Annotated in this window: 59 protein-coding genes and 1 pseudogene (2 of these 60 only partly in view); 55 read left to right on the forward strand and 5 right to left on the reverse strand. The window is 40.4% G+C overall.

Annotated features, from left to right (window positions below; translation table 11 throughout):
* Positions 1-581, reverse strand: partial view of a protoglobin domain-containing protein gene (locus ACFFGV_RS17435; RefSeq protein WP_377350596.1) — the 5' end (the start) only. The gene continues 724 nt to the left of window position 1, outside the view; only the first 581 of its 1,305 coding nucleotides appear in the window; the start codon lies at positions 579-581; its stop codon lies beyond the left edge, outside the window.
* A gap of 130 nt (positions 582-711) precedes the next feature.
* Here ACFFGV_RS17435 and ACFFGV_RS17440 point away from each other — a divergent pair, with 130 nt between their 5' ends.
* The 5 genes from ACFFGV_RS17440 to ACFFGV_RS17460 all read left to right on the forward strand — a co-directional run bounded on the left by ACFFGV_RS17440 (position 712) and on the right by ACFFGV_RS17460 (position 5,375).
* The gene (locus ACFFGV_RS17440) at positions 712-1,563 is read left to right on the forward strand and encodes a MurR/RpiR family transcriptional regulator (protein WP_377350598.1); all 852 of its coding nucleotides are present in this window, start codon (positions 712-714) and stop codon (positions 1,561-1,563) included.
* Positions 1,564-1,579: 16 nt separating this feature from the next.
* Entirely contained in the window at positions 1,580-2,479 is a 900-nt protein-coding gene (locus tag ACFFGV_RS17445; protein WP_377350600.1) for an ROK family protein, read from the forward strand.
* Positions 2,480-2,487: 8 nt separating this feature from the next.
* A complete protein-coding gene (nagA, locus tag ACFFGV_RS17450) occupies positions 2,488-3,642 on the forward strand; it encodes an N-acetylglucosamine-6-phosphate deacetylase (RefSeq protein WP_377350602.1) in 1,155 nt (384 codons plus the stop codon).
* Positions 3,642-4,358: a glucosamine-6-phosphate deaminase gene (nagB, locus tag ACFFGV_RS17455; RefSeq protein ID WP_377350605.1), complete on the forward strand. Its 717-nt coding sequence runs from the start codon at positions 3,642-3,644 to the stop codon at positions 4,356-4,358. Before nagA ends, nagB begins: the two co-directional genes overlap by 1 nt.
* A 246-nt stretch (positions 4,359-4,604) precedes the next feature.
* Positions 4,605-5,375: an LCP family protein gene (locus ACFFGV_RS17460; RefSeq protein ID WP_377350608.1), complete on the forward strand. Its 771-nt coding sequence runs from the start codon at positions 4,605-4,607 to the stop codon at positions 5,373-5,375.
* Between the two features lie 285 nt (positions 5,376-5,660).
* Here ACFFGV_RS17460 and ACFFGV_RS17465 read toward each other — a convergent pair whose 3' ends face one another.
* The 3 genes from ACFFGV_RS17465 to ACFFGV_RS17475 form a co-directional block, all read right to left on the reverse strand.
* The gene (locus ACFFGV_RS17465; RefSeq protein ID WP_377350610.1) at positions 5,661-7,454 is read right to left on the reverse strand and encodes a glycoside hydrolase family 66 protein; all 1,794 of its coding nucleotides are present in this window, start codon (positions 7,452-7,454) and stop codon (positions 5,661-5,663) included.
* A 164-nt stretch (positions 7,455-7,618) separates the two neighbouring features.
* Positions 7,619-10,693 (reverse strand): glycoside hydrolase family 31 protein, encoded by a 3,075-nt coding sequence (locus ACFFGV_RS17470; protein WP_377350612.1) that lies wholly within the window; start codon positions 10,691-10,693, stop codon positions 7,619-7,621.
* A gap of 328 nt (positions 10,694-11,021) precedes the next feature.
* On the reverse strand, positions 11,022-12,428 hold the full coding sequence (locus ACFFGV_RS17475; protein WP_377350615.1) for an APC family permease: 1,407 nt from the start codon (positions 12,426-12,428) through the stop codon (positions 11,022-11,024).
* A gap of 468 nt (positions 12,429-12,896) precedes the next feature.
* On the opposite strand from ACFFGV_RS17475, the gene ACFFGV_RS17480 reads away from it, so the two are divergent.
* From ACFFGV_RS17480 to ACFFGV_RS17510, 7 genes are all read left to right on the forward strand, one after another.
* Positions 12,897-13,565 carry a hypothetical protein gene (locus tag ACFFGV_RS17480; protein ID WP_377350617.1) on the forward strand — a complete coding sequence of 223 codons (669 nt, stop codon included), beginning with the start codon at positions 12,897-12,899 and terminating at the stop codon, positions 13,563-13,565.
* Between the two features lie 29 nt (positions 13,566-13,594).
* Complete coding sequence (locus ACFFGV_RS17485) at positions 13,595-14,914, forward strand: efflux RND transporter periplasmic adaptor subunit (RefSeq protein ID WP_377350619.1); 1,320 nt, start codon at positions 13,595-13,597, stop codon at positions 14,912-14,914.
* Between the two features lie 64 nt (positions 14,915-14,978).
* Complete coding sequence (locus ACFFGV_RS17490; RefSeq protein ID WP_377350621.1) at positions 14,979-15,587, forward strand: pyroglutamyl-peptidase I; 609 nt, start codon at positions 14,979-14,981, stop codon at positions 15,585-15,587.
* On the forward strand, positions 15,587-16,159 hold the full coding sequence (locus tag ACFFGV_RS17495) for a L,D-transpeptidase family protein (protein ID WP_377350623.1): 573 nt from the start codon (positions 15,587-15,589) through the stop codon (positions 16,157-16,159). The genes ACFFGV_RS17490 and ACFFGV_RS17495 overlap by 1 nt, the downstream gene beginning before the upstream one ends.
* A gap of 6 nt (positions 16,160-16,165) precedes the next feature.
* Positions 16,166-16,648: a VanZ family protein gene (locus ACFFGV_RS17500; RefSeq protein ID WP_377350625.1), complete on the forward strand. Its 483-nt coding sequence runs from the start codon at positions 16,166-16,168 to the stop codon at positions 16,646-16,648.
* 70 nt (positions 16,649-16,718) lie between these two features.
* The gene (locus ACFFGV_RS17505) at positions 16,719-16,859 is read left to right on the forward strand and encodes a hypothetical protein (protein WP_377350627.1); all 141 of its coding nucleotides are present in this window, start codon (positions 16,719-16,721) and stop codon (positions 16,857-16,859) included.
* A 530-nt stretch (positions 16,860-17,389) separates the two neighbouring features.
* A complete protein-coding gene (locus tag ACFFGV_RS17510) occupies positions 17,390-18,439 on the forward strand; it encodes a glycosyltransferase family 4 protein (protein ID WP_377350629.1) in 1,050 nt (349 codons plus the stop codon).
* 126 nt (positions 18,440-18,565) lie between these two features.
* Here ACFFGV_RS17510 and ACFFGV_RS17515 read toward each other — a convergent pair whose 3' ends face one another.
* Positions 18,566-19,210: a YigZ family protein gene (locus ACFFGV_RS17515; RefSeq protein ID WP_377350632.1), complete on the reverse strand. Its 645-nt coding sequence runs from the start codon at positions 19,208-19,210 to the stop codon at positions 18,566-18,568.
* Positions 19,211-19,379: 169 nt separating this feature from the next.
* Here ACFFGV_RS17515 and ACFFGV_RS17520 point away from each other — a divergent pair, with 169 nt between their 5' ends.
* From ACFFGV_RS17520 to ACFFGV_RS17730, 43 genes and pseudogenes are all read left to right on the forward strand, one after another.
* Positions 19,380-20,519 carry a sensor histidine kinase gene (locus ACFFGV_RS17520; protein ID WP_377350634.1) on the forward strand — a complete coding sequence of 380 codons (1,140 nt, stop codon included), beginning with the start codon at positions 19,380-19,382 and terminating at the stop codon, positions 20,517-20,519.
* A 202-nt stretch (positions 20,520-20,721) separates the two neighbouring features.
* Complete coding sequence (locus tag ACFFGV_RS17525) at positions 20,722-21,408, forward strand: response regulator (protein WP_377350636.1); 687 nt, start codon at positions 20,722-20,724, stop codon at positions 21,406-21,408.
* Between the two features lie 282 nt (positions 21,409-21,690).
* Complete coding sequence (locus ACFFGV_RS17530) at positions 21,691-22,533, forward strand: fatty acid kinase binding subunit FakB (RefSeq protein WP_377350638.1); 843 nt, start codon at positions 21,691-21,693, stop codon at positions 22,531-22,533.
* Positions 22,534-22,610: 77 nt separating this feature from the next.
* Positions 22,611-24,017 carry an ATP-dependent helicase ComFA gene (locus ACFFGV_RS17535; protein ID WP_377350640.1) on the forward strand — a complete coding sequence of 469 codons (1,407 nt, stop codon included), beginning with the start codon at positions 22,611-22,613 and terminating at the stop codon, positions 24,015-24,017.
* A 249-nt stretch (positions 24,018-24,266) separates the two neighbouring features.
* Positions 24,267-24,692 carry a ComF family protein gene (locus tag ACFFGV_RS17540; RefSeq protein WP_377350642.1) on the forward strand — a complete coding sequence of 142 codons (426 nt, stop codon included), beginning with the start codon at positions 24,267-24,269 and terminating at the stop codon, positions 24,690-24,692.
* An 84-nt stretch (positions 24,693-24,776) separates the two neighbouring features.
* Positions 24,777-25,208 carry a TIGR03826 family flagellar region protein gene (locus ACFFGV_RS17545; protein ID WP_377350644.1) on the forward strand — a complete coding sequence of 144 codons (432 nt, stop codon included), beginning with the start codon at positions 24,777-24,779 and terminating at the stop codon, positions 25,206-25,208.
* Between the two features lie 75 nt (positions 25,209-25,283).
* Entirely contained in the window at positions 25,284-25,547 is a 264-nt protein-coding gene (flgM, locus tag ACFFGV_RS17550; protein ID WP_377350646.1) for a flagellar biosynthesis anti-sigma factor FlgM, read from the forward strand.
* Between the two features lie 13 nt (positions 25,548-25,560).
* A complete protein-coding gene (locus tag ACFFGV_RS17555; RefSeq protein WP_377350648.1) occupies positions 25,561-26,049 on the forward strand; it encodes a flagellar protein FlgN in 489 nt (162 codons plus the stop codon).
* A 29-nt stretch (positions 26,050-26,078) separates the two neighbouring features.
* Complete coding sequence (flgK, locus tag ACFFGV_RS17560) at positions 26,079-27,617, forward strand: flagellar hook-associated protein FlgK (RefSeq protein WP_377350650.1); 1,539 nt, start codon at positions 26,079-26,081, stop codon at positions 27,615-27,617.
* Positions 27,618-27,627: 10 nt separating this feature from the next.
* Positions 27,628-28,530 (forward strand): flagellar hook-associated protein FlgL, encoded by a 903-nt coding sequence (flgL, locus tag ACFFGV_RS17565; protein ID WP_377350652.1) that lies wholly within the window; start codon positions 27,628-27,630, stop codon positions 28,528-28,530.
* A 65-nt stretch (positions 28,531-28,595) separates the two neighbouring features.
* Positions 28,596-29,186, forward strand: a complete 591-nt coding sequence (locus tag ACFFGV_RS17570) for a DUF6470 family protein (protein WP_377350654.1) — start codon at positions 28,596-28,598, stop codon at positions 29,184-29,186.
* Between the two features lie 14 nt (positions 29,187-29,200).
* Positions 29,201-29,662, forward strand: coding sequence for a flagellar assembly protein FliW (gene fliW / locus ACFFGV_RS17575; RefSeq protein WP_377350657.1), 462 nt, complete (start codon positions 29,201-29,203; stop codon positions 29,660-29,662).
* The gene (gene csrA / locus ACFFGV_RS17580; protein ID WP_377350659.1) at positions 29,643-29,870 is read left to right on the forward strand and encodes a carbon storage regulator CsrA; all 228 of its coding nucleotides are present in this window, start codon (positions 29,643-29,645) and stop codon (positions 29,868-29,870) included. The genes fliW and csrA overlap by 20 nt, the downstream gene beginning before the upstream one ends.
* A gap of 136 nt (positions 29,871-30,006) precedes the next feature.
* Positions 30,007-30,843: a flagellin Hag gene (hag, locus tag ACFFGV_RS17585; protein WP_377350661.1), complete on the forward strand. Its 837-nt coding sequence runs from the start codon at positions 30,007-30,009 to the stop codon at positions 30,841-30,843.
* A gap of 60 nt (positions 30,844-30,903) precedes the next feature.
* A complete protein-coding gene (locus tag ACFFGV_RS17590) occupies positions 30,904-32,796 on the forward strand; it encodes a glycosyltransferase (RefSeq protein WP_377351112.1) in 1,893 nt (630 codons plus the stop codon).
* A gap of 32 nt (positions 32,797-32,828) precedes the next feature.
* Entirely contained in the window at positions 32,829-33,677 is an 849-nt protein-coding gene (locus tag ACFFGV_RS17595; RefSeq protein WP_377350664.1) for a glycosyltransferase family 2 protein, read from the forward strand.
* Between the two features lie 41 nt (positions 33,678-33,718).
* The gene (locus ACFFGV_RS17600; protein ID WP_377350666.1) at positions 33,719-34,426 is read left to right on the forward strand and encodes a WbqC family protein; all 708 of its coding nucleotides are present in this window, start codon (positions 33,719-33,721) and stop codon (positions 34,424-34,426) included.
* Positions 34,427-34,464: 38 nt separating this feature from the next.
* Positions 34,465-35,283 (forward strand): sulfotransferase family protein, encoded by an 819-nt coding sequence (locus ACFFGV_RS17605; protein WP_377350668.1) that lies wholly within the window; start codon positions 34,465-34,467, stop codon positions 35,281-35,283.
* 16 nt (positions 35,284-35,299) lie between these two features.
* A complete protein-coding gene (locus tag ACFFGV_RS17610; protein ID WP_377350671.1) occupies positions 35,300-36,265 on the forward strand; it encodes a sulfotransferase family protein in 966 nt (321 codons plus the stop codon).
* A gap of 58 nt (positions 36,266-36,323) precedes the next feature.
* Positions 36,324-37,202 (forward strand): glucose-1-phosphate thymidylyltransferase RfbA, encoded by an 879-nt coding sequence (rfbA, locus tag ACFFGV_RS17615; RefSeq protein WP_377350674.1) that lies wholly within the window; start codon positions 36,324-36,326, stop codon positions 37,200-37,202.
* Positions 37,203-37,231: 29 nt separating this feature from the next.
* Entirely contained in the window at positions 37,232-38,341 is a 1,110-nt protein-coding gene (locus tag ACFFGV_RS17620; protein WP_377350677.1) for a DegT/DnrJ/EryC1/StrS family aminotransferase, read from the forward strand.
* Positions 38,342-38,374: 33 nt separating this feature from the next.
* Positions 38,375-39,349, forward strand: a complete 975-nt coding sequence (gene rfbB / locus ACFFGV_RS17625; protein WP_377351115.1) for a dTDP-glucose 4,6-dehydratase — start codon at positions 38,375-38,377, stop codon at positions 39,347-39,349.
* Between the two features lie 133 nt (positions 39,350-39,482).
* Complete coding sequence (gene flaG, locus ACFFGV_RS17630) at positions 39,483-39,848, forward strand: flagellar protein FlaG (protein WP_377350679.1); 366 nt, start codon at positions 39,483-39,485, stop codon at positions 39,846-39,848.
* Positions 39,849-39,863: 15 nt separating this feature from the next.
* Positions 39,864-41,360 (forward strand): flagellar hook-associated protein 2, encoded by a 1,497-nt coding sequence (locus ACFFGV_RS17635; protein ID WP_377350681.1) that lies wholly within the window; start codon positions 39,864-39,866, stop codon positions 41,358-41,360.
* 20 nt (positions 41,361-41,380) lie between these two features.
* Positions 41,381-41,770, forward strand: coding sequence for a flagellar export chaperone FliS (gene fliS, locus ACFFGV_RS17640; RefSeq protein ID WP_377350683.1), 390 nt, complete (start codon positions 41,381-41,383; stop codon positions 41,768-41,770).
* The gene (fliT, locus tag ACFFGV_RS17645) at positions 41,748-42,116 is read left to right on the forward strand and encodes a flagellar protein FliT (RefSeq protein ID WP_377350685.1); all 369 of its coding nucleotides are present in this window, start codon (positions 41,748-41,750) and stop codon (positions 42,114-42,116) included. Before fliS ends, fliT begins: the two co-directional genes overlap by 23 nt.
* A gap of 16 nt (positions 42,117-42,132) precedes the next feature.
* Positions 42,133-42,501, forward strand: coding sequence for a DUF8042 domain-containing protein (locus ACFFGV_RS17650; RefSeq protein ID WP_377350687.1), 369 nt, complete (start codon positions 42,133-42,135; stop codon positions 42,499-42,501).
* Between the two features lie 319 nt (positions 42,502-42,820).
* Entirely contained in the window at positions 42,821-43,375 is a 555-nt protein-coding gene (gene hpf, locus ACFFGV_RS17655) for a ribosome hibernation-promoting factor, HPF/YfiA family (RefSeq protein ID WP_377350689.1), read from the forward strand.
* A 210-nt stretch (positions 43,376-43,585) separates the two neighbouring features.
* The gene (locus ACFFGV_RS17660; RefSeq protein ID WP_377350691.1) at positions 43,586-43,741 is read left to right on the forward strand and encodes a hypothetical protein; all 156 of its coding nucleotides are present in this window, start codon (positions 43,586-43,588) and stop codon (positions 43,739-43,741) included.
* Positions 43,742-43,950: 209 nt separating this feature from the next.
* Entirely contained in the window at positions 43,951-46,476 is a 2,526-nt protein-coding gene (gene secA / locus ACFFGV_RS17665; RefSeq protein ID WP_377350693.1) for a preprotein translocase subunit SecA, read from the forward strand.
* Between the two features lie 71 nt (positions 46,477-46,547).
* Positions 46,548-47,649 (forward strand): peptide chain release factor 2 gene (gene prfB, locus ACFFGV_RS17670; RefSeq protein WP_377350695.1). Its coding sequence is split into 2 segments (ribosomal slippage): positions 46,548-46,619 and positions 46,621-47,649, totalling 1,101 coding nucleotides; the frame shifts between segments, so codons are not numbered across the junction.
* 499 nt (positions 47,650-48,148) lie between these two features.
* Positions 48,149-49,012 carry a YitT family protein gene (locus ACFFGV_RS17675; RefSeq protein ID WP_377351118.1) on the forward strand — a complete coding sequence of 288 codons (864 nt, stop codon included), beginning with the start codon at positions 48,149-48,151 and terminating at the stop codon, positions 49,010-49,012.
* A gap of 60 nt (positions 49,013-49,072) precedes the next feature.
* Positions 49,073-49,459: a cytochrome c551 gene (cccB, locus tag ACFFGV_RS17680; protein ID WP_377350697.1), complete on the forward strand. Its 387-nt coding sequence runs from the start codon at positions 49,073-49,075 to the stop codon at positions 49,457-49,459.
* A 342-nt stretch (positions 49,460-49,801) separates the two neighbouring features.
* A complete protein-coding gene (gene ftsE / locus ACFFGV_RS17685) occupies positions 49,802-50,488 on the forward strand; it encodes a cell division ATP-binding protein FtsE (protein ID WP_377350699.1) in 687 nt (228 codons plus the stop codon).
* Complete coding sequence (gene ftsX, locus ACFFGV_RS17690; RefSeq protein WP_377350701.1) at positions 50,478-51,371, forward strand: permease-like cell division protein FtsX; 894 nt, start codon at positions 50,478-50,480, stop codon at positions 51,369-51,371. The genes ftsE and ftsX overlap by 11 nt, the downstream gene beginning before the upstream one ends.
* 32 nt (positions 51,372-51,403) lie before the next feature.
* Entirely contained in the window at positions 51,404-52,810 is a 1,407-nt protein-coding gene (locus ACFFGV_RS17695; protein ID WP_377350703.1) for a murein hydrolase activator EnvC family protein, read from the forward strand.
* Between the two features lie 114 nt (positions 52,811-52,924).
* Entirely contained in the window at positions 52,925-53,164 is a 240-nt protein-coding gene (locus ACFFGV_RS17700) for a PDDEXK family nuclease (RefSeq protein WP_377350705.1), read from the forward strand.
* A gap of 100 nt (positions 53,165-53,264) precedes the next feature.
* A pseudogene (locus ACFFGV_RS17705) lies at positions 53,265-53,417 on the forward strand (TnsA endonuclease N-terminal domain-containing protein); the annotation flags it as partial.
* A gap of 147 nt (positions 53,418-53,564) precedes the next feature.
* Positions 53,565-54,185 carry an AAA family ATPase gene (locus ACFFGV_RS17710; protein ID WP_377350708.1) on the forward strand — a complete coding sequence of 207 codons (621 nt, stop codon included), beginning with the start codon at positions 53,565-53,567 and terminating at the stop codon, positions 54,183-54,185.
* Positions 54,182-54,559 carry an urease accessory protein UreH domain-containing protein gene (locus ACFFGV_RS17715; RefSeq protein WP_377350711.1) on the forward strand — a complete coding sequence of 126 codons (378 nt, stop codon included), beginning with the start codon at positions 54,182-54,184 and terminating at the stop codon, positions 54,557-54,559. Before ACFFGV_RS17710 ends, ACFFGV_RS17715 begins: the two co-directional genes overlap by 4 nt.
* A gap of 101 nt (positions 54,560-54,660) precedes the next feature.
* Positions 54,661-55,575: a F510_1955 family glycosylhydrolase gene (locus ACFFGV_RS17720; RefSeq protein ID WP_377350714.1), complete on the forward strand. Its 915-nt coding sequence runs from the start codon at positions 54,661-54,663 to the stop codon at positions 55,573-55,575.
* Positions 55,576-55,726: 151 nt separating this feature from the next.
* Entirely contained in the window at positions 55,727-56,458 is a 732-nt protein-coding gene (locus ACFFGV_RS17725) for an urease accessory protein UreH domain-containing protein (RefSeq protein WP_377350716.1), read from the forward strand.
* Positions 56,459-56,486: 28 nt separating this feature from the next.
* On the forward strand, positions 56,487-57,671 hold the 5' portion of the coding sequence (locus ACFFGV_RS17730) for a sensor histidine kinase (RefSeq protein ID WP_377350718.1). It continues 204 nt past the right edge of the window; 1,185 of the gene's 1,389 nt are visible here — the first part of the coding sequence; it begins with the start codon at positions 56,487-56,489; the stop codon falls past the right edge of the window.

Below are 57,671 nucleotides of genomic sequence, written 5' to 3' on the forward strand. Positions count from 1 at the left end.
TGCTCCTTTTGCTCACTTCTTATCCGATGATGCTCCTTCTCATACGCCTCTAGTACAATTTGCTGCTCCAGATTTAACAATTTAGAAACAGCATCCATCGCTTTTACGATATCCTCGGGATGCTCTATTTCCTGATGGAAGGTGGAAAGCAAAGAATTCGACAGATGCTGAAACGCTGCTATGTACCACTTAGTTTCCAGTCCCACCTTTACATGGGCATAAGCGATACGATATCTCTTTTGAATAAATGCATCGTCTATTTTTCCTGAGAACATTTCCTCGATGTGTATACGAAGTGTTTTTTTTAGCTTCTGCACGGAACTATGCTGCTCGATCACGTGCAGTAAATTAGGCTGGGCGGTAATACTAGCATAGAAGTTTTCTGTTATTTGTTCGATATGGCTTCCTACTATGGGGTGCAATGCTTGAATAACCTGCAGGGTGTCCTTTGTCAATCCGATAACCTCTACTTGCTTACTTAAAGCAGCAGGTACCTCTAATACAACTGATGAGTCCATGGGAGAGAGAAATAGGGTGCCTGGGGTGGACGTTTTATTTTTAGAAATTCGCTTTAATAACATAAATGTGTACCTTCCTTTACAGTTTTGGAGTGTTGCTCCTTTATTTTTATATAAACAGGAGAATAACTTCACCATTTGTTCTTTTTTTGCTATGCTAGTAATAGATATTTGATTAGAAAGTAGGGATGTAATGGATGCCGCTTCAGCTGGGAAACTAACGAGCCTGATTCATAGCTATTATCCATCTTTGACAAAATCAGAACAAAAAGTCGCTTCTACTGTATTATCGGACATTGAGAGCGTTCTATATAGTTCTGTCACAGATTTGGCAGATAAATCCGGTGTAGGGGAAACGACAGCACTTCGATTTTGCAGGAAGATGGGCTATAAAGGCTATCAGGAATTTAAGCTTGCGATAGCTAAGGATTTATCTGGCACCTCCGTCGGGGAAGGAGATAAGGAGGAGGAGGACTCAAATTCTGTTCCTCATTCAATTGCTAAATATGCGAAGAATGCATTGGATGAAACGCTGCAGCTAATCGAGGAGGATACCATTGAAAGATGTCTTGATGCGCTTCAGAAAGCCAATCACGTTTATTTTTTCGGTGTAGCCACTTCGGGCATTACAGCGCAGGACGCGAAGCTCCGCTTTTTACGTACAGGTCTTAGGACCGATGCCATTACCGATCCTCACGTCCAATCTATGACAGCCTCAACCCTTGGAGTAGGAGATGTGGTGGTGGGAATATCATTTAGCGGCAGTACCAAGGACACAGTCGATGCTGTGCAGCTTGCTAAGGAAAATGGAGCAACCATCATTGTGCTAACGTACTACGCAAGGTCTCCCATCACCAAACTTGCTGATTATGTACTGCTGAATAGTGGAAAACAATCACCGTTTGAAGGTGGTTCGATTAGTGCAAAAATATCTCAGCTTTATGTTATCGATATATTGTGCACCGGACTGGCAGTAAGAGAAAAAGAAGCAGCCATTGCAATGAAAAAGAAGACAGCCGATGCTGTAGTAGACAAAAGCTATTAAGGAAGAGGTGCAGGAAATGAGTCATGTTATCGGAATTGATCTTGGCGGTACTAATATGAGAATTGCTGTAGTAACAAAGGATGGGGAGATCATGGATGAGCATAATGTTCCCACCGAAACAGAGCGTGGTAAGGATGCCATTATGACTGATTTAGCAGAGCAAATTAATGTTTTTCAAAAGCGATATACTACGATTCATGCAGTTGGAATAGGCTCTCCAGGCCCACTTGACCCTTTTAAAGGTGTTATCAAAAATCCTCCTAATTTACCTGGGTGGATTGATGTGCCGTTAACAGAGACACTCTCTCACTCTACGAATCTACCCGTTTATCTCGATAACGATGCGAATGTAGCTGCACTTGCTGAAGCGAGGAAAGGCGCCGGGGCAGGAAAAGAAAGTGTCTATTATATGACTTGGAGTACTGGTATAGGCGGAGGCTATGTCCTCAATGGGAACGTCGTCACAGGGCACGCTGGCTACACAGGTGAAATTGGAAACATGATTGTCCAGCCAGGCGGAAGACCGTATGCTCATCTCAACCGAGGGTCATTGGAAGGATTAGCAAGCGGTACAGCAATTGGTCAGATTGGAAAAGAGCGTCTCGGGATAGATGGCGGAGCAGAAGCTGTTTTTACAAAAGCAAAAGAAGGAAACTTTACTGCGATTAATATTATTGAGGAGGCCATTGATTATGTCGCTATCGGAATCGCCAATATAGCCATGACAGTGGACCCAGATGTTTTCATCCTTGGCGGTGGTGTTATGAAAGCAAATGACGTCGTACTCGAGCCGTTAAAAAGAAAGGTAGCTTCCTATTTATATGAAGGACAATCTGTTCATATAGAACAAGCGACACTTGGTGGAAAAGCAGGTGTCATCGGAGCAGCCCAATTAGCATATGCGAACGAAAAATAAGGAAAGAGGTGCGGCTCATGCTGCTTACAAACGGAATTATTTATGCTGAGGATGGAACAAAGCATGCCTTGCGAATGAAGAATGGAAAAATTGTATCCTTTGAAACGGGAGAGCATGGAGAAGATGCCATTGTTTTACCGGATGGATATCAGGTCTTGCCAGGCTTTTTGGATCTCCATATTCACGGTGCAGGGGGCGCGGATACGATGGATGCTACTCCTGATGCACTGGCAACGATAGCTAGGCGTCTTGCGGAGCGGGGCACGACTGGATTTTTAGCTACTACTATAACGCAATCGAAAGAGCAGATTGAAGCAGCATTAGCAAATGTGGCTTCCTATCAGCAGCAGTCTGAAGGAGGTGCGGCTGTACTAGGTATTCATTTGGAAGGACCGTTTATTTCTCCAAAAAGGGCAGGTGCGCAGCCAACGGAGCATATACAGCCTGGTTCAGTACAGCTATTCCAGCGCTGGCAGCAGCTAGCAAACGGAGCAATTCGTCTTGTCACACTGGCACCAGAGGAGGATGAAGATTACCAATTGACGACGCATTTACAGGAAACGGGCGTGGTAGCATCCATTGGCCATTCCGATGCAACGTTTGATGAGGTAAATGAAGCGGTAGAAAAAGGAATTTCCCACGCTACGCACCTGTTTAATCAAATGCGAGGACTTCATCACCGTGAGCCTGGCGTAGCTGGTGCTGTATTTTTAAATGAGGCTATCAGGACAGAGCTCATTACGGACGGAATGCATGTCAGTCCTCCGATGGTTCAATTGTCCTTCCGGCATATAGGGGCAGAACGGCTTATATTAATAACGGATGCTATGCGTGCCCAATGCATGCCGGAAGGAAAATATGAGCTCGGCGGCCAGGAGGTATTTGTCGAGGGAAATGCAGCAAGACTTGCCGACGGTACATTAGCGGGTAGCATTCTAACCCTATCGCAGGCGCTTCACAATGTTATGGAGTACACCGGCTGTACGATGTGGGACGTCATACAGATGGCCTCGACTAATCCAGCCAAGGAGCTTGGCATAGAGAACGAGAAAGGGTCTATCGCGATTGGAAAAGACGCCGACCTAGTGGTGTTGGATGAGCAGAATGAAGTGTATATGACAATTATCGCTGGCGAGATAGCGTATCAGAGGGAGGAAGCCTGATGAAAATTTATGTAACGAAAAACAAGGACGAGATGAATCAAAAAGCAGCAGAGCTAATGCTAGAGCGAATTCGCAAGAACCCATCTACGACCCTGGGTCTGGCAACCGGCGGAACTCCAGAGGCAACCTATGAGTATCTTGTCGAGGATTTTCAGAAGCAAGGCACCTCCTATGAACACATCACTACCTATAACCTCGATGAGTACGTTGGATTGAGTAAAGACAATCCAAACAGCTATCACGCCTACATGCAGGAGCACTTATTTCAGCATATAAACATACCGCTAGAGAATACCCATATCCCAAACGGGCTGGCTGAGGATTTGGATACAGAATGCGATCGGTATGACACACATATTCACGGACATGGCGGTATCGATTTGCAATTGCTAGGCATCGGCGAAAATGGTCATATCGGCTTTAACGAGCCAGGTACTTCCTTCGGGAGCCGCACCCACGTCGTGGAGCTGGCTGAATCTACGAGAGAGGCCAACGCCCGCTTCTTCGATTCCATTGAAGCGGTACCGACACACGCAATAACGATGGGCATCCAAACGATACTAAAAGCACGGGAAATTATGCTGCTGATCTCAGGTGAGCGTAAACGAGATGCACTGCACCGTCTACTACATGGTGGCATTTCAGAAGACTTCCCAGCCAGTGCCTTAAAGGATCATCCCAATTTGACAGTCATTACGGACGAAGACGCTTTGTAACGGAAGGAAGGGCTGGCGAGCGCTTCCAGATGAAAGTCTGGCATGCGCTCATAAAATTGTATAGTTGCTCTTAAAAAGCACAAAAACGCTCATTAAATTGTATAATAGCTCTTAAAATCCAGGACACGGCCTACATTGCTTACTCGCTCATAAAAAAATCAGTATACTGCTCTTATGCTCTGCCGGATGTATATTTCCGCTCCATTTGGCAAGGATGGAGGTAAAAACGGAAAAGGGTCGATGGTAATGAGACCACGTGTAGGACGCTCCTTGTTTAGTCTGGCGGTATTAATTTTTATTATAGGGCTTGTGTGGAATGAGGATTTTTGGACGTTGAACCCTGGAGAAGAGACACCAGAGAAGCTAGACACAAAAGAGGAAGTTCAGCCTGATTTAACGCATGATCATAATAATCCTAAGCGGAGTCCACTTGATTTGGAAGAGGCACCTGCGCCAAGCGAAGCCTCTCCGGATGAAGACATTCTCTCCCTAGTGGTTATGGAGGATCAGCCCTCTGCTTCCTTGCTGACTTTGCTTACGTTTGATAAAGGGAGTCATACCTTATATGTATCCAAGCAGGAAGAAGAGATTTCGGAGGATACTGAATCAGTCGTACAGCAATTAGAGCAGCAGATGAACCTATCGATTCCATACTATATACGGGTCGATCAAGGGGAGCTTGAGGCTATTACGAAAGAGGCTCTCGATATACCAGCATTGCAGCAATTGGCTGGAGAGCAGCTAACGAGCGCTGGTGATGTTTCAGAGGTGAATGTTGGGTCTATTTTTCAGGATGTTAGTCAATTGTCCTTCTCCACGCTGCTATCTCTTCAGCAGTTAGCAGTAGACATACAGCAGAGGGTGGATACGAACCTTTCTGTCAGCGAAGTGCTAGCTCTTCAAGCGAAGCTCGGATTAGAATCGTTAACAGAGCCAGTGGAAATTCAAGAAGGATTGTATGGAGAAAGTGTTCCCACCATACACGAACCAGAGCCTTTAGACATACACGATATATAACAAAAGCAGGATGCCGAGAATGTGGCATCCTGCCTTCAGTGCGTATGTTTTTCTGGATGCAGTATATTATCGTGCGAAAATCCGTGCTCTAATGGCCCTCAACCATTTGGCGGCAGCATTTATGGGCGGATTTTAACATTTATGAGCGAATTTCAGAAAATATGGGCGGATTTTAAAATTTATGAGCGAATATCAGAAAATATGAGCGAATCTCCATTTTCATGCATTATTAAACGTTCTCGACAATCTAAAAGCAGGATGCCTATCAAGGGCATCCTGCTTTTATTAATATTCCATTACTATCATGTCCCAGTATTGAATCTTTGGCAGGGTGATGGATACGCTGCCGTTTTCCTGGTTGAAATCGAGCTGGGATGGCAGTCCATTGTTCCAGTCTGGAGAAGCGACCCATACCTTCTTTACCTTTTTATCTTCTTTAATGGAAAGGTTTAGCTCTTGCTTCATTGCCGGTTGATGCTGTGTGCCCGACGTATCACGCCAGTTCATGTGGGTAGCGTTAAAGTAGTTAAGAACGTGGACAATCTTCTGTCCTTCCTTCTCCTTAGCAAACGTATAGAGCTTGCCTTCTTCAGGCTCCTGACTTAACTGTACCCATTCTGGAGTAGTAATTTGCAGATCAGTCGGTTTCACTTCGTCCCGAAGCACGTTTTCATAAGCGACCATAAAGTCATAGTAGCTTGTAACGTCTTCCTTCAATTTATTTGGCATTTCCAGCTTGTTATGCGGAAAGTATTCCTTTGACAGCATGTGCTCGCCCAGCTCAATATGGGCACCGCCGTGGGCGAATATCAATGCGTCCGTATAGAGGATGCTGGCGGGATTAAAGCTGCCTTCTTTATTCGATTTATCGTAATTCATGTAAGCTGCAAGCACAGTGCTCTTCTCATAATCGGTCAGTTCTTGATTTTCCACTAACACATCTTTCATATCTTGATACGTTTGAATTGGATCCCATAGTTCCGAATACGTAAACGGAATAGAGGAGGAGGTAATCTCCTTTTGTCCATACTGATTTACGGCATTCATGACTAGCGATTTATCTGGGAAGGCTTGCTCAGACTTCTGTAAAAAGTCATCAAATGCTCCAGCTAAATCGACCTTGTTTCCTTCCACATCATACACCTCTCCACGTTCTCCTAGCTGATCAATGTGCCAGCCGTCAAAGGAGAGCTGGTTAAATACGGTTTGTTGTCTGGACAAGAGATAATCCTGCCAATCTTTATTAGCTGGATTGGCTAGAAAGATATCACTTTTCCAATCATCAGGAAGGTCATGGCGATCTCGCTCCTGCTGCTTTTCATCTGTGTACAGCGACCATTCTTCGCGAACGCCGTCCTCCTCTGCATCCTCCAGTGTCCCATATAATAGGTTGTAAGACATAGCTTGCATATTATGCTGGTGAGCTAAATCAATGTAGGACTCAATTGTGGAGAAAGATACAGGCTCTCCTGCTATGTTAGCCCAGTTTTGACGCGGCTCTCCATCCTTCGTTTTCAGGGGAAGGTGGTGTTCATCCTGCCAATCGTAAAATTGCAAGCCATTTATATGATAACGATTGAGGGTGTCGATTACAGTTTGTAGCTTCTTCTCCTCCTTATTGGAAAAGTCAGAGAGAAATCCGTATCGTGGAAACTTGTCCCAGGAAGAGGAAACGTCTAAAGCAATCGTTTGCCCGCCGCTTGTGTTATGCAAAGGTACGACCTCTACATAGTAGCCTTTGTAATCTTCCTTCGGAGTCTTCCATTTCCATTGAATCGTCTGTTCAGATGCCTGAACAATTTTCTCATGGACAATTTCATCCTGATGGTAGTAGACGATTTTCACATCCATACTATGCTCCGGCTTCTCCGAAAAGGATGCTTCAAATGCCACAGTAGATTCGGGGCTATATCGTGATTTATCCTTCGATATGGATGTTACATTAATATCCTGGCCGACTGGATTTTTTTCGTTGGGGGCTTCAAATGATTCATCTTCAGACCATAGGAAGCGAGCGGGTATGATGAGCAAAATCAATATGCCCAAAAAAATAGCTGGCAGCAGCCATCGTTTATTCATTGAGGATCCTCCTTGATAGCTATTCATCCGATGCATTTACATACAGGTATGAACCTATTTTACCACAAACAATCAGTACCCGGTACAAGCGGAAAGGGGAGAAGTGTTCATAAAAAAATCCTGCCCCTCATGATAAGAGGCAGGATACACATATCGTGCACTATTTATTTGAAAAAGTTAAAGATATTAAATGTCGTACCTTCAGATTTAGCGGTAAAATTAACAAAGAAATTCTGGATACGGGAACGGAACATCATAAAACGATCCCCGCGATCCTTTCCTTCTGTAAATTTATCCTTGTGCTGCCCATCTTCCTTGTTGTCATCTGAAGAAGCATCTTGATCTTCTTTTTCTTCCTTATCTTCGTCGCGATCATCGTTCTCTTCCTTATGATCGTCTTCTTCCTTGTTGCCATTGTTTTGATTCGTTGAATCATTGTTCTCTTGCTCGTCGGATTCTTCGTCCTTGTCAGAATCCTTACCGTCCTGCTCTTTATCGGAGGATTCGTTGTCTTCATCTGAAGAACCGCTTTGTTGTTCATCAGAGCTTTCGTCTTCATCAGATTCTTCGTCACGATCGTCCTCTTCCTCTTCACGATCCTGCTCTTCGTCCTCACGATCCTCTTTCTCGTCTTCGCGATCGTCCTGCTCGTCGCGATCATCATTGTCTTCATCACGGTCATCCTCATCATGACCATAACCGCCAGCGAATTTCACTTTCACTTTGTGTTTTTCTTCTACTGGAACGTTCACGTAAAGTGTTTCGTTCGCTTCATCGTAGAAGTATGTTTCTTGAGTTGATTTAACTTCTTCTACAGAAGTTACCTGCTTATACTTTTTAGCGGCTGCTTGGACTTTACGTGGCGCTTTTTCGCCGTTTAGCTTCAATGTGTAAGACTGGATATCGGAGTCATAATCATCAGCTTCTACTTCGCTCGTAAATTCAATGTGTTTGCCCTTACGCTCGACATGGAAGTCTGTTTTATTGTATTCGCCATCTTTGTAATCCAAGGTTGCCCCATCGTCTTCATAAAAGGAATAGCTTGCTTCTTCCTTCAGGTAGGTGTCTAACACTAGGTTTTCCAATGGCTTCTCGCCAGTGTACTGCTGTACCTCACGGGTCGGTACAATAGAATCCTTCTTCATATAAATAGGGAGATGATCCAGTTCAGCTTTTGTATGGATTGTTTGTCCACCCTTGAACTCTTTACCTGTCCAGTAGTCAACCCACGTTTCTCCTTCTGGGAGGTACACATCACGTTCTGTTTGACCTTGCTTCACGACTGGTGCAATCATCAGAGATTCGCCAAACATGAACTGGTCACTCACGTTGTATGTCTTTTCATCCTCTTGGAATTGATACACTAACGGCTGTTGAACAGGGGTGCCGTTTTCAGAAGCATCAATAAAGGCGTTGTAAAGGTAAGGCATTAGCTGATAGCGCATTTCAATATACTTCTTACTAATTCCTTCCACTTCTTCTCCGAAGGACCAAGGCTCTTGACCTTGCTTCACTTCTGATTTGCTGTCGCTATCATAGTGAATACGAGAAAATGGCAAGAATGCTCCAACTTCAATCCAGCGAGCGAACATTTCTGCATCTGGACGTCCTGCGAAGCCACCGATATCATTTCCGACAAAAGGTACGCCGGATAGACCGATATTTGCATTCATAGGAAGAGACATTTGCAGGTGATCCCATTCACTTACGTTATCGCCTGTCCATAGTGCAGCGTAGCGTTGAGAGCCTGCGAACATATCACGAGTTAATACGAAAGGACGTGTGTTTGGCTTGTATTCCTCCCATGCGTCATACGTAGCCTTTGCTTCATCGTGGCCATATAGGTTGTGGTATTCTGCGTGAGAGCGCTTGTCCTCACCTGTACCAAAGGTTACATCAAGCGGCATTGTGTGATATGGACCGTCAAATACAGCTGGTTCGTTCATATCATTCCAAACCCCGTCAATTCCTTTATCAAAAAGGATATCATGCTTGCCGGTCCACCATTCACGAACCTCCTCTTGGGAGAAGTCAGGGAACATGGAATCGCCAGGCCATACTTCGCCGACAAAGTTAGAGCCATCTGGATTTTTTGCCCAATAATCATTTTCGGTGCCTTCATCATACATATGGTAGCCTGGATCTTTCTTCACGGCTGGATCATTAATGGTGATCTTATGGAAATTCATATTATCCAGGTTGGAATGAAGCTCTTCATTGCCGTATTTGTCATTCCACGTAAATACACGATAATCCTTCATATAGTCGATATCAAAGTGCATCGTATCTACAGGAATTTCTTTCTCACGGTACGTTTCTGCTACACGTTCGATGTCTTCAGCGGAGTATTCCCATTTTGACTGGTGAAGTCCTAGAGTCCATTTTGCTGGCTTCTCCATTTTACCAGTCAGCTCTGTGTATCGATCGAGAACATCCTGGATGTCAGGGCCATACATGAAATAATAATTTAATGAACCATCGTCTGCGTAAAAGTGGTAGTAATCGTCACTTTCTGTTGCCATTTCGAAATAGGAACGGTTTGTATTATCAAAGAAAATACCGTAGGCTTTATCATTTTTCAGTCCCATGAAAAATGGAATAGCTGTGTATAAGTATTTAGTATCTGGTTGATATGCATATGCGTCTGTGTTGAACATGCCAATGCTTTCGCCACGCTGGTTTAAATTCAATCCAGCCTGCTCTCCGAAACCGTAGAATGCCTCATCTTTTGTTGTTTTCTTATATACATACGGCTTCTCGCCATCATAGCCAGAACCATTCTTCATGTAATCTTCGTTAATCACATTTCCTTCTTTGTCCATGAATTTAATACCGAATGGTTCTTTCTTGATTTTAATAGTAATCTCTTCTGTTGCAAGGGTAATTACATTGCCTTCTTCAGAGAAATCGAAATCAGGTGTGTCCCAATCCTTCTTGACTACAGCTTCAGAGAAATAGTTCTCCTCTTCGCCTTCCTTCAGGATAGATACCTTTGCCATGTCTTCAGAGAAAAGACGGATGAATGCTGTTTTATTTGTAGTAAGCTCAAGTTTTACACCATTTTCAACTTGCTCTACACCTTTCACCTGCAGCTGCTGCTTGACAGCGTCTTGATTCAATTCTTCATCTGGGTGGGGTTGAGTTACAGCGAGCACATTTGGAGCCTGTGCAGATACGATAGTTGCTGCCATCGCTGCTGTAGCGATTAAGCGGGATAATCGTTTGGATGGTTTGTACATCTGGAATGTCACCTCGGGTATGTTTTAATAATTTTTTTGCGCAACCGGTTGTGCATTAATTAATATACATGCGTAGGTAACTCCATACAACAGTTGATATAAAGAGCTTAAGGAGGTGTCTAAAGTAGCATAGTCCTTTCATATAGAGGGTGGAAGCGATTAATAAAAAAGTGTAAGAGGTTACAAAAAAATGACAAAAGCATTACAAAGACTCATAGTTAACATGGAGTTTACAAAAGGGAGGACTTAAGCGCCATTTTTTGTAATAAATGGAGGTAATGATGTAAAAGAAAGCCCTTCCTGATAGTCAGGAAGGGCGCCGAGCAGTTTATATCTCTTCTTTTTCAAGGATAAGATAGTTCAATTCTTTTCTTGGAATCTTATTGTAGTCTTCCTTCTGTGTGAAATAGAAGACGATACCGATTAGAATCCAAATACCTAACGCAATATAAGATGGTCCAGATAAAGAAGACTCTAGGAACCATAGTGTTAACAAGAGGAAGAAAACAAAGGCACTAACCATACCGAGTGCAGAGAACACTTTTTTGCCAGGTGTTTTCATCACTTTGAACGCTGTCGCACAGCAATAAAAATAGGCGATGGTTACCCCAATGGAGGACATATCCACAACCCATAGCAGGGCCTGTCGTCCAAACCAAGGTGCAATCATACATATTAAAGCGGTGAAAATGATGCCAACATATGGTGTTCTATATTTCGGATGCAGGCGATGGAACATATCTGGCAGAATACGTGCACGGCCCATTGCAAACATTAGACGACTGGAGGATAAAAAGAATCCATTAAGTCCTGTGAAAATCCCCATCGTCAGTGCAAGAGCTATTACGAAGACACCTATACGGCCAAGGAGGCTTTCAATCGCTGCTCCAGTAGCCCAGGAGGACTGCATAGCAGCAAGCTCCTGCCACGGTTCAAGGCTAGCTACGATTAGAATCATTGCAGAATAGGCAATGCCAGCTGCCAGCAACGCATACACAATCAATTTGAATGCCTTGGAAGGAGGAAATTCAAATTCCTCAGCAGCTTGAGGTATATTATCAAAGCCAACATAAGCCCACGGAGCAATTGCTAAAATGGCTAGAATGGAACTGATTGCAGGTTTGCTCGGTTCAAATAGCGGCTGCATGTTAGCTGTAGATGCTGTGTCATTAAATATGGCTCCAAGTGCGAGCAGGATAATTCCTGATAAGAGCACCATCGTAAAGGTGAACTGAGTACGGCCGGAGAAACTAGCTCCTCGTACGTTAAGAAATGCAAATATAATAAGTGCTGTTGTCGAAATGAGCACCTCTCCTAAATAGACGTCCCATCCAGCGATGGTGTACAGAAAGCCTGTTTTGACTAAGCCTGGGAATAGAAATTTCCCGAGCAGGGCTAGTGCTGACGCGTTTAAGGCGACAATACACATGTACCCAAGTGTTAGGAACCAGCCTGCGATAAAGGCGTGGGTTCGACCAAATCCAATATAAGCATAGGCAAATTCTCCTCCTGATACAGGAAAATGCTTAATTAAAAAGCCATAGCTTACCCCAATAACCGTCATAAGTACGGCTCCTAAAAGCAGTCCGATAACAACAGCCAGCGGCCCTTTTCCGCCCATCCAATCTGTTGGAAGGACAAATGCTCCCCAGCCAACTGCTGATCCGAATGCTATAGCCCATACCCAGTGGGGCTTAAGCGTTCTGTCTAATTTTTTCCTCTTTGGATTATCCATAAATGATAAATGCCTCCTAGTGTAATTACAATCCTTACAAATTATACGAAATAAGTACGGATGCCTGTCAAATACGTGTGGGTCCTCTTGTATGTAGTCTACAATTGTGAGACGCATCTAGCTTCTCTGTAGCCTAGTTTTTTCTCATTTAAACGTAATTATTAAAAATTACTACACATTATACTCTCCATTCAAAAATACAAGAAACGCATTCACAAATATTGGCAGATGACAAGATTCTTGCTATCATTGCTTTATTAGACAACTCACCAGCAAAACCTAACCATTTTGTCGTAAATAACAAGAATTCCATCCATATACCCATCGCTAATATGACTTAAGAACCTATTTAGATTAACTTTTTGTTAAAGAATATAATAATAATTTCATTTCACTCCGGTTTGTGTTGTAATAGCTACACGCATATAGAAAAAAGTGTCGAGAGGCCCTTACATAAAGGATGAGAAGATGTCGTACAAAGTACAAGTTGCCAAATTATTTTTTCGAAGAGAAGATAGTATGTTTCAAATCAATAAAGCAGAAGCCATTACGCATCTATGGAAACGAATAAGCTTATTCTTATTGCTATCCATGCTTGTGTATGGCTTTACAGCATGGAAGGGCCTTGGAATGACCCCTTTCTCTGCTCAGGCTACCAGCTGGAGCTTTGCTACTTATGAAACCATGAAACTATTTTTCCTATCAGGTCGTGTGCTTTATGGATTGTTTTTTGCCTTGATTATTTTGTTTTACACCCCGTTCTTTTATTGGCTTTTTACTGGTATCAGCTATAAAAAGCTAATGACAGTGCAGTTAAATGTCTTATTTGTGCTGCTGTTGGAACGATTAACATGGGTAGCCTTTGTACAATATTTAGGACTGGAATGGTATGTGTCCCCTTTTTCCTTTGGGGTAATCGCATCCTATCTGACTGATATGGAATGGTTGATCTATTTTGGCGGAGCAGCCTCCTTGTTTCAAATTTGGGTTATGTGGCTCCAATCTAAAGCACTGTTCCTATTTTCTTCTATTAAGAAGTGGAAATTAGTGGTGATGGTTGTGCTACTTCACTTATTTTACTGGGCTGCAGCAGCAAGCTTAACCTATTATGATGTAGAGCTATTATCGTTTCTATAATTCGTTTGACAGAAAGGAGGAGGACCACTTTGAGAAGGAGAAAGACCAAGTTTTGGGCAACGGTTACTTTATTTGTGTTGTTTGGAGCCGTGAATATGTTCCTCGTCTGGTTTGATGAAGAGCAGGAATACATCGAGCAGCTTTCCTACATAGAAGAATGGGAGCAGGTCTTTGAAGAAGATCTGTATAACGATATTCAGGCTGAAGGTACATTTGAATCCTCAACAGAGCAGTACAGCTATTTTGATGAGCAGGCTGGGTCTTTTCAGAGGTTTTTAGTGCAAGAGGGGGATCAGGTAAGTGTCGGGGACCCTTTGTATGAATATGTTGTTCGTGATTATCAGGCGGACAAGCAGCGGCTGGAAAGTCAGGAGGAGCAAATGGAAGAAGAGGTAGATGCCTTGCAGGATTACCGAGATGCTGTTCAATCAGCAGATATTCCAACCCCTGAGGAGGACGAACGGCCGTTTGTTGATGCAGAACTATCTCAGGAAGAAAAAGTAGCCAAGGCAGAATTAGAAATGGAGCAAAAAGAGGCACAGCTAGAGGTAGTACAGGACCAGCTTAGTGCGTTGACGAATAATGGTGAAGTCATTGAGGTAGGGAGTCAGTATGAGGGAACGGTAACTACTATTAATGAGACTCTTGAAAATCCTGCCATTACAATAAAGCAAGACGAACTGGTAGTAAAAGGAACCATAAACGAGGGGGACCGGCATAAGCTAGCTACTGGAATGAAGACGGAAGGGTTTCTTCTCAATGAAGAAGAGTACTGGCAAGGGAAGCTAACTCGTTTATCCTCCTTCGCTGATCAGGAGGATGAAAAAACGAGCTATTACGAATTTACAGTGGAAGTGGAGGACCTCCCTGAAGAAACGTTAGGCGGCTATCACTCGACCGTTGCGTTTATTACAGAAGAAGCAGAAAATGCAACGACTGTCCAGATAGGCTGGGTGCAAGAACGAATGGAGGAACTCATTCCACCAGAGGAGCAAGAGGAAGAGGCGGCTGAGGAAGACGACAATCCTACAGACGAATCAGAGACCCCGGATCAACCGACGGATCAGGAGGACGCTGTGCCACTAAAGAAGCAACGATTTGTCTGGACTATTACAGATGAGGGAACTACAGTGACTACACCAATTGAAACAGGCTTAGTAATGGGGGATTTAGTACAGGTTACGAACGGACTCTCAACAGGGGTGTGGTTAGCGGACGAGAATGAACGGCAATTTCGGGAAGAAGCTCCCTTTATAACACCAATTAATCGAGACCATCTTTCCTTAACCTCTGTACAAGCACATGAAAACTGGTGGTATGGCATGAAGACCGGATTAATAGCACGATAGGAAAAGGGGCTGCTTCGAGTGAAATCGACAGCCCCTTTTGACCATTCAAAAAGAGGTGAACAGTATGAAAAAGGTATTAGTGACGGGATTTGAGCCCTTTTTACACTATCCAGTCAACCCCACTATGGAGATCGTACGAGAGCTTGACGAGGAACAAATTGGTGAGTACACAGTAGTAACTGATATTCTACCTGTAGACTTTCGACAATCAGGAAGAAATGTACTGGAGAGAATAGCAGCTGTTAAGCCGGACGCAGTAATAGCACTTGGGCTAGCGGCAGGGCGTTCGGCCATTACACCAGAGCGAATAGCAGTAAATTGTAATGATGGAGACAAAGACAATGAAGGTAATGTGCCTGGAGGTGAGAAGATACGGGAGGAAGGACCTGACGGAATCTTTTCTACTTTGCCTATACAAGAAATGGTAGAACGATTGAAGCATAAAGGTTATCCTGCTCATCTCTCCAATTCTGCCGGAACCTATCTTTGTAATCATGTCATGTACGAAGCTCTTTATTCTCTTCAGCACACAGATATACCTGCTGGATTTATACACATCCCCGCCTCTCATACATTAGCGATGCAAGTTCCTAATATCCCTAGTTGGTCTCAGTCTGATTTAACAGAGTCCATTAGAGTAGCGATATCATGTTTATCTAAGGGGGAATCATGATGGAGCATAGTCAACAGAAATTGGTAGTAACAGCATTCGATCGCCATTCCAGACGGGCCCACGTAGTTGCATATGAAAAAGCGGGTAATGTCTGGGTTCAAGCCTTGCCTGTTATGGAGGCTGTCATTGGAAAGAATGGGGTGGGTAAGCTTCAAGAGGGCGACGATAAAACCCCTCTTGGTACGTATCCTCTTGGCACAGCATTTGGATGGGGAGAACAGCCCTTACGTATGAGCTATCCCTATCGCATCATAACCAACCAGGATTACTGGGTAGATGATCCGGATTCAGATGAATACAATCAATGGGTTCATGTGGAAGGTGATCCTTCAGAGCAGTGGAAGTCGTACGAGGTGATGAATCATCCATTATATAAATACGGAGCGGTTATAGAGTACAATACAAATCCTGTGGTGAAGGGTAAAGGAAGTGCTATCTTTATTCATATGAAGCAGCCTGATACGGCATTTACTGCAGGCTGTGTGGCCTTGAAGGAGGCAGATGTAGTCAGGATACTGCAATGGCTGGAGGAAGATAAACACCCTGTTATTCATATAAGAACGAGCGAGTAAAGGAGGATGTCCGTGAAGAAATTAGCATATTGGCTTTTACCTGTAGCCTGGATGGGTATGCTGTTTTACTCATCCTCTACGCCATATCAAGAACAAACGTTGAAACCATTTCTAGCTTCATACATGGACCTGTCCTTTTTAAAACCACTTCTTCATCCGATTGTCTTTACCTATCACCATACAATCGTCAGTGTAGAACAGCTTGGAGTGGAGGGGTTTGTTGAGTTTTTCATTCGAAAGGGAGCCCATCTAGGGAGTTTTTTTATATTATTTGGATTGTTTTACATAGCACTGCATAAAGGTACAGCGAGCGAAAAGAAGAGGCTTTGGAGCTTGCTATTGACTATTTCCTACGCGGTTATAGATGAAATGCATCAAGGATTCACTCCTAATCGTACGCCATACTATGGAGACGTTATCATAGATACAGCAGGAGCCTTGTTAGCCCTCCTGCTTGTGACAACATTTCGAAACAAAAAACAAAAATAGACAAAATATCTGAAATTTATTGTGTAAAAAAGTTCTATTTAGTAGTATGATAGATTTCGAGGTGGTTTACTTGGAACATATGACGCAAGAAACTTTGCGCACAATCCTTGCAACACTTATTGAAAAAGCAGAAGACAGTACATTTACGAATACAGAAGAACTAATGAAACAATTAATTAGTGATCTTACAGCAACAAGGGTAAGAACATAACATACAGCTTCGAGCGCTTCCTCCTACCCGACTTAACCCTCATAAAAGGACACAAGAGTCGAATGATATGATATCTTTTCTGTTTTTTTCAAGAATTAGTGAAACAATTGGCAGGGTTGTATCGTCTATAGGGGAGAGAACTGAGTGAGGGTAATGCCCGTTGCAGGAAAACCACATTGGAGTGGTTTTTACATACCTATGATCTTTTTTTGTTTAGATGTGTCAAAAAGAGGTTATCAAATAATTGTATTACCTTGTTCTACAAATGAAAAAGGTATGGTATAATCCTTATTGTTATTTTGGACAGAATTGTAAATTTTTATTCCTAAAAGCTTAAAAAAATCGTTTTCCATGGAGCCATGATACCTTGCTGAATACGTGCAACGAACATCCCGGAGCAAGCGTAGAGGTCTGCTCATTCCTAATATGCGGCTTTATACAATCGCAGTAAAAACTGACAGATCAACTAATTAAAAAATAAGGCTTCAAAAACATAGATCGGGATATACTAATTGACGAGGAGGGTCTTTATGGAGTTTAAGGCCTTAATACTATGTTTTATTGCTTCAATCCTCATTACGCCATTTGTAAAAAAGTTGGCCATAAAAATTGGAGCGACAGACAAACCAAACCAGCGTAAAGTCCACCAAAAATTAATGCCGCGATTAGGCGGATTAGCCATATTTCTTAGCTTCATCATTGGAATGCTGTTCTTCTTCCCGGATAGCCAATATACTTTACCGCTCATTATAGGTAGTACGATTATTATTATTACCGGTGTATTAGATGATATGAGGGAATTATCCCCGAAGGTAAAAATGGCCGGTCAGCTAGCCGCTGCAATTGTTGTAGTGCTAGGCGGGGTCGAGGTAGAATTCATTAATCTTCCTTTCGGTGAAGGAAAATTAGAATTTGGCATGTTTAGTGTACCAATCACCATTTTATGGATAGTAGGAATTACCAACGCAATTAATCTGATTGATGGGTTAGATGGATTAGCCGCCGGTGTTTCTTCCATTGCCTTACTAACCGTTTCGGGCATGGCGATTACGATGGGGAATACCTTCGTAGTAATGGCTGGATTTATAACTTTAGGAAGTACGTTAGGTTTCCTTATCTACAATTTCTACCCAGCTAAGATATTTATGGGAGATACGGGAGCATTATTCCTGGGTTACATCATTAGTGTGTTATCCCTATTAGGATTTAAGAACGTAACGCTATTCTCCTTTGTTATTCCAGTTATCATATTAGGTGTCCCTATATCTGATACCATTTTTGCAATCGTACGCCGCTTTGTTCATAAGAAACCATTATCATCACCAGATAAATCGCACTTACACCATAATTTGCTGCGTTTAGGTTATAGTCATCCGGAAACAGTGCTGATGATTTATGCGATGGCTTCACTGTTCAGTCTGGCAGCAGTTATCTTCTCGCAAGCAACGATGTTTGGCTCCGTCTTCGTCATATTCATCCTGCTTGTACTAATCGAATTAGTTGTAGAAGTTACCGGTCTAGTAGGACAAAATTACCGCCCTATTCTAAACCTAGTTAAAGATTATCGTACGAAGCGATAAAACCAAAACACGCTGTTCTGTGAAGAACAGCGTGTTTTTTTTGTGTTTTTCCCGGGAAATAATTTGTCACCAAATGTTGAAATTAAGAGGATGGATAGGCTTAATGCACCACCTTATTTCGAATCGTTACCTATCAGGTGTTACATCCTCTTCCATATAGGAAACATCGCCTGTTGTTATCTCTACCTGGTCGCTCGTTAAATCAACCATCCATGATGTAAAGGTCTCTTCACTTCCCTCTTCTACAAAGACGTCTATTTCTACATGCTCCAGGTATTCCATTCTGTTAATGCTGTATGGACTAGAGCGCAGTTCATTTTCCAGCTTGCCGAGGAGGCTGTAATCTGCCTTTATAGTCATGGTACGCATTAATTGTCTTCTTACAATACCTGTTGTGTTCAATGCTTCTGAGGTAGCGTTACCATAGGCGCGAATCAGCCCTCCAGCACCAAGCTTAATCCCGCCAAAGTATCGAGTAATGACCACGGCAGTATCCTTTAGCTCCTTCTGCTTTAGTACATTAAGAATAGGTACTCCTGCTGTGCCGCTGGGCTCTCCATCATCATGCGCCTTTTGAATATGATCTGTTTCTCCAATCATATAAGCAGAGCAATTGTGGGTGGCATCCTTGTGCTTCTTTTTTATAGATTGGACAAATTCCTTGGCTTCTTCCTCGGTCTCCACTCGCTTCACATAGCCGATGAAGCGTGATTTCTGGATTACTATTTCGTCGTTACCTTCGCCTTTTACCGTAAAATAAGAATTTAGCATGTTGCATTAAACCTCCTAAAACTTCATTATAAGGTTAAGGAATACATACGGCAAACGATTTACGAACCTGTAAAAATAAGCATTTTTTTCTTTTCATCCTATAAAAACCCCCATAAATAATTGTAGGTAAAACGAATGAGTATATGAACATATTGGAGGAGACGCTTGTATGTCGGAGAACAAAATTGGTGAAAAAGCACTTGATTCCATCATTGGTGAAATGGTGGATACAGTAACGAATAGTAAAGACGAAATATTTGAAATCGGAGAGCAATCGAGAGTCGAATACGAACAACTCGAAAGCGAACTGAAGGACACCAAAAATCAAGTAGTGGAAATCATCGAAGAAGGTGACAAGCTAGAGAGACAAGTACGCTTCTCCCGAATGAGGCTCTCAGAAGTCAGTAAGCATTTTGATAAGTACTCGGAAGACCAAATTCGTGAGGTGTATGAGCAGACTCACCAACTCCAAATGCAACTCTCTGTCAAACGGGAGCAGGAAAAACAGCTGAGAGAAAAACGAGATGAACTGGAACGGCGGCTTCGGCGCTTAGAAGAAACGCTGGAGCGCGCAGATGCCCTGGGTGCGAAAATTTCGGTAGTGCTAAATTACTTAAATACAGACTTTAGACAGGTTACCGAAACATTAGAGGACGCCCGGGAGAAGCAAGCATTTGGACTGCAAATCATTGAGGCTCAGGAGGAAGAACGAAGAAGACTTTCCCGGGAAATTCATGATGGTCCTGCACAAATGCTTGCCAATGTCATGCTGCGGTCTGATTTAGTGGACCGTACGTTTCGGGAGCGAGGCGTTGATCAAGCCATAAACGAGATCAAAGATGTGCGTAAAATGGTCCGGAATGCATTATATGAGGTACGTAGAATTATTTATGATCTCCGACCTATGGCTTTGGATGACCTCGGTCTTGTTCCAACATTGAAAAAGTATTTGGCAACGATTGAAGAGTACAATACACTGTCTATTCAATTTACTTCTTCCGGCGAAGATAAACGTCTTGACTCCAAATATGAGGTAGCACTTTTCCGCCTTGTTCAAGAAGCAACACAAAACGCAGTGAAACACGCAGAAGCACAAAACGTTCATGTTAAATTTGAATTAACAAAGTATCATGTAAACATCATTGTAAAAGACGACGGAAAAGGCTTTGATACTTCTGAAAAACGCGAAAATTCCTTCGGTCTAGTTGGCATGAAGGAGCGTGTAGAAATGCTCGACGGGGAGTTAAGCATTGATTCTGAAATTGGTAAAGGCACCATTATTATGATACAGGTTCCACTGAATAAGTAGATTACGTAAAGACTATTATCTATTACCTGTTTATATTATAATGGGATATATAGAGGACGACTTTATATTGGTGACAGAACGCCTATATAAAGTGTATCCCTTATGAAAGACTCATTTACAGGGATAACAAGGGGAAACAGTAAAGAGAGAAACGCTCGAGAAATAGACTGTGGAATTTATGGATATGGGAGGATACGAAGCCATGACCACTCGTATATTGTTAGTTGATGATCATAAATTATTCCGTGAAGGAGTAAAACGCATCTTAGAATTTGAACCAAGCTTTTCTGTTGTAGCAGAAGGTGACGACGGCAATGCAGCTTCACAATTAGTTGGAGAATTTTCACCAGATGTGGTGTTAATGGATATTAACATGCCACAGGTAAATGGTGTACAAGCGACAGCTGAACTTATTAACGAATATCCAGATTTAAAAGTAATTATATTATCCATTCATGACGACGAGAACTATGTGACGCATGCCTTGAAAACAGGTGCGCAAGGATACTTACTAAAGGAAATGGATTCCGATGCTCTAATCGAAGCAATTAAAGTTGTTAGCGAGGGCGGATCCTATCTTCATCCAAGAGTTACACATAACCTTGTACGAGAATATCGCCGTCTGGCAGAAGACGGCGGCGGTGGAACAGCTCAGGCGAGTAAAACCATCGAATATCGTAAGCCTCTCCATCTGTTAACAAGACGTGAGTGTGAAGTCTTACAGCTATTAGCTGATGGAAAGAGCAATCGTGGCGTGGCAGAAGCACTATTTATTAGTGAGAAGACCGTAAAGAACCATGTTAGCAATATTCTACAGAAAATGAATGTAAATGACCGTACACAGGCAGTAGTTACGGCCATTAAAAATGGTTGGGTAGAAGTTATATAATGGATACCCCTTTAGCTCTGGAATGAATCCCATTCTGGAGCTTTTATTTTTTACAATAAGATGGGTGCAATCCCGCTCTATGTACGATAGAATAAATGAAGAGTTTACATATTTTTTCATTCCTATGCCTACTGTATGTTAGATGATTATTAAACTAGATTCTTGAAAGTCAGCACTAGCGTCGATTCCTTTCATCTGGACAGCTTATCTTCTCGACTGATAAGGAAGTTCATGGCGCTTTTGTTTTTCTTTAGGATTAGGAAATAGAGGGAGTACGATAAGATGAAAACAGCAATCTTAACGGATAGTACAGCCTATTTGTCCAAAGAAGCAAGGGAACAGCTGAATATTCATATGGTTCCGCTCAGTGTGACAATTGGAAACGAAACCTACCGTGAAGAAATAGACTTAAGTGCTGATGATTTCTTTGATATGGTTCGAGGTGCTGAAGAGCTTCCGAAAACATCGCAGCCTTCTATTGGATACATTACAGAGAAGCTGGAGGAATTAGCTCAGGATTATGATGCAGTCGTCGCTATCCATCTATCCAGCGGCATTAGCGGGACCTATCAATCGACAGTCAGTGCTGGGGATATGGTGGAAGAGCTTGATGTGCATGTATTCGATTCAGAAATAAGCTGTATGGCCCAAGGATTCTACGTGTTAGAAGCAGCTGATATGGCAAATAACGGAGCTACTGCGGAGCAAATTATGGAGCGTCTCCATCAAATGAAGCACACAGTGCAGGCCTATTTCATGGTAGATGATTTGACGCATCTCCAGCGAGGAGGCCGTTTAAGCGGTACCCAAGCCTTTGTCGGAAGCCTGTTACAGGTGAAGCCCGTTCTTCACTTCTTGGATACGAAGATCGTCCCGTTTGAAAAAATCCGCACCCGGAAGAAAGCGCTGAAGCGCGTGAAGGGTCTTTTTGAAGAAGAAGCTCAAGAAGGAGATCCTATGCGTGCCACGATTATTCATGCTAACCGGGAAATGGATGCCCAAGAAATTGTAACAGAGCTCCAAAGTAAATACCCGAATGTTGAATTTATAGTTAGTTACTTCGGACCAGTGATCGGTACACATTTAGGAGAAGGTGCTATCGGCATCGGCTGGTATAAGCAATAACCTCTTCGAAGAAAGCGTCATGCAGAAGCTTATTCCGCATGGCGTTTTTATATAACAAAATGAAAAGGAGATTACCTATGAACTTTCCCCTTGTCACCCCCTCTTTAGATTGGATTCCCCATCCAAACCCCACTGCGAATCCACCGCAAGATAAGGCAATGCAATTAGCAGGAAGAATTTGGATTGAGCATACCCTACCCTTAACCTTGGCAGAAAAAAAGCAATTCATGAAAGCTGGATGGCTCACATCGGTTCGTGCAATCACGAAGAGTTGGCGTGGATACCACTGTCGCCGATGCGGTAATAGTACACAGCGGTTATTAGCACCTTGGCCGTGCAATTGTGGACAGAATTGTCGATATTGCAGGGCATGTATTGAAATGGGAAGAATAGCTAGTTGTACGTCCCTCTACTTGTGGACAGGTGCTGACCTGCAATGGATCACCACTCCAGATGCTTGCCAATGGAACGGAACGCTTAGTCCGTTTCAACAGCAAGCATCCACAACGATTCAAAAAGCAATAGTGGACAGAAGAGAGCTGCTCGTATGGGCCGTTTGCGGTGCAGGTAAAACGGAAATGCTCTTCCAAGGGTTAGCCAAGGCTTTCGAACAAGGCATGCGTGTTTGTCTTGCCACTCCGCGTGTAGATGTTGTGCAGGAATTAAAGCCGCGTTTTGCCGAAGCTTTTCCACAGGTAAAGTTAGCTGCATTGTTTGGCGGAACAAAGGATGTGGATAACGGCTCCCAATTTATTGTAGCAACAACGCATCAGCTGTATAAATATGCGCGCGCCTTTGACGCCATCATTATTGATGAAGTCGATGCTTTTCCATACCACGCGGACAAGTCACTCCATTTTGCAGCTAACCGAGCAGCCAAACATCACGCAGCTCGCATCTATCTTACCGCCACGCCCAGATGGCATATGAAATGGAGGTCCCATTGGAAGCACCTTCCTACTACGTTTGTACCGCAGCGCTATCATGGACATCCTCTCCCTATTCCCCAATTCATTTCCTGCTTTGGCATTCCCTCTTATATGAAGAAAGAGAAGCTGCCTCCTTCCTTTTATCAATGGCTACAGCAACGGAATAAAGCTAGACGGCTGATTATTTTTGTGCCGACCATTCCAATGGCAGAAGCACTAGCGGAAAGGATAGAGAATGCTGTATTTGTTCATAGCGAAGATGAGCATCGCGCAGACAAAATAACCCGCTTTCGTGAAAAACAATTCCCCGTATTGATTGCTACCACCATTCTCGAAAGAGGGGTAACGTTTCCTTCTGTGGATGTAGCGGTACTACAGTCGGATCATGCTGTGTTTGACGAGGCAGCGTTGGTTCAAATCGCCGGGCGAGCTGGCCGCAGCGCCGATGACCCCACTGGTGAGGTCATATTTTTTCACAGTGGTAGGACAGAAGCGATGGAGAAGGCGCGACATTCGATTATGACGATGAATAAACGTGCCGAGCGGGGGTGGTGAGTGGTGTATTGCCTGTGGTGCGATGAAGTTATCGTTGAAAATGTCACGTGGAGTACTCTATTCTCCCCTGCCCAAACAACCAGGTTATGTGTGACATGCGCTAAACGGTTAGAAACGTTAGCAGATACACAATGTCCGCGCTGCTCCAGGGAGAGCAAGGAATCCACTCTTTGCCACGATTGTGAGCGATGGAAAGCACATGGATGTTCCCTACATCGCAATTACTCTTTGTTTCCATATGGAGGTTTTATGAAGGAAGTGATGGCGAAGTGGAAATATCGAGGCGACTATCGTTTAGTGGACCTGTTTGACAGTCAGCTTCAGAAAAAGTATCGAGAATGTTGGCCGAGGGGGCAAGCTGTTATTGTCCCCATTCCCTTGAGTGAGGAAAGATTTGCAGAAAGAGGATTTAATCAGGCTGAAGCGCTGGCCAGGTGCGTGACCAACAAGCCGATTCAGGCCTTAAGTCGCATACATTCGGAAAAACAATCCAAGAAATCTAGGAAAGACCGCATGATGGCATCCAATCCATTTCGCGTGGAAATACCTATAAACAAGCCTGTCATTTTAGTCGATGACATATATACAACAGGAAGAACACTTGAATTTGCTGCACAAGTTTTAGTAGAAGCCGGTACTCCTAGCGTTGAATCGTTTACACTTGTAAGAGGATAAGCGGTAAAAAATGTTCATCAGCCCTTTTAGAAATGAGCTAGCTGACGATATAATAACTATACTAGATGTGCAGGAGGATGGATGATGGGGGAATTATCTAATTGCCCACGCTGTAACGCCTTGTTTATGAAAGGGGTTCGAACAGTGTGCGAGAATTGCTATAAAGAAGAAGAGCTACAATTTGAGAAAGTGTATCAATATATAAAGAAGAAACAGAATAGATCGGCAACGGTCGATGATGTGATCGAGTCAACAGGAGTGGAGCGAGAACTAATCATGAAATTTGTGAAGGAGCATCGACTCCACACCTCCATGTTTCCGAATCTATCGTATGCTTGCGAGAAGTGCGGGTCTTCTATACAAGAAGGGAAAATTTGCAATGCCTGCACAAAAGAGATTAAAGAAGGACTAAAACGTGAACAGGATATAGAAGATGTCAGGAAGACGAACCTAGCCCGAGAACAAGAAAGCCGCGCGTACGTATCCGGCGTGTATTCAAGAAATCGCCACAAATAATTAAACATTTCTTTACAAATACCGATAGTAAGGATAAGAAAACGTCGTTAAATCAGGGAGAGGAAGGTGAACATCATGAAAATAAATGGTCCAAACCATTCAAATCTAAACCCATATCGAAAGAACATCCAAAAGCAGCAGGATATGCCTAAATCACACACTCAAAGTGATAAACTTGAAATCTCAAATCAAGCTAAGCAGCTTCAAGAGAACAACAAATCACTAGAGGCACGCCAGAAACGAGTAGAAGATCTGAAGAACCAGGTGCAATCTGGTAACTATCATGTAGATGCCCAAAAGTCAGCAAAGAGCATAATAAAATTCTGGACAAACAACTAAAGGAGCATAGTACATGTCCATTACATCGATTGTGTCGGTCATGGATAAGCTGAGCTCCCTTCACGAGAGCCTGTTAGCCCTGTCTAAAGAAAAAACGGACATGTTGAAAGAAGGAGACTCCAAGGCCCTGCAAACTCTTCTTGTGAAGGAGCGTAAGCATATCCAAGCCATTACGCAAATAGAAAATGAACGCAGTGCACTCGTTGCCGACTGGTTTCACCAGCAAGGCTTGAAGGAGGAGCCAACCATTTCTGCCATGCTGGAGCATTTATCCGAGCATGAACAAGCTCCACTAACGGATGCATACGAACGCCTCGTAAGCGCCCTGACGGCATTAAAGCAGCAGGAAGAGTTGAACAAAGAGCTTACTCACCAATCCTTGCAGTTTATCGAGTTATCCCTCGACATGCTTCAGCCGTCCATGAAGAACATGAACTACTCAAGCCCAGGAGCAGCACAGCAGGAAGGTGCAAGCAGGTCTGTATTTGATTCAAAAGCATAAAGCAAAGTAAGGAAGAGAGGAATTCCATCATGTCATCAACATTTCATGGACTGGAAGTAGCCAGACGAGGGATGTCTGCGCAGCAATCAGCCCTTTACACGACCGGCCACAATATCTCAAATGCCAATACCCCTGGATACTCCAGACAGCGAGTAAACTTTGAACAAACATCCCCGTTCCCGCCAGCCTCCCGTAATCGCCCGGAAATTCCAGGACAAGTAGGATCAGGGGTCGAAGCGGGAACAATTGAAAGAGTTCGGGAATCGTTTCTAGACGATCAATTTCGCGGAGAGAACCAAAAGGTCGGCTACTACGGCACCAAAAGTGAAGCACTAAGTAAAATGGAAGAAATTATGAACGAGCCATCCGAGCAAGGTCTGTCTAAAACGATGGATCGCTTCTGGCAATCGTTACAGGACCTTTCCACACAGCCTGAGGATTCTGGGACAAGATCTCAAGTGAAGCAGCGTGGAGTGGCGGTCGCGGAAACGTTTAATTTTTTGTCGAACTCCCTACAAGGGATTCAGCAGGATTACAAAAATCAAATTAAAATCGCTGAGAAGGAAATTAATTCGCTAGCAAAGCAAATTGATGGACTGAATAAACAAATCGCTGAAGTAGAACCACACGGATACCTTCCAAACGACTTGTACGATGAGCGCGATCGTCTCGTCGATGAACTATCCCAACATGTAGACATTAAAGTCACCACCCAATCCTCTAGTAACTCATCATTAGAAATGGCCCAAGGTAAATATACTGTAGAAATCGTGGACGGAAGCGGCAATGCAGTATTTGGAGGCCAGCCACTAGTAGATGGGGCTGGTGATACGTATAATGAGCTGACCGTAAACGCAGATGGGGTAGATGGTTCCATAAACACGATGTCCCTTGGCGGCTCTACGATTAACGCAGAAAATTTCAGTTCAGTAGGAAAAATGATGGGGTTAATCGATTCTTACGGATTCGAACAAGGCGGTAAAGCAGTCGGAACCTATCCGGAAATGCTCGAAACGTTAGATAACATGGCCTTTGCCTTTGCTAACGAATTCAATCAAGTACATAGCTCAGGACAAAGCCTGAACGAAATTAATAGTGGCACCACAGCCAACCAAAACTTCTTCACAGCCCAGGGCACTGCTAAAGGCTATGCCAGCACTATGACAGTAGATGCAGCCATCCTCAACGACCCAAACAATATCGCAGCCGCGAACACCGGAAACGCAGGGGACGGAGGCAATGCACTGGACTTAGCAGATGTAGGCAGCACCACATTGGATTACGACAACGACGGCACTAACGACTCTACCTTCAGCAGCTTTTATCAAGGAGTCATTGGCGAAATGGCCATCCAATCACAGGAAGCAACCCGCTTGCACAATAACTCGGAAACCCTTCGCCAATCCGTTGAAGAACGCCGCCAATCCGTAAGCGGTGTTTCACTGGATGAAGAAATGTCGAACATGATTAAATTCCAGCACGCCTACAACGCAGCTGCAAGGAATTTAACGACCATCGACGAAATGCTAGATAAAGTCATAAACGGCATGGGCCGAGTAGGAAGGTAGGTGACACCTAATGCGCGTAACACAAGGAATGCTATCCAATAACATGCTCCGCAACCTAAGCAACAGCTACGAGCGGATGGGAAAATATCAGGAGCAGTTATCCACAGGGAAGAAAATCAGCAAGCCAAGTGATGATCCGGTTGTAGCGATGAAGGGGATGAGCTATCGCACTCAGCTAACCGAAATTGAGCAATTTAGTAGAAACGTAGGAGAAGTAAACAATTGGATGGAAAACTCAGATGCAGCTCTTGATAAGACGACAGATGCATTACAACGATTAAGAGAATTGGCAGTTCAGGCCAGTAATGGTTCTTACGAAGAGGGACAGCGTGGGAATATCGCTAAAGAGGTCCGTCAGTTAAAAGAGCATCTTGTTGATATTGGGAATACCAAGGTAAACAACAAATATATTTTTAATGGAAATGACACAACAACTGAGCCAATATCCTCTACGGGTCCAACTAGCGCTGCTACCGGTGACCCGGAAGTAGTTCCTTCCACTAACACAAACGATGTAAAGATTGAAGTATTCTCTGGGGTTTCTATCAAAACAAATATTACTCCTAATAATGTATTTAGTGATGACTTGTTTAAGGATATAGATACCTTTATTGGTAAATTAGAAGGAAATGTAAATGGTGATTTAAGTGATTCGATTGGAGATATTGCCAAGCATATTGATAATACAGTAAACGCACGTGCTGACCTTGGCTCCAGAATGAATCGTGTAGAGTTAATAGAAGATCGAATTGCTACACAGGAACTAACGGCAACTAAAAATCTTTCGGATGCGGAAGATGCAGATATGGAGAAGGTCATTACAAACCTAAAAACGCAGGAAAGTATACATAGAGCAGCACTGGGTGTAGGGTCGAGAATTATACAACCAACCTTATTAGACTTTTTACGATAGGCTATCTGGAAACAGATAGCTTTTTCTTTCTGATGGCAGCATTCTATACAAGGAGGTGCACTGCTTTGGAATTACCACAGGTGCAAATCAGTACAACCGATGCCAAGCTGGGGTTAACTATAAAAAAAGCCCGTGTAGATATTCAACAGCCGAACGCTGAGGTTGCCATAGAGCAAACAGAAGCCACTCAAAGAATAGAACAAAAACCGGCTAAATTGACCATTGATCAAAGTAACGCATGGCGTAATTTAGACTTGAAGAATATTCTTGAAAGAACTCGTGAACTAGCTGAACATGGAAATCAAACCTGGATGGAGAATCTTGCAAAAATGGCTGGGGAAGGCGACGAACTCATGCGAATTGAATACGGAGGTAATCCCATTGCCTCTCAGGCCAAAAGAAACGCAGAGCTTACCTTCGAACTTCAGCCGGATGGAATGCCGGTTTATGACTTAGTATCTATCCATGTAGAGAGAAACGAGCCTATTATCCAAAATGAACAAAACCTCCCAAAAATCACTACTACGAGAAAAAATCCTGAGTTTATATATGAACGTGGAAGTGTTACAGCTAAACTAGAACAGTTTCCAACGATAGATATAGATGTGAAAAACTTAAAATTCAAAGGAACTCAAGGTTTTGAAATAACTATATAAAGAAGGGTTGACACATGAATATTAAAACCAAATTTTTTGGAGAACTCACGATAGAAGAGGAACGTATTATAGAATTCCCTAACGGTTTACCAGGGTTTGAAGACGAGAAGAGGTTCGTCTTATTGAACATTGATGAGAGTGGTACGTACCAATCACTGCAATCCGTGGACCGAGAAGAGGTAGCGTTAGTCGTTACAAACCCTTACTTATTTTTTTCAGATTATGAATTTCATCTTGATACAAATACATTGGAATTGCTGAATATTAATAGACAGGAAGACGTATCTATAATAACTGTATTAACGCTGGAGGAGCCTTTTCATAACACAACCGCAAATTTACAAGCCCCTATCATCCTTCATGTAAATGAACAAATAGCAAAACAAATCATACTAATGGATACATCATATAGCACGAAACACCACATTATGACGAACGAGAAGGGCGGGGAGTCACATGCTCATTCTGAACCGTAAAGTGAACGACTCCATCCAGATCGGAGATGACATAGAAATTAAAGTAATAGCTATAGAAGGGGAGCAAGTCAAAATTGGAATTGAAGCCCCAAGGTCATGGGACGTTTACCGAAAAGAAATATATTTAAAAATCCAAGAAGAAAACAAGACCGCAAGCAGCACTTCAAATGATTTAGTCAATCTATTAAAAAATGACAAGAAAGACTAAACAAAAACCGTATAGTTCCGATATATATAATGTAAAGCCAAGGATACAAAAGACGGCCGACTTAGTACCATGGCAACCACATACTTAAACAGTTCACAAGGACGTGAACTCTACCATTCAAGGAGGAATTATTAACATGCGTATTAATCACAATATCGCTGCATTGAACACTCACCGTCAGCTTAACCAAGCGAACACTGCTAACCAAAAGTCTATGGAGAAATTATCTTCTGGTCTTCGTATCAACCGTGCTGGAGACGATGCAGCAGGTCTTGCTATCTCCGAAAAAATGCGTGGTCAAATCCGTGGTTTAGAGCAAGCTTCTCGTAACGCTCAAGACGGTATCTCTCTAATCCAAACAGCTGAAGGTGCTTTGAATGAAACACATTCCATCCTACAGCGTATGCGTGAACTAACTGTTCAAGCTGGTAACATGGGTACGAACGAAGGAGAAGATTTGAGTGCTATCCAGGAAGAGATTGGCGAGCTTCAAACTGAAATTACTAAAATCAGTGAAAGAACTGAATTTAATGGTAAAACATTAATGGATGGTTCTTTTGCAAGCGGCATTGCTGATATTGATTTCCAAATTGGTGCTAATACTGGTCAGCAATTATCTATTAACATTGCAGACATGGGTGCTACATCTCTTAGTGTGAATAGTATTGATGTAACATCTTTTTCTGGACCGACTGATGTAGACAGTGCGTTAGATTCAATTGATAGTGCAATCAGCACAGTTTCCTCTCAACGTGCTAGTCTCGGTGCTAACCAAAACCGTTTAGAGCATACGATAAGTAACCTTGATAACGCTAATGAAAACCTAACTGCTGCTGAATCTCGTATCAGAGATGTGGATATGGCAAAAGAAATGATGAACCAAACGAAACAAAACATTTTGGCTCAAGCATCTCAATCAATGCTTGCGAAAGCAAATCAGCAGCCACAAGGAGTACTTCAGTTACTTCGTTAATAATGCGAGAGGCCTTAAAAAAAGGCCTCTTTATTATTTTAAGGAGGAAAGGAATTGAACATGGGTACTATCTCATTATGTATGATAGTTAAAGATGAAGAACAGTTTTTGGAAACTTGTTTGGAAAATGCTAAAAACCAAGTAGATGAAATAATAATAGTGGATACCGGATCTAGTGACTCAACAATTCAGATTGCTTCCCGATATACAGATAATATTTATACATTCACATGGAACAATGACTTCGCAGAAGCTAGAAATTTCTCTATTAGGAAAGCAACTAGTGAACACATCCTTATTTTGGATGCTGATGAATACATAAATGATGAAATTACTATAAAAGATTATGTGGATGATGTGAACGATGTTTATAGCGTTGGGATAGTAAATTTCGGCAGTAATGGAGCTACATTTTCACACGAAGCACATAGATTATTTAGAAATAATATTGGTCTTACATACTATGGTAAACTACATGAGGACATAATGGTTTCAGAGAACCATAGATTGGGATTTTTACCATCAGCTATATATCATGTAGGATACAGGGATGATGTTATAACAAAGAAGGATAAAAGAAATAGAAATTCAACAATACTGCAAGAGGAGGTCAAAGAAAATAGAAGTGGATTTAATTTATATAACTTAGGTAAAGAATACAGACTTACTGGAGAGTATGAGAAGGCAATTGAAGTATATAAAGAAGCATATTCAAAGAGTAAAGAAAAAGTCTTTTTAAATGATTTATTATTTAACCTTATAGATGTATTACGTTTACAGAATAGACTTAAAGATGCTTTGCAATTGTGTAATGATGCAATTGAATTATTCCCAAACTATACTGACCTTTTCTTTTTAAGAGGCTTTATCTATTTCGATTATGGCTGTTATCCAAAAGCGATTGAGGCTTATCGGCACTGTCTTAATTTGGGAGAGGTAGAGAGGGGAGTTACTAGAACCGGCGTAGGAAGCTTTTTAGCACATTATCAAATAGCTAACAGCTATTATGAAATGAATGAAAAAGGAAAAGCTTTGGAAAGTCTATGTGATTCTATTAATAATAACAAATATTATATGCCTGCATTATTAAAATACTCTCAACTCCACCTTCAATTGAAATTACCTAATTCAACACTCATCTCTTTCTTTAAACAATTGTTTAATTTTAATGAGAGAAAAGATTATGAAACAGTAGTTTCAAGTTTATATAATTCCAGACACCCATTACTGTATCATTTTTTAAATCTAAATATCTTGCCAAGTAATTTAATTGCTGTTGGTCGTATGCTACATGGTGAGTATAACTCCGCGAGAGAGCTTATATTACTAAGCTCTAACAAGATTTTCTCAGAGAATTCAGCTGAATGTCTTCTATTGTCTTTTGTACTACAGGACAAGGATCTTCTAAATAAAGCTATAGAAATAAGTGAAGTTAATGAAGAGAAGAGTTTGCTTTATGACTTAATACTAAATAATAATGAGTTGATGCATAGTTCATGTAAAAAATGGTCGTTATCCGAAGAAACCATTGATTTATTAATATCAGTACTAAAGATGCTTCTTATTATTGATAATAAGCATGTCAATGTTTATTTGCAAAGCATACTGAATGTAAACGATATGCTGAATCTGAAAATCTCTGACTTGCTTAGGGAGTTTTCTTTATATAATGAATCCACGTACATACTTTCTTCCTCAGATTCAACAAATTATGAAATAACTTTAAAGCATATTGGTCTTAACTATTTCCATGAACATTCATATGAAGAAGCGCTAAATTATTTGTCTTGCTTAGAACATACAACGTCTAGTTTTGTAGTGCTTCACATTTTATATGAATTGTACCTTAACAACCAAGATGAAGAGGGGGCTTTTAGGATAATAACTAGAATGAGAACACTATTTCCGGAGGAGCTATTGTCAGATTTATCTCCCCTTAATAATGTTTATTGAATAATAAATATTTCTTAAAAGGATGGACATCAATGAGTGTATTAGTAAGTATTAATTGTACTACGTATAATCATGAGGAACATATAGGAGATGCTCTTGAAGGTTTTCTAATGCAGAAAACGGATTTTGATTACGAGATACTAATCGGAGAAGATTGTAGTACTGATAATACGTTAAAAGTTATTAGATCCTATCAAGATAAACATCCAGACCGAATTAAGTTAATTATTTCTGAGACAAATAAAGGAGGAAGGAGAAATTCGTTAAATTTACTTAACATATCTGAAGGTACTTACATCGCCAAATGTGAGGGAGATGACTTCTGGACAGATCCATATAAGTTGCAGAAACAAGTAGATGTTATGAGGAAGAATCCAAATTGTACATTGTGTGCTCATGGAGCTACCATAACAAACGCTCAAAAAGTTCCGACAGGTGATGTAGTTAATCCATATAATCAAAGTACGTTTGTACAGATGCAGCATATTATTACTCACGGTGCAGTAATGTTTCCTACATGTTCCCTTTTATATAAAAAAGAGGCTTTGGAGAATTTACCAAATTTTTATTACAATGCGCATGTAGGGGATTACCCTCTAATTATGATTCTTGCTAGTAGAGGAGACGTATATTATTTAAATGAGTTGATGTCTGTGTACAAAACAGGTGTAGCAGGATCTTGGACACAAAGAACATTATCAGGTGAGGACCAAACATATAAGTCTATAAAAAACCTGGAAAAAGATATGTGGATATTGAATGAATTTAATAGCTTTACGAAAGGTGTATATCAATCATTTATAAATGATGCTAAAAATAATAGAAAAAGAGTAATCATGTCATCTATAAAAGACTACTTAGAAAGAATAAAGCACCTTTAAATTCGCAAAAATAATTTACTCATGTAAGAGAGGTAGTATTGATGAAATTAGGAATAATGCAGCCTTACCTTTTTCCTTACATAGGATACTTTCAATTAATTAATGCAGTAGATACATTCGTTTTATTTGATGATGTGCAATATATAAAAAGAGGGTGGATTAATCGCAACCGAATTCTTGTTAATGGAAGAGAACATTTATTTACCTTTAGTATAAAAAAAGCTTCTCAACATAACAAAATTAATCAAACGTTTTTTTCAGAAAGATTTCCACATGAAAAAGATGACTTTTTAAAAACACTGCATGCTAATTACAAAAAAACAGAAAATTATAATGTTGTGTACAGTATAGTGCAAGAGGCATTAAATATAAATGTAGATAATAATGTGAGCGAAGCAATTAGAAAGAGCATTTTATTAATAAATAATTACCTCGATATTCAAACTGAAATTATAATGTCTTCTTCATTAGATAAGAAAGAGAGTGTAGCAGGACAAGAGCATATCTTAGAAATATGTAATCGACTTGGTGCAAGTAAATATGTAAATGCAATAGGCGGAAGAGATTTATATTCATCCCACTCTTTTAGGGAGCAAAATATAGATCTCATGTTTTTAGAACCGACAAGAATGGAATATAAGCAGTTTAACAATAATTTTATTCCAAATTTGTCTATTATTGATGTACTTATGTTAAATAATAAAAATAAAATTAAACAATTATTAGATTGCTATCATTTAATAAAATAGATGCAATATATACTAAACAATGTGCAGGAGAAATTGCAGTGTCAAATTATAAAAGAATTATATCAATACACGGTGCTCCTAGGTCAGGAACCTCCTGGTTAGGTCAGCTTTTCGATAGCTCCCCAAATGTTATGTATAAATTTCAACCACTCTTTTCCTATGCATTTAAGGATTTTCTTTCTCTAAATAGTAACTATCAAGATATAAAGCATTTCTATGATTCTTTATACCACTTTGAAGATGATTTTTTGGATCAACTCGATAAGAAATCCTCAGGTAAATATCCCATTTTTCAAAGGAAGTTAATAGAACCAGAATTTTTAGTATTGAAAATGGTTAGATATCATTATCTAATACCATACCTAACTTCTATGGAAAAGAAGTTGAAAATAGTTGCTATCGTTAGGAATCCATGTGGTGTACTAAACTCGTGGAGGAAAGCTCCTCGTGAATTTTTACCACATTGGGATTTTGAAAACGAATGGTTATTCGCCCCGGCTAAAAATCAATTTAAGCCTGAAGAATATTATGGATATCATCGGTGGAAGGAATTAGCAAAATTATTTTTATATATGGAAAGTAATTTTAAAGATTCTATCCGTATTATTCAATATGAGGATTTAGTTCGTGATCCATTAAAAACAATTGAAGATGTGTACCATTTTTGTGGACTAGATATAAGTAATCAAACTTTGAAATTTATAAAATCGTCTACATCCTCATATCAAGAGGATGCTTACAGTGTGTATAAAGGGAACAAGAACATTTCGGATTGGCAAAGTGAATTGCCGGAAGCTGTCCAGAATTACATCTACAAGGATATAAAAGGAACAGACATTGAAAGATTCTGGAAATAATAGGGGGGGTGGGATAGTGTCTATAACCTTTTTAATGTGTTCAGAGCGATCGGGTAGTAATTTAATTACTAAAATGATAAACGCTCATCCTGAAATGTGTGGCCCATCTACCAAGCATATAATAAATCCAGTAGTGCGGAATGCATTTAGATATGGAGACCTAAAGGAAAATTGGGAGCAGTTAGTTGTGGATATCAACCATTTAATAAATGTGAACTTTTCCTTCTGGGAAACTAGCTTTACCTATGAAAGTTTAATGAGCTTAGCACCAAATGGTGATCTTTCAACTCTGCTTGAACGTATTTTTATGGAAGAAGCAAAGGCTCATCATAAGTCACACGTTTTTGTGAAAGAAAATCAGCTTTATGAGGTAATGAGTTTTTTGTTGATACATTTTCCAAATGCCAAGTACTTGTATCAGGTTAGAGACCCTCGTGACATGGCTTTATCATGGAAAAACAGTCAAATTCACAAAGGAAATGTTGTCAAAGCTGCTAGGCAATGGAAAAAGGATCAGGTTCAATTCTTAAAAGATTTTTCATTTTTGCAGGGTAAAGCATTGTTAATAAAATATGAGGATTTAATATCCCAAACAGAAGAGACGTTAATTAAAGTTTGTAATTTTTTCAATATGCCCTATCACGAGGAAATGAATAATTTTTACCAAGATAAATTAACTACATTAAATGCTAATAATAATGAAGCATGGAGTAACCTATCTGTTGGTGTGATGAAGGATAATAGGGAGAAATATAAAGCTGAGCTAACCTCAACTGAAATAAAATGTATTGAAAAGATATGTTATCCAGAAATGAAGGTATTGCAATATGAGCTAACACACAACTTAAATGAATTAGAGGAATTTTCATTAGAAGGGTTTGAACATACTCTAGAAGACAAATACGATAGTAGTTCGAATAACGCTGGTGTGAATCAGAACAAAGAAGCTAAAAAAGTATTCTATGAAAAAATAATTAAATAAATATCTTTCTGTCTGATGTGTAAATAACTGTATGTATTTCTAATTGGAGGAAGTTAATATGAAAGGTATTATTCTAGCTGGAGGAAAGGGTACTCGCTTGTATCCTGTAACCAAGTCTATTTCAAAGCAATTATTACCGGTGTATGATAAACCTATGATTTATTATCCTCTATCAGTCCTAATGTTAAGTGGGATCAGAGAGGTCCTGATAATTTCTACTCCTCTTGACATTGAACATTTTAAAAATTTGTTTGGTGATGGAAGTCATATTGGGATGAATTTCGAGTATGAAGTTCAAGAAGAACCAAAAGGGCTTGCAGATGCTTTCGTCATTGGAGAGGAATTCATCGGTAAATCCACGGTAGCGTTGATTTTAGGTGACAATATTTTCTATGGATCAAATTTCGGTAATATTTTAATGAGGAAATCTCAATTAGAGGAAGGTGCTGTTATATTTGGTTGTCAGGTGAGCGAACCAAAGTCCTATGGAGTGGTAGAAGTGGGAGTAGATAACAAACCTATCTCTATAGAAGAAAAACCTGAAAATCCAAAATCTTCTTATGCTGTTCCTGGGTTATATTTCTTTGATCATAGCGTAGTGGAAATCTCCAAGAACGTGGAGCCTTCAGAAAGAGGTGAACTAGAAATCACCTCTATAATAGAAGAATATATGAGGCGGAATGAACTAGAGGTAAAGATTATGGGGAGAGGTCTAGCGTGGTTTGATGCCGGAACACATAAATCTTTACTTGATGCGGCTAGCTTTGTGGAAGCAATACAAAAAAGGCAGGGATTATATATAGCCTGTATTGAAGAGATTGCTTATAGGAAAGGGTATATTTCTCGAGAAGAATTAGTGAAATTGGCCAAAAACTTAGGAAATACGGAATATGGCCAGTATTTAATGGATATTTCAAATGATTTAGTACATGTTTAATACATAGCAGTAAAGGAAGGCATGTAAAAATGATAAAAGTTAGTCAACCCTTTCTACCACCTAAAGAGGAATACAATGAGTATATTTCCAAACTCTGGGAGACGAAATGGTTAACAAACAATGGAGATTATGTAACAACACTTGAGACTCAGCTGAGAAACTACTTAGGAGTACCAGCCTGTTTATTTGTAAGTAATGGTACGGTTGCAATGCAGTTAGCTATAAATGCTCTGGGAATATCGAAAAAGGTTATTACTACTCCTTTCTCTTTTATAGCTACTACTACCTCTATACTGTGGCAGAAATGTGATCCTGTTTTTGTGGATATTAAACCCGAGACGCTTTGCATCGATGAGAAGAAAATTGAAGATTCCATAACGGAGGATACAGAGGCAATATTAGCTACGCACGTGTTCGGTATCCCTTGTAACGTAGAAGCGATTGAAAGAATTGCGGTGAAGTACAGCTTGAAAGTTATTTACGATGCAGCACACGCTTTTGGAGTAACATACAACGAGCAGTCGTTATTACAGTATGGAGATATATCAACCATAAGCTTTCATTCGACGAAGTTGTTCCATACCATTGAGGGGGGTGGCGTTTCTTGTAATAATACCTCCTTTCAGAAAGAGCTCTATGCATTGAGACAGTTCGGTATGATAGAAGGGGAGCATGTAATGCCTGGAATTAATGCTAAAAACTCTGAGTTTCATGCAGCTATGGGTTTGTGCAATTTAAATTATGTGGATGAAGTTATTACCTATAGAAAAATGCTCTCACATGCATATGATTCTACATTCAATAAATATGAATCTATAATAAGGCCAGCAATACCAGCAAATGTAGAGTATAACTATAGTTATTACCCTATTATTCTGAGTGATGAGAACGTATTGTTAGATGTGCAGAACCACCTGTATAGGAAAGGGATAGAAACAAAGCGCTATTTTTATCCTTCTCTTAATAAGATAGACTATCTATCACATAAAACTATTTGTCCGATTTCAGAGGATATTTCCAAGCGTATTTTATGTTTACCTTTACATACCGATATAAATACAGAAGATGTGGAATTTATAGCTAACATTATCGTTGAAATTATACATGAAGAAATAAGAGCAGTGAATCCTATTTCATAAAGCTGTTTAACCAGACAAGAAGGGATGAGGACAATTAAACTTTTAGTTACCGGCGGGCTGGGCTTCATTGGAAGTAACTTCATTAAGTATATTATGGAACAGTATCCTTCTTATCATATTGTCAACCTGGATGCCTTAACATACGCGGGGAATATAGAAAACCTACGTAACTTAGAGGACTGTCATCAATACAAGTTTGTAAGAGGAGATATAACTGATAGAGAATTTATATTTAATCTTTTTAAACAGGAATCATTTGATGTTGTCGTAAATTTTGCAGCGGAGTCTCATGTAGATAGAAGTATTGTGGACCCTAGTATTTTCGTTAAAACGAATGTTCAGGGTACTCAAACTTTACTGGATGCTGCGTTGGAATACAAGATTACTAAGTTCGTGCAGATATCCACTGATGAAGTATATGGCTCCTTAGGAAAGACAGGATATTTTACAGAAGAAAGCCCCCTAAAGCCTAATAGTCCATATAGTGCTAGTAAAGCTAGCGCAGATCATTTTGTACGTTCTTACTACGAGACATATGGCTTACCTGTATGTATAACAAGGTGCTCTAATAATTATGGGCCCTTCCAGCACAAGGAAAAGTTAATACCTCTCATGATTGTTAATGCACTTAAAGATCAATACCTGCCTGTATATGGTAGGGGAATTAATGTGAGAGATTGGATTTATGTGGAGGATCACTGTTCTGCTATTGATGTCGTTATACATAACGGAAGAAGCGGAGAAGTGTATAACATTGGTGCAGATAATGAGCTTACTAACATTGAAGTGGTAAAAAGAATATTATATTTACTAGACAAACCTAATTCATTAATTAGCTACGTAGAGGATCGACTTGGCCACGATATGAGGTATGCTATTGATTCCACAAAGATAAAAAGAGAATTGGGCTGGACTCCTACTAAAGAGTTTGATGACGGTCTACAAAACACTGTGAATTGGTACATTTCAAAATTTGGAATAAATTGCGAATTGGTTGATGCATTTTAATAAAACTAGTACAGGTTTCTTTTGTGACGAAGTAATATCTATTAGGATATTTTCGTCATTTTTTGTTTCAATCTAAAAATATATGTACAGGAGGCCGATACTATTATTAGATGAACGTAAGGGAGTTGAAATTGTGGTGATTGGGGAAATAAACAGCAGTACTCAACACCTGCAGCAATTCAGACTACAGGAAAATAGCACACAAAGCCAGGTGATGATTAGAAGAAAGGAAAATGATGTACATTCATTAATAGCAAAACTAGAAAAAGCACCGACAAAAATGGAAATCGAGAATGTATTATCCAAACTAAATGAAGGCTTGAACGAAACACAAACCTCTATACGTTACAAACTACACGAAAAATTAAATGAGCTCTACGTTTCCATTGTGGATGCAGAAACAGAAGAGGTAATTCAAGAGGTGCCTCCTAAAAAGCTCCTAGACATTTATGCATTTGTAGCGGAATCGTTAGGATTAATTGTAGATCATAAAATATAGGGAGTTGAACGAAGCATGGCAGACCTTATGAGAGTTGGCGGACTAGCTTCTGGTATGAATACGGATGAAATTGTTACACAATTGATGAATGCTGAACGTATTCCACTTAACAAAATGGAAAGAGATAAGACGTGGCTCACGTGGCAGAGGGATGCGTATCGAGACGTAAACAAGCAGCTGTTAGATTTTAAAACGAAAAGCCTTGAAATGAATTATGCGAGCAGCTACAACAGTAAGTTGACATCCTCTACAAATGAAAATGTAGCCACTGCGACCGCATCTAGTGGTGCCGGTAATGGTAAATATAATATCAATGTCACTCAATTAGCAGATGCAGCCTATAAAGTTAGTGATAACTCCATTTCCCAAGCTGGAAACAAAATAGATGCTTCTGGCAAGTTAAGTGATCAATCGTTCAAAACGCCGTTCAGTGAGGGTAAGTTTACGATTAAAACGTATGGTAAAGATGGAGAGAAATCTGTAGAGTTTGAAGTTACAAATGATAAGTCTCTAAACGATATAATGAAGGAAATAAACGATGCGGATCTCGGGTTAAGAGCATTCTACGAGAAATCTTCGGATAAAATTATGATAGAGCGGACAGAAACAGGTAATTTTAATACATCTGGGAATGAAATTGAGTTTAGTGGATCAAATAGTGCATTCCTAACAGACACTTTAGGGTTAACCACAGAAACTGGTGGGAATGACGCCAAGTTCAGCTATAATAATGGTGCATTGGACATTACATCGAACGATAATTCATACACCTTGAACGGGGTTACGTTCAATTTTCAATCGACTGGCTCCACTACAATTGATGTATCTAGTGATGTAGATACTGCTTTACAAAATGTTAAGGACTACGTGGAAAGCTATAATAAAATTGTAGAGGATCTTAATGAACAAGTGGCCCAGCGTAAGAATAGAGATTATTCTCCACTAACGGAAAAAGAAAAAGAGGGTATGGAAGAAAAGCAAATAGAATTATGGGAAGAGCAAGCTAAGAAAGGTCTTCTTTATAGTGATTCTGTAATTCAGAATGGTTTATCTAATATGCGTACTCAATGGTATTCTCAAGTCAACACGTCAGGTAAGTTCGATTTAATAGCGGACATAGGAATTACTACCTCTAAGAATTTCCGAGATGGTGGTAAGCTGGAAATAGATGAGGAAAAGCTAAGAGAGGCTTTAACGGAAGACCCCGCATCTGTGCAAAAGTTGTTTACAGGGGAAGGAAATGTTAAGGGCCTAACAGATAAATTAAGAGATACAGTCAATTCAACTACAGATGCAATTGAAAGAAAAGCTGGTAATGTGTCAAGTGGTCCTGAATCCTATACAATTGGGGAAAATATAGTAGATTTACAAGATGAAATGGATGAGTTCCAAAATCGTTTGAATAAAATCGAGGATCGGTATTGGAGCCAGTTTACTGAGATGGAAAAGGCAATACAAAAGATGAATTCACAGTCTCAGCAAATAGCCAGCTTTGGGTTTTCAAATTATTAGAAAGAAGGAGTAATTAACTTATGGGGATTGAAGTCTATCAAAATAACTCTGTGCACACAGCCTCTCCAGGGGAACTGACGCTAATGCTTTATAATGGCATCATAAAATTTATAAAGATGGCTAAAAAGGGATTAGACGATAATAACTTCGAGCAAAAGAATATCAATATCCAAAAAACTCAAAACATCATCACAGAATTAATGGTGACAATGGACAAGAATTATAAAATCACAGAAGAAATTATGCCATTATATGATTATATGAATCGCAGATTAATGGAAGCAAATTTAAAAAACGATTCTGCCATATTAGACGAAATTCTAGGGATGGCGACAGAATTTCGTGATACATGGAAAGAAGTAATTAGGGTAAATAGAGAACAAAATTATGGAAATTCAAAAAATGTCTAATAGAGATGTAATGATAAGCATTTATGAAATAACAAAGAAAATGAATGCTTATCTAGATAACACTTCAAGTCAAACTAGAGTAAAGACGTTTGAGGAAGTAAACGCTTTGTTAGATGCTCGTTCAACTCTTCTAAACCAATTAGAAGATATAAATAAAGAAGATCCTCTATTAGTAACAATAAAGCAATTGAATCAAGAAGTAGATGCAAAAATAAATCAAAATTTTACTTCTCTTAAAAATGAAATGATTCAATTTCGAAAACAGTATTCCTCCAATGAAAAGTATAGAAACCCATACAAGAATGTCTCAGGATTTGATGGGATGTACTTAGATAAAAAAAAGTAAGTAGGTGAAAGGTAATATGTCCAGTACAACAACACAGGATGATTTAGTGATCCAATATGTGGATCTAATAGGCGTAATGAATGAAGGTTTTTCCTATTTAAAGGCAAATCTTCAAAGCTCAGAAAATAAAGAAACAGAACAGATTTTCTCCGATATAGTAGCTGCTTTTCAACAATTACATGATAGTAATCGTCAGTTGAGTGTTTCCTTTCAGAACGAGGAGGATTTCACAGGACACTTAACAGAGTTTCAAGGTATTGTGGAGAATGTTTCTAACTGGTTTGATTTATACACAAACGAACAAAAGCATACTCTCATTTCGGACCATATCATCCCCGATTTCCAAGCATGGCAAGAAAATTTACATAGTAAATTAAATAAATGATTACTTTAAACACGGATATACTCTCTCCGTGTTTTTTTAATGAATAGCTAAGCGAAAATTTCACAAATCTGTAAAGCATATTGTGCTATCTTTTCTGCCGAAGTGGTGTACAATAAGAATAAGAACAGTACTTTAAATTTTGTGTTAAATAATTGTTTAACTCAGGTAAATGAAGGGTACTTTTCTTAAACAACCCATCCTTATTTGTTCTACCAACAATTACCGACATATAATTTTCCGAAAAGTCAAAATATTAATAGAAGCTTATGGGTGGTTGTGGTAGAATATGAATACATAAGGATGAAAGGAGGACACTTTGATGAAGTACAACATTCGTGGTGAAAATATTGAGGTAACAGAAGCCCTGAGGGATTATGTGGAAAAGAAAATTGGTAAGCTGGGGCGTTACTTTGAGGAAGAGCCATCTTCTGAGGTACATGTCAATTTAAGTGTCTATAATGATGAGCAGCAGATTGAGGTCACGATTCCGATGCCACACTTACTATTACGTGCTGAGGAGCAGCATGTTGACTTATATGCCGCAATTGATCTTGTGGTAGATAAGCTAGAGCGGCAGATTCGTAAGCACAAAACGAAGGTGAATCGTAAATTCCGTACTGCAGAAAATGCACCTAAATATGTTTTCGCTCAAATGGAAGAAGATGCGAAGCGTGCAGATCCTTATAATAATGAAGATATTGAAATTGTCCGTAATAAGCGGTTTGACTTGAAGCCGATGGATTCTGAAGAGGCAGTCCTGCAAATGGATATGCTGGGTCACAGCTTTTTCGTCTTCCGTAACGTAGACACAGATAACACAAACGTTGTGTATCGCCGTCGCGATGGAAAGTATGGATTAATTGAACCAAGCTAATGAATAGAAAGGCTCCCATTAATGGGGGTCTTTTTTTGCGTTATATTGACTTTTATATAAACCGGTGAAGGTTCTACTCTACTTATTCCATTTGCTTTTATTAATATAGATTTTTCTTTGCGTTTTCTAGCAGCATTATCTCTTTTTCCGTATTCGTCTTGTTTGTCGAACGGTGGTATAACTAGAGTATGCTGAAAGGAGGAGAAGAGGATGGAATGTGAATCTTGTCGAATGATGCTGCAAAAGCTTCGCAAGCAGGAGGAGTTATTAACTCAATTAATACACTTCGTAGCTAACAATCATGAACGGATTGTGGGACTGGAGAGCGAAGTGAAGCAGCAGCCTTATAAACACCTCATTAGTTAATTTCCTCCTATTTATGCGAGTCCCCACTCCCTCGCGCGTTACCTCGTAATACTCCCTCACAGAGAAGAGCAGTTCCCCTCGGACTGCTCTTTTCGCTATGCCTACAGGCAAGGGCCTCTAGTTGTCATTCAGCTTCCATTAGTGTTATTATTAAACTTGGACTAATCTATAATAAAGATGGATTTCTATCAAATAGAGGAGCGTTATACATGCGTGCTTTAATTAAAAAAGTGTTTGGAGACGAGAACTCTCGCAAACTGAAACAAATAAATAAAATCGTAGATGAGATTGAAGGTCTCGAGCCACAAATCGAGCAGCTTTCAGACGATGAATTAAAGCAGAAAACAGAAGAGTTTAAAGGTCGTTATCAACAAGGGGAGAGCCTGGACGATATGATGACAGAGGCTTACGCAGTTGTTCGTGAAGCTTCCAAGCGTGTCCTTGGCATGCGTCCATTCCCTGTGCAGCTGAGCGGTGCGATAGCCTTGCATGAAGGAAATATTTCAGAAATGAAAACAGGGGAAGGTAAGACCCTTGCTTCCACGATGCCAGCCTATTTGAACGCATTGACCGGTAAAGGCGTTCATATTATTACGGTGAACGATTACCTAGCCAGCCGTGACGCAGAGGACATGGGGCAGCTGTATAACTTCCTTGGACTTACAGTTGGTTTAAATGCCAATGGTCTCTCTAAAGAGGAAAAACGAGAAGCATATGACGCAGATATTACGTACGGTACAAACAATGAATATGGTTTCGATTATTTAAGAGATAACATGGTGCTGTATAAGGATCAAAAGGTGCAGCGCCCTCTTCACTTTGCGATTATTGATGAAGTGGACTCTGTCCTTATTGATGAAGCAAGAACGCCACTTATCATATCAGGTTCTGCTCAAAAGTCAGCAAACATGTATCACATGGCGGATCGGTATGTAAGAACGTTACGGGAAGAGCAGGATTATACCTATGATGAGAAAACGAAGGGTGTTCAGCTGACCGAAGAGGGGATTAACAAGGCGGAGAGCTTTTTTGCAATCGAGAACTTGTTTGACCTTTCCAATGTGACGCTGACGCATCATATTAATCAGGCGTTAAAAGCTCATACTTCCATGATTCGTGATAAAGATTACGTTGTTCAGGAAGAAGAGGTTGTTATCGTTGACCAATTTACAGGTCGTTTAATGAAGGGTAGAAGCTATAGCGATGGATTACATCAGGCGATTGAGGCGAAAGAGGGCCTACAGATTCGTAACGAAAGCCAAACTCTTGCAACCATTACATTCCAGAACTATTTCCGCATGTATGAAAAGCTCTCAGGTATGACAGGTACGGCAAAAACGGAAGAAGAAGAGTTCCGTAATATCTATGCAATGGATGTTGTCGTTATCCCAACGAACAAGCCCATTGCTCGTGATGACAAGGCTGATTTAATTTACAAATCTACTGATGGTAAGTTTCGTGCTCTAGTCAGAGATATTCAGGAGCGGTACGAAAGAGGTCAGCCTGTCCTAGTTGGTACCGTTGCGGTGGAAACCTCTGAAGTAATTTCTCAATACTTGAAAAAGGCCAAGATTCCTCATAACATACTGAACGCGAAAAACCACTTTCGCGAAGCAGATATTATCTTAGATGCTGGTCAAAAAGGGGCCATTACCATTGCGACCAACATGGCCGGTCGTGGAACCGACATTAAGCTTGGTGATGGAGTGAAGGAGCTTGGCGGTCTGGCGGTTGTTGGTACTGAGCGTCACGAGTCACGCCGTATTGATAATCAGCTGCGTGGACGTGCCGGACGTCAGGGTGATCCAGGGGTTTCTCAATTCTATCTATCCATGGAAGACGAATTAATGCGTCGCTTCGGCTCAGAAAATATGCTGAATATGATGGAACGCCTCGGTATGGAAGAGGATCAGCCGATCGAAAGTAAAATGGTGTCCCGTGCGGTAGAATCAGCTCAGAAGCGTGTGGAAGGTAACAACTTTGACGCACGTAAAACATTACTCGCTTATGATGACGTGCTCCGCCAGCAGCGCGAGGTCATTTATCAACAGCGTAACGATGTGCTGGAATCGGAGAATCTTCGTGATATCATTGAAGAAATGCTTAAATCCACTATTGATCGTCAGGTAGCCTCTCATACGCAAGAAGAGGAAGAGGAAAACTGGGATCTGGACGCGCTCATTGATTACCTAAAGGGAAATGTCCTGGAAGAAGGCGACATAACTGCATCTGATTTAAAAGGTAATGATCCGGAAGAGATGAAGGATATTATCATGGAAAAAATCAAAGAGCGTTATGATCAAAAAGAAGAAGAGCTAACGTCCGAGCAGATGCGCGAGTTCGAGAAGGTTATTCTTCTACGCACTGTTGATACAAAATGGATGGATCACATCGACCAGATGGACCAGCTTCGTCAAGGAATCCATTTACGCGCATACGGTCAGAACGACCCTCTTCGTGAATATCAGTTCGAAGGCTTTGCGATGTTTGAGAACATGATTGCCGCTATTGAAGAGGAAGTTTCTAAATACGTAATGAAGGCGCAAATTCGGGAGAACCTTCAACGGCAAGAAGTAGCGAAGGGAGCTACGGCCGTTTCTGGTGATGAGGATACCAATCAGAAGGAAAAGAAACGTAAACCAGTTAAGAATACCGAAACCACAGGACGGAATGAACCATGTCCGTGCGGAAGCGGTAAAAAGTATAAGCATTGCTGCATGAATAAAGCGCAGTAACAACGAAGACACTCTCTTTTGGTAGAGAGTGTTCTCGTTTGTGTTGAAACAATATCGAGAGGTGAGCAATCATGGAATTGGTAGATATCAAACATGACTTAGACAAAATGGCTAATCAATTAGCGGACTTTAGGGGGTCTCTTTGACCTCGACAGTAAACAAGCACGTATTCAAGAGCTAGAGGAAGAAATGTCCGATCCAACTTTTTGGGATAATCAACAGGAGGCTCAAAAAGTAATTGGTGAGGTCAACGGCTTGAAGGAGCTAGTTCATACACTGGAACGTCTGCTGGAAACACACGAGAATTTAGAGGTTTCCCATGAATTGGTGAAGGAAGAGCAGGATGAAGAGCTTCACCAGGAGCTGGAAGAGGAAGTAAAGCAGCTGAAGCAGGACCTAGATGATTTCGAGCTGCAAATGCTCCTAAGTGAACCATACGACAAAAACAACGCAATCCTTGAGCTTCATCCAGGTGCTGGCGGAACGGAATCGCAGGACTGGGCAAGCATGCTGCTTCGGATGTACACCCGCTGGGCAGAATGGAAAGGGTTCAAGGTGGAGACGATGGACTACCTTCCAGGAGATGAAGCTGGAGTGAAAAGCGTTACCTTGAACATCCAAGGTCACAATGCCTACGGCTATCTAAAGGCAGAAAAAGGAGTTCACCGTCTCGTTCGAATTTCTCCGTTTGATTCATCCGGCCGACGTCACACATCGTTTGCCTCGTGTGAAGTTATGCCAGAGTTTAATGAAGAAATTGAAATCGAAGTACGGAGTGAAGACTTAAAAATTGATACGTACCGCGCTAGTGGCGCAGGCGGACAGCACGTCAACACTACAGATTCAGCAGTACGCATCACACACGTTCCAACAAAAATTGTCGTAACATGTCAATCAGAGCGTTCCCAAATTAAAAACCGAGAACAAGCCATGAAAATGCTCAAAGCTAAATTGTATCAACGCGAAATTGAACTACAGCAACAAGAATTAGACGAAATTCGCGGAGAACAAAAGGAAATTGGCTGGGGAAGCCAAATCCGTTCCTACGTCTTCCACCCATATTCCATGGTGAAAGATCACAGAACGAACAAAGAAATCGGCAACGTCAACGGTGTCATGGACGGAGAAATCCAACCCTTCATCGACGCCTTCCTACGCTCACAAATAGACTAAACCATACTGCTCACATATTGTGGGCAGTTTTTTGTATTATACGGAAGAGCGCATAACCTGGTCGGAGAGAGCATATCCCGTCCGGAAGAGCGCATAACCTGGTCGGAGAGAGCATATCCCGTCCGGAAGAGCGCATATCCTGGTCGGAGAGCGCATATCCCAGTCGGGAGAGCGCATAACCCAGCCGGAAGAGCGCATAACCTGTCGGGAAGAGAGCATATCTCCGTCTGGAGAGCGCATATCCTGTCTGGAAGAGCGCATAACCCATCCGGAAGAGCGCATTTCCTCCCCCTCCCCTTCTTCTTCTGAACACTCTCTCCCTCTAAAGACTTCACTCCATTAATGCGTTATTCTAGTGTCGTTTACACCCTTATAGCCGCATGCTATACTCCTTATCGGACTTTATTGCATCTACCAACATAATAATGCTCAAAACAAACAAGACTAGAGAGTGAGCAAGTGCTTGCTCATCAGCTAAAGGAGAATGACGCTCATGATGATGAAAAAATATCGACGGGAGCCGATGCCGGATTGGCTGCATCACACGATGGAGTACATAATGGTAATTATTGGGTCGGCTTTTGTGGCTATGGCATTTAATATTTTCCTATTACCGAATGAAATAGCTTCTGGCGGTGTTGCTGGAATAAGTACGATTACGAAAGGGTTGTTTGATTGGGATCCGGCTTATGTTCAATGGGCTTTAAACATTCCTCTGTTTATTTCAGGGGTGCTCATCCTCGGTAAAAATTTTGGAGCAAAGTCACTTGTCGGGACAATCGCCCTTCCTTTTTTTGTTAAGCTCACTGCTTCTATTGATCCAGCTACTGATAATGCTTTACTAGCAGCTATATTCGGTGGAATGGGTGTGGGATTAGGACTTGGCATTGTGTTTCGGGGGCGTGCTTCTACGGGTGGAGTTGACTTGCTGGCTCAGATCCTTCACAAATATACGCATATTCCGCTTGGACTTTGTATAGCTTTAGTGGATGGATTAATTGTATTAAGTGCTGCGATTGTCTTTGATGTAGAAAAGGGATTGTTTGCTTTAATTGGTCTGTTTGCCACGAGCCGCACCATTGATTTTGTGCAAGTGGGATTCAATCGTTCGAAAAATGTCATGATTATTTCCAGGGAATTAGACGAGGTGAAGCTTGCTGTCTTGCAGGAGATTGATCGAGGGGTAACGGTATTAAACGGTGTTGGAGGCTATACAGACGAGGAGCGAAACATATTAATGGTAGTGGTAGAGCAGAGTGAATTCACCAAATTGACACAAACCGTCAAGAAGATTGATTCAAAGGCTTTTGTCATTGCTATGGACGCAGCGGAGGTATTAGGAGAGGGTTTTAAATCTTCTTGAGTAGGATATAATAATTTTGATGGAATTACCATCAGTATATCTCGAAAAGGGGGATTACCTTTGAGGAAGTACTTATTAGCTATATTATTTGGCTCCGCTTTAGTTCTTGGTGCATGTGGCTCTGGTGGAGATGAAGAGAATGGATCTACTGATAATCAGGATGAAAATCAAACAGAAGAAAATGAATCAACTGACGAGTCAGCAGGTGACGAAGGCGGCTCTGTCAATGCAGCCGCAGCAGAAAAATTGTATAAGCAAAATTGTGCAAGCTGTCATGCGAACGATCTCTCTGGTAATGTTGGTCCGAATTTAAAGAAAATCGGAGCAAAATACAATCAGGAAGAAATTGATGGAATTATTATTAATGGTCAAGGCTCTATGCCACCTAAGCAATTAGAGGGCGAAGAGGCAGATACAGTTGCCGCATGGTTGGCAGACAAGAAATAATAGAATATGTAATATAAGGAAAAACAGCCTGATAATAGAATCAGGCTGTTTTTTAATACATTGGAATCAGTTAGGAGTCTTTGTAGTGAAAATAGTCACACAAGGTTAACATTGGATTAAAATAAAGTAACCGCTTTACAGGTCTAAAGTACGCAAAAAACATCTCTGGTTATGTAAAATTTGAAATGTAAATGTAATAATTTTATGCCTAAACAAATCCCAGTTAGATGTTATAATGAATTAGACGCAAAGGAAGTCGTATTTTGTCCTTTTTTATTGAACAAAAATCAAGAAGGATTGGACAGCATAGATAAACAACAATTGAGTACAGGTGGTTAGCTTATGATAGAGATGAAGGACGTGCACAAGACATACCCAAACGGGGTCACGGCTCTTCAGGGAGTTAATTTGTCCATCGATCCTGGGGAATTTGTCTACATAGTTGGTCCAAGTGGTGCTGGTAAGTCCACTTTAGTAGGATTAATGTACAGAGAAGAAAAGCATACGAGTGGTTCTATTGTCATTAATGAGACGGATTTGAACTCCTTAAAAGAAAGAAAAGTTCCATATTTAAGAAGAAATGTGGGAGTTGTCTATCAGGACTTTAAATTACTGCCAAGATTAACAGTTTATGAAAATATAGCATTTGCCTTAGAGGTTATTGAAGAATCTCCCAAAAATATTCGCAAGCGTGTCATGGAAGTGCTTGATCTTGTGAAATTAAAGAACAAAGCTCGCCATATTCCCGATGAACTTTCTGGAGGAGAGCAGCAGCGTGTTTCTATTGCACGAGCTATTGTCAATCACCCAACAGTGATGATTGCCGATGAGCCGACAGGAAATCTTGATCCAGACACATCTTGGGATATCATGAGCATCTTTGAAGAAATTAATGCTAGAGGTACCACAGTTATTATGGCCACCCATAGCAAGGAAATTGTAAACACCATTAAGAAGCGTGTGATTGCCGTTGAGAATGGTCGTATCGTCCGTGACGAAAGCAGGGGTGAATACGGTTATGAAATTTAGAACAGTCGGCAGACACATCCGCGAAGGAAGTAAAAACATTATCCGTAATGGATGGATGACCGTTGCATCCGTTGGTGCTGTTACCACAACGCTATTGCTTGTTGGTATTTTTATTGCAGTAATGTTCAACCTGAATGAAATTGCAAACAATGTTGAAAAAGATGTAGAAATTAAAGTGTTAGTGGAAGTTACAGCTGAAGAGGAACAAGTAGACAGCTTGAAGTCGAAGTTAAATGATATTCCGGAAGTATCTACGGTTGCTTTCTCTTCGAAGGAAAAAGAGCTCAATAGCTTGATTGACAGCATGGGTGATGAAGGACAAGCCTGGGAGCTTTTCGAACAGGAAAACCCTCTCAACGACGCTTTTGTCGTTAAGACAGGCGATCCTCTAGATACATTTGATGTAGCAGAAGAAATTAAAGACTTTGATCATGTGAAAGAAGTAAACTATGGGAAAGACGTTGTGGAAAGACTTCTGAACTTCACTACGTATGCAAGATATATCGGACTTGCTCTTATTGGTGGATTAGTCTTTACAGCTATATTCCTCATATCTAACACGATTAAACTTACTATCATGGCTCGAAGTAAAGAGATTGGCATAATGAAGCTGGTTGGTGCAACAAACGGATTCATTCGTTGGCCATTCTTCATTGAAGGCATGCTGCTAGGTATTCTAGGATCAATCATTCCAATTGCCGGAGTTGTAGGCGGCTACTATTATCTATACAACAACCTAAGAGATAAAATTTCCATCTCATTTATTGAATTACTCCCATTCAATCCATTCGCATGGCAAATCGCATTGTTACTTATTGCCATTGGAGCATTTATTGGAGTTTGGGGAAGCGTCATGAGCGTACGTAAATTCTTGAAAGTATAAAAACAAAGGGCTAGGAAGGGGAAAACGTTGATATGAGGAAGGTTATAGGGACGCTTTCATCCATATCATTTGCTTTAGTGTTGACTTTTAGTTCTACGGTTCAAACAAGTCATGCGGAGAGCTTAAATGATATTGAAAAAGAGATTGAAAGTTTGAAAGAGAAGCAGGAATCCGTTAAGAATCAGGAAAGTGAACTGGAAAGCAGTAAATCAGAGGCTGAAGATAAACTTGAAGAGAATAAAGAAGAGCAGGCTGAGGTTGATGCTCAAATTCAAGAATTAGATCAGCAGGTAAATGATACAAACAGTCAAATAAGAGAGAAAAACAACCAAATTACCACTAAAGAAGAAGAAATTAAGAAAACCGAAGAAGAGATTAAGCAATTAGAAAAAGACATTGCTGATTTGAAAGAACGTATTGCCAAGCGTGAAGCGCTGTTGAAGGACCGCCTGAAGAACTTACAAAAAAACGGCGGTGACGTTAGTTACTTAGAAGTATTGATGGGTGCCAAGAGTTTTGGGGATTTTCTTGACCGTGCCAATGCGGTGACGAAAATTATGGACCAAGATAAGAACATTATGGAAACCCATATCGCAGAGAAAAAAGAATTAGAAACGAAGAAACAAGAAGTAGAAGAGAAGAAGAAAAATCTAGAATCTCAAAAGAAAGAGCTGGAAAGTAAAAAGGCGGAGCTTGAGGCTCTTAAGAGAAAGCTAGATGAACAACGCGAGTTAAAGAATGAGTTAATGGCTGATCTAGAATCGAAAGAACACGAATTGCATGATAAGAAATTAAACATTGAAGAGGAGCAGCAATTGCTTCAAAGCCAGCAGCAGGCTATTCAAAATGAAATTCAACGTGCAGAACAAGATAAGCAAAATAAGAAAGAGCAGCTGGCAGCACAAAGACGTGCGGAGGAGAAGCAGCAGCAATCCTCTAATAGCGGAGGAAGTGCAACAACAAGCTCCTCTAACGGGAGTTCTTCGGGTGGCTCTGGTTCCTCTGGTGGAACAAGCTCACCATCACAATCAACGTCTTCCAGTGGCTTTGTTTCCCCAGTTAGCGGTGTTGTAACTTCAAGTTATGGCATGCGTTCTGGCGGGTTCCACAATGGAATAGACGTAGGGAAGACTACAGCAAGTGCCTCTATCCATGCAGCTGCTAGCGGAACTGTTATCCGTTCCTATTACTCTTCCAGCTATGGTAACGTAGTGTTTATCTCCCATTCCATGAATGGTCAGATTTATACTACTGTGTACGCCCACTTGCAAAACCGTGAAGTTTCCTCTGGTCAGCAAGTATCTGCTGGGCAACGCCTAGGATACATGGGATCCACTGGACGCTCCACTGGACCACACCTTCACTTTGAATTGCATAAAGGTCCATGGAATGCTTCTAAGAGTAATGCTGTAAACCCAGCAGCTTATATTAACTTCTAAAGTTGTTTAGTGACAAAGATATCGTTAAAAGTTCTAATAAATAATCAAGTATAATTATGCACATCTTAGTTAAGTATTTTAACAAGGTGTGCTTTTTTATTAGGAGGAGGATAAATGGCGCTTTTTAACTATGAACTGACAATGTCTAAAATTGAAAAGTTAAAGAATGAAGGGAGAGGCCATGGAGGATTAGAAACTTATAAGCCCTGGATTACAGTCAGAGACTTGGCATCTAAAGGGAGAAGAAGTCGAGAATTTGGAGTGAAGGTCAATAGAGAATATCATTTACTTTCTGATTTAGAGAGGTATTTCTTTTATATAGCGGAATGGTCAGAGAATATTGTTGATATTTAAGAACAATTTCCTATATTAGAGAGAAGACTATGGAGATTGGTGAAATATTGGGCTTTAAACATCCTAAAGATACCAAAACTAAGGTTAATGCAGTAGTAACATTGGACTTTTTAATTTCGTTCAAAATAAGGCTGGTGAAATTAAAACAGTCGGTAGATCAATTAAGCCTTCTAAGGTACTGATAAATAAAAGAACTATAGAAAAACTATTAATAGAAAAACATTACTTTGAATCTATTGGAATAGATTGGGCAATTGTTACTGAAAGAGAGATTAATAAATGTCTTGCGATTAATATTCAAGAATTAAGAGAATATTTACTTCTCGAATACCAGATAGATAAGGGGATGACAGACTTTCTTTTGAACAAAATGAAAACGCTTTCAAGTGAAGGGGTTATTATGGATGATATTAAAAATATAAAGCTTGATTGTGCACATGATAGCTCTTTAAAGACTATTTGTATGTCGTTCTTATCTGAAATAGATGCTGTACTTGGAACAAATTACGTAAAGGACATTGGCAGAAAAACGTTTTCTACAAGTGCCATGGTAAATAATATGGCTCACTTATCAAAACTTCATGCTTTAGGTATTTTAGTTATAGATGAAATTCAGTATTTGTTATCAGCACAGGGAAGTAATTATGAAAAGGTAATGAAGTTTTTTGCTAGTCTATCGAATTCTGTGGGAGTGCCCCTTTTGCTAATGGGAACCATGAAAGCAAGAGAAATCTTACAAAGTATTTTAGACAAGCTAGAAGATAATATAAGAAAATACATGAGGTGTGTATCTGTTGATGACTTAAAGCAAGGAAATGGCCTGTTACAAAAACATGCTTTACTGCATACACTATTCTTTTTACTCGGCTTCTCCGTCATTTTTCTTGCACTCGGATTTTCAACATCTTTTTTAGGGGAGTTTTTCCTTATGAATGATGAATTTATTCGACAAATAGGTAGTATATTTTTATTGTATTCTTCGAATTTGTCGTGTTTGGAGTATTCAAGCCTAAATTCATGATGAGAGATACGAGGTTAACATATAAACACAAAAGAACTGGGTTTATTGGTTCCAGTTTTGTTGGAATGGGGTATGCAGCAGGTTGGACTCCATGTGCAGGGTCCATCTTAGCTACTGTGTTAGCTATGGGGGTTTCGAATCCAAAACAATCTATAATGTATATGGTTGCTTATGTATTTGGGTTTGCAATTCCGTTCTTTATCATGTCTTTTTTTATCGGAAGGATGAAATGGGTGAAAAGGTATAATCGGTTGATTATTAAAGTTGGTGGATACTCTATGATTGTAATGGGGGTTCTTCTATTTTTTGGATGGATGACTCAACGAACTTCATTCTTATCCACCCAATTTTTTGGAGGCTTTACAGGCTTCTAATATTCAGTGAGACGAAGGGACAGGTCACTCGTCTCACTGCACAAATTCTCGATAATTATCATATAAAATAAGTTCAGGAATTGTTAGAGAGGAAGATAGATGTGTTTAATAAAGGAATAATACTAGCAATAATGACTGGGACTTTACTATTATCGGCTTGCAGTCAGGAGCAATCTGATACTGATGATTACCTGCAGGAATTCGATGGGAAGTTGGAACATGTTCATGGTTTAGGATATATGGGAAGTGATGCTGATCTTGCTTTTGCATCACATGATGGTTTGAAATTTTATCAGGATAGTGAGTGGTATTCTACTTCTCAGCAAAACAATGATTATATGGGATTCACTGCAATAGATGAAGGGTTTTATACGAGTGGACACCCAGGGAAAGGTTCTAACCTTCCAAATCCTCTTGGTGTACAAAAGAGTTTAGATAAGGGGAGAACACTAGAAGAAGTAGCATTTGAAGGAGATTTTGATTTTCATGTCATGGGTGTAGGTTATAACAATCACACGATGTATGTAGTAAATGGTCATGAAACTAACAAGCTTTCTATGGGGGTACATAAAAGTACAGATAATGGAGAGAGTTGGGAAAAGGTAGAGGCTTCAGGACTTCAAGGAGAGGTCATGTCCATTGCTGTACACCCTGAAGATAATAAACGTGTAGCTGTTGCATCCAAAAAGGGAATATATCTTTCTAAAGATGGAGGTTCCTCTTTTACTAGAATAACAGAAGAAACTAACGGGACGACGGTTCATTTTAGCGATGAGATTCTTTACTATGGATATTTCGATAGTGAGGCTAGACTTGTAAAATATCATTACCAAGACCAAAAGAAGACGCAACTGCCATTACCAGACTTAAAGAAAGATGCAATAGCTTATTTCGCACAACACCCTGAAAACGCTGAAGAAATGGTGTTTCTCTCCTTTAACAATCATGCATTCCAAACAACGAATGGTGGAGATAAGTGGAAAACGATTGTAGAAGCAGGAGAAGTACAACAGTAGTGAGAATTTCACTTCATAGTAATCTGAGGTATGGCATTCTATTAAAAGGCAATCAACGTACACCCAATCCTTCTCCCAAATGATTGTATTTACTAATGAATGCTCTAATTGTCCATAATAAATTGCTAGTTCATCAGGGAGGGAGATTTACGTGTATGGAACATTTAGCAGATTAGCTTCTTGGTTTAGTGATCCTTTGTTACATCTTGCTAATGGGTATAATCATATTCCACTTCTAGCTGCTCTATTTCTTGGTTTAGTAGGTGCAGTAGCTCCTTGCCAAATTACTGGAAATATTGGAGCTTTGTCACTCTATGGCAATCAGTCATTACAAACAAAAACTTCATGGTGTCACATTGGTCTATTCATTGCAGGAAAAATGGTTGTATTTTCTGTTCTAGGAGCACTAGTGTGGGTGTTTGGACAGGAGATAAGAGGACAGTTGACCCTCTTCCTTCCTATTATACGAAAGCTTATCGGTCCCACTCTTGTACTAGCTGGCTTATATTTAATAGGTGTTATAAAGATTAGGAAAACGCTAAGACTCGGTAGCATTTTTGAATCCTTCCAAAACAAACCGGCTATTGGTAGTTTCTTTATGGGGATAAGCTTTTCGTTAGCTTTTTGCCCTACTATGTTCATTTTATTTTTTGTTACCTTGATGCCTCTTGTACTTTCTACTTCATACGGAATAGTGTTACCTGGCATATTTGCGGTTGGGACATCATTACCTGTTTTAATTATTCTATTCCTCATATGGTACTTTGACATGAGTGGAATATTACTTAAAAGAAGTCGTATGATAGGAAAGGTTGTCCAAATCATTACTGGATTTCTACTTATTGTAATTGGGATTTTGGATACTCTTACATACTGGCTCTAAATTTCAAACATAACGAGGTTCTCGAAATATGAATAAACTATCCTTTAAATTAGGGGTTCTTATTTTAATATGCATTATGATTGTCGAAGGAATTCTTTTCTTTTTCCTCTACACCAACTTAGCAAACAGTCGTATAGAAGAAGTGTTAGATAATTTGTTAACCCGTGGTAATAGTCATCGAGATGTGTTGGAGAAAAGCTTTAATGAATCAACTTTAAATCATGTCGCATTGATGGAATCAGAAGCTGACACAATCGTCATGATTACAGATGACAAACAAAATGTGATTGCTCAGTCCGAGCCTATGAATGCTGAGATTAACCAATTGATTGCAAAACCTCTTTCAAACATATCCCATCAAGGTGTGATTCTGCATGAAGAGTGGAAGTCAAGTTCGTTTGTGGCTTCCGTTAGCCCTATTCAAATTAATGGTGGTAATCGTGGGTACGTGTATATGTTCTCCCAAACCACAGTCATTAAGAGCGTCATTAATCAATTATCCAATCAGTTCCTGCTGGCTGGCTTTATAGCCATACTTTTAACTGTAGTTGCTATCTTTATATTAAGCCATTTTATTACTAGACCACTCGTTCGCATGAAACGAGCAACAGAAGAAATCATTAAAGGGGACTCAAAAGTTTCATTGGAGTCAAATCGAAAGGATGAGCTGGGACAATTAGCAAATTCAATAGTCATCCTATCTGATGAGCTAGAGCGACTAAAACAAGATCGTAAAGAATTTCTAGCTAGTATTTCTCATGAACTACGCACTCCATTAACCTACATAAAGGGATATGCTAATATCGCCAGTCGAGACATGATAAGTAACGAGGAAAGACAGGAGTACCTGGGCATCATTCGTGAAGAAACCGATCATGTAACACATCTGGTTAAGAACCTATTTGATTTAGCTAAAATGGATCAAAATCAATTTGTTATTCAAAAAGAAGATGTGAATTTATGTGACATGTTAAAAAAGGTAAGAGACAAAATGCATCCGATCTTAAATGATAACCAATTACGTCTAAATATTACGTGTCCAGATAATATCATCATTTATGTGGACCCTGATCGTTTTCAACAAGTAATCCTTAACCTAATGGATAATGCCATCAAACATTCTCCAAACCAATCTACAATCAATATTGATGTGAAAATAAACATGGGGAAGGTAGCTATTACAGTTCAAGATGAAGGTGAAGGTATTCCAGAA

This window comes from Pontibacillus salicampi, assembly GCF_042434395.1.
Lineage (GTDB): Bacteria > Bacillota > Bacilli > Bacillales > BH030062 > Pontibacillus > Pontibacillus salicampi.

Coding starts and splice junctions, on each gene's coding strand:
- ACFFGV_RS17530 (WP_377350638.1), top strand. CDS start 21,691: ATGAAAACAGCAATCTTAACGGATAGTACAGCCTATTTGTCCAAAGAA.
- rfbA (WP_377350674.1), top strand. CDS start 36,324: ATGAAAGGTATTATTCTAGCTGGAGGAAAGGGTACTCGCTTGTATCCT.
- ACFFGV_RS17590 (WP_377351112.1), top strand. CDS start 30,904: ATGGGTACTATCTCATTATGTATGATAGTTAAAGATGAAGAACAGTTT.
- flgL (WP_377350652.1), top strand. CDS start 27,628: ATGCGCGTAACACAAGGAATGCTATCCAATAACATGCTCCGCAACCTA.
- ACFFGV_RS17660 (WP_377350691.1), top strand. CDS start 43,586: ATGGAATGTGAATCTTGTCGAATGATGCTGCAAAAGCTTCGCAAGCAG.
- ftsX (WP_377350701.1), top strand. CDS start 50,478: ATGAAATTTAGAACAGTCGGCAGACACATCCGCGAAGGAAGTAAAAAC.
- hag (WP_377350661.1), top strand. CDS start 30,007: ATGCGTATTAATCACAATATCGCTGCATTGAACACTCACCGTCAGCTT.
- ACFFGV_RS17490 (WP_377350621.1), top strand. CDS start 14,979: ATGAAAAAGGTATTAGTGACGGGATTTGAGCCCTTTTTACACTATCCA.
- fliS (WP_377350683.1), top strand. CDS start 41,381: ATGGGGATTGAAGTCTATCAAAATAACTCTGTGCACACAGCCTCTCCA.
- ACFFGV_RS17525 (WP_377350636.1), top strand. CDS start 20,722: ATGACCACTCGTATATTGTTAGTTGATGATCATAAATTATTCCGTGAA.
- ACFFGV_RS17715 (WP_377350711.1), top strand. CDS start 54,182: ATGATGAGAGATACGAGGTTAACATATAAACACAAAAGAACTGGGTTT.
- hpf (WP_377350689.1), top strand. CDS start 42,821: ATGAAGTACAACATTCGTGGTGAAAATATTGAGGTAACAGAAGCCCTG.
- fliW (WP_377350657.1), top strand. CDS start 29,201: ATGAATATTAAAACCAAATTTTTTGGAGAACTCACGATAGAAGAGGAA.
- ACFFGV_RS17465 (WP_377350610.1), bottom strand. CDS start 7,454: ATGAATAAACGATGGCTGCTGCCAGCTATTTTTTTGGGCATATTGATT.
- ACFFGV_RS17445 (WP_377350600.1), top strand. CDS start 1,580: ATGAGTCATGTTATCGGAATTGATCTTGGCGGTACTAATATGAGAATT.
- ACFFGV_RS17650 (WP_377350687.1), top strand. CDS start 42,133: ATGTCCAGTACAACAACACAGGATGATTTAGTGATCCAATATGTGGAT.
- ACFFGV_RS17535 (WP_377350640.1), top strand. CDS start 22,611: ATGAACTTTCCCCTTGTCACCCCCTCTTTAGATTGGATTCCCCATCCA.
- ACFFGV_RS17515 (WP_377350632.1), bottom strand. CDS start 19,210: ATGCTAAATTCTTATTTTACGGTAAAAGGCGAAGGTAACGACGAAATA.
- ACFFGV_RS17555 (WP_377350648.1), top strand. CDS start 25,561: ATGTCCATTACATCGATTGTGTCGGTCATGGATAAGCTGAGCTCCCTT.
- ACFFGV_RS17635 (WP_377350681.1), top strand. CDS start 39,864: ATGGCAGACCTTATGAGAGTTGGCGGACTAGCTTCTGGTATGAATACG.
- fliT (WP_377350685.1), top strand. CDS start 41,748: ATGGAAATTCAAAAAATGTCTAATAGAGATGTAATGATAAGCATTTAT.
- ACFFGV_RS17440 (WP_377350598.1), top strand. CDS start 712: ATGGATGCCGCTTCAGCTGGGAAACTAACGAGCCTGATTCATAGCTAT.
- ACFFGV_RS17495 (WP_377350623.1), top strand. CDS start 15,587: ATGGAGCATAGTCAACAGAAATTGGTAGTAACAGCATTCGATCGCCAT.
- ACFFGV_RS17510 (WP_377350629.1), top strand. CDS start 17,390: ATGGAGTTTAAGGCCTTAATACTATGTTTTATTGCTTCAATCCTCATT.
- ACFFGV_RS17475 (WP_377350615.1), bottom strand. CDS start 12,428: ATGGATAATCCAAAGAGGAAAAAATTAGACAGAACGCTTAAGCCCCAC.
- nagB (WP_377350605.1), top strand. CDS start 3,642: ATGAAAATTTATGTAACGAAAAACAAGGACGAGATGAATCAAAAAGCA.
- ACFFGV_RS17600 (WP_377350666.1), top strand. CDS start 33,719: ATGAAATTAGGAATAATGCAGCCTTACCTTTTTCCTTACATAGGATAC.
- ACFFGV_RS17540 (WP_377350642.1), top strand. CDS start 24,267: ATGAAGGAAGTGATGGCGAAGTGGAAATATCGAGGCGACTATCGTTTA.
- ACFFGV_RS17470 (WP_377350612.1), bottom strand. CDS start 10,693: ATGTACAAACCATCCAAACGATTATCCCGCTTAATCGCTACAGCAGCG.
- flgK (WP_377350650.1), top strand. CDS start 26,079: ATGTCATCAACATTTCATGGACTGGAAGTAGCCAGACGAGGGATGTCT.
- ACFFGV_RS17480 (WP_377350617.1), top strand. CDS start 12,897: ATGTCGTACAAAGTACAAGTTGCCAAATTATTTTTTCGAAGAGAAGAT.
- flgM (WP_377350646.1), top strand. CDS start 25,284: ATGAAAATAAATGGTCCAAACCATTCAAATCTAAACCCATATCGAAAG.
- ACFFGV_RS17695 (WP_377350703.1), top strand. CDS start 51,404: ATGAGGAAGGTTATAGGGACGCTTTCATCCATATCATTTGCTTTAGTG.
- ACFFGV_RS17500 (WP_377350625.1), top strand. CDS start 16,166: ATGTCCGTGAAGAAATTAGCATATTGGCTTTTACCTGTAGCCTGGATG.
- ACFFGV_RS17460 (WP_377350608.1), top strand. CDS start 4,605: ATGAGACCACGTGTAGGACGCTCCTTGTTTAGTCTGGCGGTATTAATT.
- secA (WP_377350693.1), top strand. CDS start 43,951: ATGCGTGCTTTAATTAAAAAAGTGTTTGGAGACGAGAACTCTCGCAAA.
- ACFFGV_RS17595 (WP_377350664.1), top strand. CDS start 32,829: ATGAGTGTATTAGTAAGTATTAATTGTACTACGTATAATCATGAGGAA.
- ACFFGV_RS17700 (WP_377350705.1), top strand. CDS start 52,925: ATGGCGCTTTTTAACTATGAACTGACAATGTCTAAAATTGAAAAGTTA.
- ACFFGV_RS17520 (WP_377350634.1), top strand. CDS start 19,380: ATGTCGGAGAACAAAATTGGTGAAAAAGCACTTGATTCCATCATTGGT.
- ACFFGV_RS17710 (WP_377350708.1), top strand. CDS start 53,565: ATGGATGATATTAAAAATATAAAGCTTGATTGTGCACATGATAGCTCT.
- csrA (WP_377350659.1), top strand. CDS start 29,643: ATGCTCATTCTGAACCGTAAAGTGAACGACTCCATCCAGATCGGAGAT.
- ACFFGV_RS17545 (WP_377350644.1), top strand. CDS start 24,777: ATGGGGGAATTATCTAATTGCCCACGCTGTAACGCCTTGTTTATGAAA.
- ACFFGV_RS17620 (WP_377350677.1), top strand. CDS start 37,232: ATGATAAAAGTTAGTCAACCCTTTCTACCACCTAAAGAGGAATACAAT.
- ftsE (WP_377350699.1), top strand. CDS start 49,802: ATGATAGAGATGAAGGACGTGCACAAGACATACCCAAACGGGGTCACG.
- ACFFGV_RS17675 (WP_377351118.1), top strand. CDS start 48,149: ATGAAAAAATATCGACGGGAGCCGATGCCGGATTGGCTGCATCACACG.